We start from the raw sequence: 57,671 nt of genomic DNA on the forward strand, positions 1-57,671 counted from the left end.
GTAAAATACATTTCACAGGAATATCTGGTAAGTTACCTTCAATATTACTCCAAGTATTTCCACCATTTCCAGAAAACCAAACACTTACTACACCATAGTTGTGCATCGTCACAAAAATTTCTTGAGCATTTTGACCAAACTCTATATCAGAAATACTACCAACAAATCCTGGTCCAGATATGTTTGTGAATGAAGGAATTGTAAAATCAGCAAAACCACCTACTAATATACGTCCACTAGCTAAACCAACATATAATGAAGTAGAGGTAGTACTATAAGGAGATACTTTTAAAGCTGTTACTGTTGCATTAAATTGACCAGAAGTTAAAAATGTTCTTTCAAGTGGTGGTCCTCCAGGTAAAAATTCTTTAACACGCTCAATTCTAACAGTTCCTCCAGTAGTGGCATCAGAGTATAAAATATTTAAGTTTTTATCAAGAACTGCTTGATTGACAAAGGTGCCACCTTCACCACTTGATAATTGACCAACACTTGTAAGTGCAGGGTAATTGTAGAAGTAATGATTGTTTCCAGGATTAGAGAGAATGGCATAACCACTGTCATCAATCTCAGTAAAACCACCATCACCACCTCGTTTTTCATCAAAAGGATTAGAACCTGCAACTCCATTGGTAATAAACATAGACCCATTATCTTGTAAGCCACCACCAAAGTTATCGGTAAGTGTAGATTCATCTATAGTACCAAAATAAAATTGGGTTGTATTATAATCTTTATTTCGCGTTTGAATATTAGTTGTATTACCAGGAGCATTTGTAATATTATCAGAGTAATATACACCACCATCATTTCCAAAAACAACTTGCGTGTCATTTGAACCTGGTCTAAATACTATAGCGTGTTGATCTGCATGTACAAAAGAAGCTTCAAATCCATTGATATTATACCATTCTGAAATTTGAGTCCAAGAAGCACCATTATTTGAAGATGTAAATAAATTTATACCTCCAATATATACGTTACCATTTTGATCTGACTCAATAGGTAGGTCATAAAATGCTTGCCCTCTTGTGTAATCTCCTGAAGGAATTGTAGCAACATCTTCATCAACAGGAATAGTCATTGTTGTTAAATTACCAGCTGTTGCAAAAGCATCGGTTGTGGTAAATAAACGACCTTGACTATTAATAGATGCAGCAACCCAAAATCTATTAGGATCTGTACTAGAAACTTCTAATTCTGTACGACTTGCTCCATTAATTGTTCTGATGAGATTAAATGTGATTCCGTCTGAAGAACTGTAAATGTCTCCACCTGCATTTCCGAAAGCATTACTTGTAGTTGTAAACCAAATATTATTATTAATGTCAATTTCTATATCACTAGGGTTTTTATGGCTACCATCACTATGGGTAATATCAAAACGATTCCAGCTAGTTCCACCATCGGTAGACTTATATAGTCCTTGTTCTGCAACACCTTGAAAATTCACAGGACTAGCTGCTTCATAATATTGTTTGCCTACGATTCCTGCATAAATTTCAGTTACACCTCCATTATCTCTTGCAACAATGTCATTAACATAAAAAACACCGTTTACGATACCTTGTCCTCCTAAAGTGACAAAACTATCATAACCACCAAAAATATTAGACCAAGTTGCACCACCATCTGTAGATTTCCATATACCTCTTCCTACACCTACCGATTGAAATGTAAAAGATTCACCAGAAGCGATATAAAATGTATTTGAATCATTAGGATCAGAAATAATTGCAATTACAGAAATATTAGCCTGGATTCCTGTCACTAAATTCCAAGAAGAATTAGCATCTGTAATATCATCATTTACCCACAAACCACCAGAAACTCCACCAGCAAATACTCTTGTATAATCATCTGCAGGATTAGCGTTGTTAATATCATTTGGATCAAACATAATACCTCTTGTTCTACCACCTTGATTATTTGGACCTCTATCAACCCATGGGTTAGTAGTTTGTCCACCAACACCTCTTGCTACTTCTCTTTGAGTAATTAATTCTTGTTGAGTGGCAAATAAACGTTCAGGCATAGGACGACCAGTACTAGGATCCATAGTTAATTCCCATAATTGTTCATTATAAGCATTTGGAGGTAAACCCATTGCTTTTCTTTCTTTTCTAGATAATTTTTGGGTCTCTTTAAAAGGACTATTTTCTAAAAATGATAGATGTTGTTCTCTTAATTTCTCTATGTTATCTTCTTCGGAATTTGATTTGATAAGTAAAAAAGTAACTAGCATTAAAGCTAATAATGAAGTGAGTACTAATAATTTTTTTTTCATGTTTTTCAATTTTTTATAAATGATTCCCTTTCAATTTTTGGTAAGTTAGCATGGCGTTGCTATCAGACATTTTTGAAACATAAAAACATACTGATAACAGACTATCGTAGACATTATCATTGTTTAAGTCAACAAAAGGGGCTAAAACTTTCAAAATCAATTTGTCAAAATTTGAAAGTTCATCGTTGAGGTTGTTTATAACTGCTTGAGTAAAGGTATTTAAAAGTTCATTAATTACCTTGTAACCTACTATCTCCTTATCAATAACGTCTGTAGATTGATAAATATTTGAAATACTTAATTTTATAATGTCATTTATTTGTGCTTCATAAGCACTACAATCTAAAAGTGCTTTTGGAAATTCTCCTCTTAAAATATCCTCTTCATGTGTCATGAAAATTTCAACAGCTTCACTAATAAGTGTATTAATAGCCAATGCTCTCAAATAACTTAATCTGTCTTGTGTACTTAGTAAAGCATTATAAGTTTTAGTTTGAATGGAATCACGTACTAAATTAATGAGATACTCTAAAGCGTATTCTTCTTGAATAAGTCCTAAGTTTATTCCATCTTCAAAGTCAATTATCGTGTAGCATATGTCATCTGCTGCTTCAACCAGATACACAAGTGGATGCCTACAATAACTCACATCATCAACATCACCTCTTTTAACTAATCCTAATTCTTGTGCGATGTCTTTAAATGTTTCTTTTTCATTTTGAAAAAAGCCATACTTTTTATCTGCGATATGTATTGTTGGTTTCTTCGGAAGGGACTCTTTTGGATATTTTGTAAATGCACCAAGAGTAGCATAACTCAGTCTTAAACCGCCAATACGACCTTGACGACTTTCGGTTAGAATTTTTAAACCGTTAGCATTACCTTCAAAATCACATAAGTCTTGATATTGTTTTTTAGTGAGTAAGTCTTCATAGTAACGACCATTTCCAGATTTAAAAAACTCACCAATAGCTTTTTCTCCAGAATGACCAAAAGGCGGATTTCCAATATCATGAGCCAATGCAGCAGCAGCTACAATAGCTCCAAAATCATTCATTTGATACCCATGAACATCTTTTAAATGCGGATGCTTTTCTAATAGTCTTTGGCCAACTTTCCTGCCTAATGAACGTCCAACGACACTTACTTCTAAACTATGGGTTAATCGTGTGTGAACAAAATCGGTTTTTGATAAAGGTACGACTTGAGTTTTGTCTTGCAGACTTCTAAATTCCGAAGAAAAAATAATACGATCATAATCAACTTCAAAGCCTAAGCGTGTTTCATCTTGTTCTTTTCTCAAGCGTTTATGAGTGTCTCCAAATCGTTTTAAGGAGAGTAATTGTTCCCAATTCATAGATAATGTTTAGCTGGAGCTAAGATAGGAATTTCAATGTTAAATTATTGTTTCGAGATTATAAAAATCCCAGTTTCTAGTAACACTCAATTAACGTTTTTATGATTTAGGTTTAATACTCAATTAACCTTGTCTTTACACTATGCGCTTTTCTTTGCATCGTTAATTAAATAATAAAAAACTAACAAAACAATATCATGAAAAAAATAATATTATCTGCATTGATCGCTTCTTCACTAGTATTTACTGGATGTTTTAAAGACGATGACACTCCAATTGTAATTGAAACAACAACAATCAACAACTATGGTGAAGGTGGTAACGGAAATGGAGGAGAGTCGTGTCCTTTAGTAGCAGTTACTGGAGCAATTACTGAAAACACAACTTGGACAAACGACAATATTTATCAATTAAATCAAAAAGTTGTTGTAGATAATGGAGCAACATTAACAATTGAAGCAGGAACAATAGTAAAAGGGTCTCCAGGAACAGGTTCTTTAGCGTCTGCATTAATTATTGCAAGAGGAGCAAAAATTAACGCATTGGGTACAGCATCAGAGCCAATTATTTTCACATCTACTGGAGATAATATTACTTGTGGTCAAACTGCAGGAACAAACTTAGATGAAAATGACAGAGGTCAATGGGGAGGATTAATTGTATTAGGTTATGCACCAAGTTCATTTTCTGGTGATTTAATCGAAAACCAAATTGAAGGTATTCCTGCTGATGATGATTTTGGATTGTATGGTGGTTCTGATCCTGCTGATAATTCTGGTGTGATGTCATACATCTCAATTCGTCATGGTGGTGCACTAATCGGTGAAAACAATGAAATCAATGGGTTAACTCTAGGTGGTGTTGGAAACGGAACTGTAATAAATAATATAGAGGTTATAGCAAACGTTGATGACGGAATTGAGTTTTTTGGAGGAACTGTAAATGCTACAAACTTATTAGTGTGGGCTCAAGGAGATGATGCTTTAGATATTGACCAAGCTTACTCTGGTACAATTGATAATGCTGTTGTTGTTTTAGGAGATATTTCTGATCATGCCTTTGAAGTAGATGGTCCAGAAGGAACAGGTACTGGTTCATTTGTTATTCAAAATGCGACAATCATTGGTAATACTGTTACAGAAAATGGTGAATATGCAGATTATAGAAGTGGAGCTACTGGAGCAACAAATAATATATATGCTTATGGTTTTAAAGATTCATCAGATGTAGAATTAGATAACGATGGTGTAGCAACAAACTATAATAATGGTGATTTAACTTTTGGTGCTTGGGAAATCGTATTACCAACAGGTGTTACTAATGTAACAGACATTTTTGTAAATAAAGCAGAAACTGTAACAGTAACAGGATTTGGTTCTACAGCAACTGCTGTATCTGCTGGTGCAAATACTATTGGAGCAAATACATCACAATTAGCTTGGACATACGCAAATACTGTAGGAGGATTAGGTTTCTAATATACAATTAGACCAAGTCAACTCAATAGTAATTTATAAATTAACTCTTTTCAATATAAACTACTACTCGTTAACTTTTTAGCGAGTAGTATGTTTTAGATAATTAACTAATTATGAACAAAAAAATATACTCACTCTTAATACTTTTCTTTATATGTGTAGGTTTTGTTAATGCTCAAAAAGGAATAGTAGCAGGTAATCTTATTGATGGTGAGTTTGTAGAACCAATGGCATTTGCTAATATTTTAGTCAAAGGGACAACTACAGGAACTACTTCAGATTTTGATGGAAAATACAAGTTAGAATTAGATCCAGGAACCTATACATTGGTGTTTTCATTTGTTGGTTACAATACTCAAGAAATTGTAGATGTTGTTATCAAAGCTGGAGAAGTTACTGAGCTAGATGTAACACTACAAACAAATTCATTAGACACCATTATTTTAACAACAAGTGTCAAAAAAAACACAGAAAGCGCTGTTTTAAATTTGCAAAAAAAGTCGGTGACCTTATTAGATGGTTTATCTGCGCAAGCTATAAAAAGTAGTGGAGCAGGGAATGTTGCTGCTGCTGTAAAAAATGTACCAGGTGTTTCTATTCAAGGTGGTAAATATGTTTATGTTCGTGGTTTAGGTGATAGATATACTAAATCTATATTAAATGGTATTGATATTCCTGGATTAGATCCAGATAGAAATACAATACAAATGGATTTATTTCCAACAAGCATTTTGGATAATGTTATTGTATTAAAATCTGCAGCCGCAGAATATCCAGCAGATTTTACTGGTGGTATTGTTGATATTATTACTAAAGACTTTCCTACTAAAGGAGAATATTCTATCTCTTTAGGAACTAGTTATAATCCTGATATGCACTTTAATGAGAACTATTTAACTTCGGAAGGGAGTGATACAGATATTTTTGGATATGATGATGGTACTAGAAATTTACCAATAAATAGATATCAACCCATTCCTGCAACTAGTGAAAACAATGCATTATTAACAACACTTACTAATAGTTTTCAAAAAGAATTGGCTGCAAAACAAGAACGAAGTGGGATGGACCTTGATTTTGGTTTTACATTAGGAAACCAATATGATATTGGAGATGATAAAATAGGATATCAAGCTTCATTTTCTTACAAAAACACAACAACGTTTTATGAAAATCGTGTGGATGGTGCTTATATTAAAAACCCTCAAGATACTTCAGAATATGAATTACTTGCTGCGTTAGATTCTAGAGGTTCCGAAGGAATAAATAATGTTATTCTAAATGGTTTAGCAGGTATTGCTTACAAAACTGATAAATCTAAGTTTAAAGTTAATATACTACATATTCAAAATGGAGAATCTTCAGCTGGTTATTTTGATCAAATAATTTCACAAGATGGAACTGGAGGAGCTTTAGAACCATTAACTAAAAATGCGATTGCTTATACCGAAAGATCAATAACTAACTTATTAGTAACAGGTAAACATAGATTAAACAGCATTGGTGATGAAAAAGCATTTAATTTTGAATGGAAACTATCACCAACATTTTCTAAAGTAATGGATAAAGGACATAGAATTACTCCATTACAGCAATCTGATAGTGGCAATTCTTTTTTGTCGCCTTCTGCTTCTACGTTTCCAATACAATTATGGAGAAATCTTTTAGAAGAATCATGGAATGGAAAGATTGATTTAGATAAAACAATAAGTTTATTTAATAGACCTGCTAAAATAAAGTTTGGTGGAGCTTATACCTATAAATTCAGAGATTTCAGCATAGATGATTACACGTTTAATATTAGAGGTAACCAATCATTTATTGCTAATGGTGATGTAAATAATTTATTAGCTTCAGATAATATTTGGAATCCAACAAGTGATGCTGGTACTTATTTAATAAATATAGATACGTTTAATGCTAACGATGCTTACGAAGGAGAACAGCACATTGGAGCTAATTATGTGTCATTGGAGTTTAATGTAAGTGAAAAGATGAAAACTGTTGTTGGATTAAGAACAGAGTTTTTTAAATCGTACTATACAGGACAAGATGGGCAAGAGGTATTTGATAGAGAATTAGTATTAGATGAGTTTGATTTTTTTCCATCGGCTAACCTTATTTATGCTTTAAATGATGATGATAATTTAAGAGCATCATACTCTCGTACAACTGCTAGACCTTCGTTTAAAGAACAATCTAATTCACAAATATTTGATCCAATAACAGGACGTTTGTTTATTGGAGCCTTAGGTGTAAAACCTTTAGTACCTACGTATATAAACAACTTTGATGTGAGGTATGAGCATTTTGGAGAAAAAGGTCAAATGTTTGCTATTAGTGGATTCTATAAAGGGTTTACAGATGCAATTGAACAGCAATTCTTTGTCAATGCACCAACTCAACTTACTGTAGGTAATTTAGGAGATGCTAATGTTATTGGAGCAGAGTTTGAAGTGCGTCAACGTTTAGGTTTTATTACTGAAGGATTGAACAACCTAAAAATCAATGCAAATGTATCTATCATAAAGTCTGAGTTAACGATGTCTGACGATGAGTATCAAGGTAGATTAGCAAGTGCTAGAGATGGAGAATCTATAGATAAGAAAAGAGACCTTCAAGGTCAAGCTCCTTATTTAATTAATGTAGGTCTAGATTATAACAATGATGATTTAGGGTTGCAAACTGGTTTGTTTTTTAACGTACAAGGAAAAACATTAGAGGTTGTTGGTATTAGAGAAGTGCCAGATGTGTATACAAAACCATTTAATAGTTTAAATTTCACATTAAATAAAACGTTTGGTGAAAATGAAAATACATCAATAGATCTTAAAGTGTCAAATATTTTAGGTAATGAAAGAATAAGTGAATTTGAATCATACAATGCTCAAAATCAAATATTCACTTTGAGAGATCCAGGTACAACCTTTTCTTTAGGATATACTTATAAATTCTAGAATAGAAGTTTGAGTTAGTCAAAAAAAAAATCCCAACTTAATGGTTGGGATTTTTTATTTTATAAATATATTTTTAGTTACTCACAGCGACTTGAACTTTATCTGTCCATTCACTTACGCTCGCCACTTTAGAATCTTCATAATTAACTTCTTTAAGTTTATTATCAGACCAAAATAACCATTTACCAACTTTTTTATTGTTAACGTAGTTGCCAACTGTTACTTTGTTACCATTTTGATCATAACTGGTCCAAACACCATGAAGCTCTCCTTCTTTATTAAAAGTACCTTGTTGTTCTATAGCTCCATTATCATGGTAGTAAGTTGCTACGGTTAAGTCTCCATCTTTATTTAATTCTGCTTTTGGCTTTTCTTGTGCAAATGTAAGCGTCACACCTAACATTAATAAAATTGCGAATATCTTTTTCATATTGAATTTGGGTTTTAATGATTAATAATTAAGTAACAAAAATATGATAAAATTTACAAATACCAAACATTTAGGTAACATTAAATTAACATTAGGCTTGTAGTGTACTGTAATTAAGTATTTTAAGTGTTTTTGTTTTGAGTTAATTCTTAATAATTAGATAATATTAGCATTACAATTAGATTACGTTACATTCCCATATTTGCTCAAGTGTTTTAAACACTATTTAGAACTTCATATATTTTATTAGTTTTTGTCGACTAGAAGACTATGATGTCTAATAAGGCTGCTTTTATTAAAGCAGCCTTTTTTTTAAGATTTTTTAAAATCTTAATTTTTAGGAAACGTTCAGTTAACATTAGAATCGGTTATTTGCAGCGACAAAAACTGATAATCAATGAAATCTAAACTAACCTTAGCATTTTTGCTATGTGTTTATGGTTATACATATTCTCAAGAAATTAGTGATACCTCTTTTGGTAAAGGGTTAATTAATTTCGTAGCCAAGGATAGTTCCTTTAGTATAAAATTCGCGCCTCGTTTTCAAGTACGTTCAATATCTTCATGGGATCATGATGGAGAGCAATATGGTAGTCCAGAACACAACTTTATAGTTAGACGAGCACGTTTAAAATTTGATGGGTTTGCTTATAGTCCTAAGCTTAAATACAAAATTGAGTTAGGATTATCTAATAGAGATATCTCTGGAGCAAATGAGTTTAATAGAAATACACCTCGTTATATTTTAGATGCTGTTATCATGTGGAATTTTGCTCCTAATTGGGAATTATGGGCAGGGCAAACCAAGCTTCCAGGAAATGTAGAGCGTGTAGTGTCTTCTGCAAATCTTCAATTAATAAACCGTTCACTTTTAAATAGTCGTTTCAATATAGATAGAGATGTAGGTCTTCAATTGCGTCACAAATCAAATTTAGGAGGTGATTTTTTAATGCGAGAAAAACTTGCTATTTCTCAAGGTGAAGGTCGTAATGTTACAGAAGGGAATGAAGGAGGATTACAATACACTGGGCGTTTAGAGTTTCTTCCCTTCGGAAATTTTAAGTCGAAAGGAGATTATGTCCAAGCAGATTTAGTTCGAGAAGAAACCCCTAAATTAATGGTTGGTTTTACCTATAACTTTAACCAAGGAGCTGTTAGAGAACGAAGCGGATTAGGAGATTATATGTTTAGAAGTGATGAATCACTTTATGAAACAGATGTGACCACGATTTTTGCAGATGGCATGTTTAAATACAACGGGTTTTCATTTATGGGAGAATATGCTAAACGTACAGCAGCAGATCCAATTGCTTTAGATATAGATGGAATAACTCCAACTGGAGATGTTGTTTTAACAGGTAACGCAGTAAACCTTCAAGCTGGTTATGTATTTAAAAGTAATTACGAGGTAGTAGGACGTTTTACAACTTTAGATTACGAATCTGTTACTGGAGCACTTCCAAGAGAGCAATATACTTTAGGTGCTTCAAAATATATAGTAGGTCATAAATTAAAAGTTCAAACGGATATTAGTTATAGTTCATTAGATGGAAATGATGATAACATTATGTTTAGATTAGGCTTTGACATTCACTTTTAACCAAAAAACATAACAATTAGGTAACATACTAGAGAGAAACTCTAAAGATATTTGCACACCTTTTTAAATTAAAGATTATGGATAATATTTATTTATATATGATTATTGCACTAGCCATATTAGCGATAGCTGATTTGGTTGTAGGTGTTAGTAATGATGCAGTGAACTTTTTAAACTCTGCAATTGGATCTAAAGCGATTTCTTTTAGAACAATTATGATTGTAGCAAGTGTAGGTGTTGCAGTAGGAGCTGTATTCTCAAGTGGAATGATGGAAGTAGCCAGAAAAGGTATTTTTAATCCAGGAGAATTCATGTTTAATGAAATCATGATTATTTTCATGGCAGTAATGATTACCGATATATTATTACTGGACTTTTTTAATTCAATAGGTATGCCTACTTCAACGACAGTATCTATTGTTTTTGAATTATTAGGTGCTGCAGTTGCAATGGCTTTAATTAAAATTGGACATGATGGAGGAAGTTTTGAAGATGTTGTAGGATATATCAATACCTCTAAAGCAACAGAGATTATATTGGGTATACTGCTCTCGGTCGTCGTCGCCTTTTCTATAGGTGCACTCGTTCAATGGTTCTCAAGATTACTTTTATCTTATAATTTTGAAAGAAAAGCAGCATGGGTTGGCGCTTTGTTTGGTGGTATGGCTATCACTGCAATTACTTATTTTATTTTCATGAAAGGTTTAAAGGGTACAGCTTATGCAAGCCAGTCCTTTGATATTCTAGAAGGTGGAACCATGAAAGACTTTTTAGAACACCAAGTACTATATATTATCTTAGTAAGTTTAGTTGTTTGGTCAATTTTCTCTTATGCGCTTATTGCGTTTTTAAAGACTAATATCTATAAGCTCATTATCGTTCTTGGAACGTTTGCTCTTGCTTTAGCTTTTGCAGGTAATGATTTGGTAAACTTTATTGGTGTACCTATTGCTGCATACAATGCTTTTGAGCAATGGACGCTTTCTGGATTACCAGCTACAGAATTTCCAATGGATGTTCTAGCCAAAAAAGTACCAACTAATAATTTACTGCTATTTGCTGCAGGTATGATTATGGTGTTAACGTTATGGTTTTCTACGAAAGCTAAAAACGTGGTTAAAACATCATTAGACCTTGCTAGCCAAGGCGCAACAAAAGAACGTTTTCAACCAAATTTTTTATCTCGTGGATTTGTTAGAGTTGCTGTAGGTTTATCTCAAGTGTCTTCTTATGTTTTACCAAATACTTGGCAAGCAAAAATTGAAAAGCAATTTGAAGCACCTGTAATTTCTTTACCAAAAGATAAAAAGTACGAATTACCAGCATTTGATATGGTAAGAGCTGCTGTAAACTTAATGGTTGCTGCTGTATTGATATCTATTGCAACATCCTATAAATTACCTTTATCAACAACCTATGTTACTTTTATGGTAGCAATGGGTACTTCTTTGGCAGATAGAGCTTGGGGAGCAGAAAGTGCAGTATATAGAGTAGCTGGTGTAATAAATGTAATTGGAGGTTGGTTCTTTACAGCATTTAGTGCATTTACTGCTGCTGCTTTAGTTGCTTATCTATTGAACTTAAATATAAATGTGATGTTTCCAATTTTATTGGTAACAGCTTTTGGATTATTAATTAGAAGTTCTTTGGCACACAACAAAAAGTCGAAAGAATCTAAAGCAGAAGATAGTTTAACTAAAGCAGAAAGTAGCTCAGTTCAAGGTGTGATTCATGAAAGTGCAAAAAACATTGCTAGTGTAGTTAAACGTGGAAATAAAATTTATACAAATGCAATTAAAGGTCTTGCTATACAAGACTTGTCTCTGTTGAAGAAAAACAAAAAGCAGGTCATTAAGCTGTCTGATGAAATAGATGAATTGCGTGACAATATATTCTACTTTATTAAAAATCTTGACGAATCCAGTATTGGAGCTAGTGATTTTTATATTAATATTCTTGGTTACCTTCAAGATATGACCCAATCTTTAGAATATATTTCTAAGGTTAGTCATAAGCATGTTAACAACAATCATAAAAAATTAAAGTTCTCTCAAATCAAAGAGTTAAAAGAAGTAGATGATAAAATGGAAATTTTATTTAATGAAACTAAAGCTGCTTTTGATTCACAATCATTTGAGAAGATTGGAGAAATTTTAAATGATAAAGCTAAAGTGTATGACTTGGTTAAGGAGAAAATTCAAAAACAAGTAGAGCGCACACGTACTGAAGAGTCTAGTCCGAAAAACACGACACTTTATTTTAGTTTGTTGTTAGAAACTAAAGATTTATTAAATGCTACAATGAATCTATTAGAAGAATATCATAATTCACATGATGGTTCTGTAACACCAGCAAAACTTATGGATACAGAAGAATAATACATGTTCTTTATACATAAAAATGACCATCTACTTTTAGATGGTCATTTTTTTTATAATCATTGGTTTTACTCTCCAATTCTTCCAATTTCGTCTAAACCTTCAAAAGTTGCTTTCTTAGCTTCAAATTTTGCAATATCAACAACGTAAGTTTTTGAGATAGAATCGTGCCATCCTTTTCCATCTTCTCCAAGAAATGAGAATTGTTCAAACGGAATAATACGACATAACGAACGCACTAAAATCTCATTAAAAGTAGGCTTTGATCCATCATAGAGTACCACTTTAGTTTTTGTTATGTATTTTGCTAATGACCTACCTGTTAAGGTTTCAATGGTTGTATAATATAGTAATAAGATGATAAAACCAAAGACGAATTCCATAAGCCTTCCAGATTCAAAGAAAAGTTCTATTAAAAAATAATTACCGGTTAACTCTGAAACAACACCAATTACAACACCAAAACCAGCGCCTATTATAATTTGTATGATGTAATCAATAAAATAGTTAGCAAATCTAATGCCTTTTGACGCTAAGACGTCTGGTGTAACTGTGTATTTAATTCTGTTCATAGGTTAGTTAAGTTATGTGATTTTCAAATATAAGATTCTTAGGTTAATCTCAAATAGTTTAATTTAGTATTAAAAGTTTTGCATTATGAAACACATAGCCTTCGTTATTCTCCTATTATTTAGTTTTCAGTTGATATCTGCCCAAGAAATATCTGGAAATGAACTCCTAGAAAAAGCCATTAATTATCACGATCCTAATCATAATTGGTCAACATTTAATGGTGAATTAAATATCACTATGGAAACGCCTAATAACAAAAGTCGCGATAGTAAAATCATCATTAATTTACCTTCGGAACTATTCTACGTCCATGCTAAACGTGATACAATCACAACAGAATATACCCTAGAAAAAACAGAATGTACTATCAAATTAAATGGTGCAGTTGATATTTCCGAAGCGGATAAAAAGACCTATAATTTGAATTGCGATAGAGCCAATATGTATAAAAACTATTATACTTATCTCTACGGATTACCAATGAAATTGAAAGATGAAGGCACAATTATACATGATAAGGTTGAGCGTAAAACGTTTAAAGGAAAAGAATATTTGGTGCTAAAAGTTACTTATGATGAAGGTGTTGGTAGTGATGTTTGGTACTTTTATTTTGATCCAAAAACGTATGCTATGGGCATTTATCAGTTTTTTAAAACAGATGAGAATGGTAAGTTAAAACCAGATAGTGGCGAATACATACTTCTCACCGAAACAACAATGATACAAGAGATTAAAATCCCTAAGAACAGAGCTTGGTACTATAATAAAGATGATAAGTATTTAGGTACAGATTTTTTGGTGGATTAGACATCTTCACCTATGAGACCAATTTGTTCTAATTCTAATAATGAGTTCTTTTTCTCATTAAATTTATCTGCTTTGACGACATAACAATCTGCAATAGAGTCGTGCCAACCTTTTCCGTTTACGCCTAAAAACGAAAGTGCATCAAAAGGAATCCATCTACTTAAACTTCGCTTAACTAATTGTTTTGTTGTGGGTTTATTGCCATCAGTAGACACAACTATGGTGTTTGTTGCAAACTTTCCTAATGTTTTAAAGGTGTATTTTTCCATGAAAAAATAATAGACAAACATGAATAGATAACTTACAAAGAAGTCTTCTAGTTCAGACATGCCATTCCAGAAATCATTTAAAGTATAATTACCTGTAAATTCTCCTAAATAGAAAAATCCATAAGATAAACCATATAAAAACGCATATTGTGGCACTAGATCTATAAAGTGATGAAGTAAGCGTTGACCTTTGCTTGCTAATAGGTCGTCTGTGATTTCAAAGGTGTTTTGGTGCATGGTTGAAATGGTTAGGGATATTCAAACATAAAAAAAAACCTCTTTTCAAATTAAGAAAAGAGGTTTTAAATTATAATATTTCCGAAGAAAAGATATAAAAAAAGCATCTCGATAATTAAATATCAAGATGCTTTTGTTTTCACTATAATTAAATAGAGATTCCTTTTTACAAAGAAATTTTATCCTTCACAACTAGCACATTCTTTCTTTTGCTTAAATTTTTGTGCAGCATTCATACTGTGTTGGTAGTACAATGATTTTACACCAAGTTGCCATGCAGTTACATACAGTTTATTAATGTCTTTAACTGGCATATCTGGATGCACCATAATATTTAATGACTGTGCTTGATCAATATGATTTTGTCTATTGGCAGCTTGATAAATGATAGTCATTTGATCAATTTCAGAATAGGTTTTAAACACATCCTTTTCGTGATCTGTTAATTCTTCTAAATGTTGTACAGAACCATCGTAATCTCTAATGCTTCTCCAAATTTCAGTTGTATTGATTCCCTTTTCTTCTAAAAGAGCAACTAAATATGGATTTTTAATCGTTGTTTTAATTTTCGCGATATCTTTTACATAACTATTAGACCAAATTGGCTCAATACCTTGTGATACTTGTCCTAAGATGAAAGCAGATGAGGTTGTTGGTGCCACAGCATTTAATGTTGTGTTACGTCTTCCGTATCCTTTTAACACTTCTGGCTCACCAAATAATCCTGCTAATTCTACAGATGCTTTATTTGATTTTTCGTTAATCGTTTTAAAGATTTCACTGTTTAAGTTAAATGCTTCTTGACTATCAAAACTTAGCATTTTTGATTGTAATAATGAATGCCAACCTAATGCTCCTAATCCTAAAGCTCTATTTTCTTTTGCAAAATTATAGGCTTTCTCCATGAACATGAATGTTTGTCTATCGTCACGATCTGCAGAATCTCTATACACTTCTAGTTTTGTAATAAACTCTTCTAAAACAGCATCTAGGAAATAAACCATTGTTTCAACAGCATCTGTATCTTTCCACTTATCATAATGTAATAAGTTAATAGACGATAATACGCATACAAATGACCAGTTTTCATTGGTTGGTAACATGATTTCAGAACACAAATTACTTGCGTAGATTTCATGATTTTTATCTTTATAGACATCTGGTGCATTATTATTAGCATTGTCTTTAAAGAAAATATAAGGATATCCTATTTCTCCTCTACGTTGTAATACTTTTGCCCAAATGGCTCTTTTATCTGCATCACCATCAATCATCTCTTGCATCCAGTCGTTACCAACAGTAACACCATGTGTTAATTCTTGGATTGGATTACCTTCTGTTCCTATTTCTAAAAACTCATGAATATCATTATGCTCAATTGGTAAATATGGAGAAAAACGACCACGTCTAACAGAACCTTGACTTACAACATCTACCATTTTTTCAAACAACTGCATGATGTGAACTGCTCCAGAAGATTCTCCGTTATTTTTTACAGGAGCTCCTCTATGACGCAATTTTCCGAAGTAACCAGAAGTACCACCTCCTAATTTTGACATCATACCAACTTCAGATTGTGTATATAGGATATCTCCCATATCATCAGAAATATGTGAACCAAAACAACTAATTGGTAAGCCACGTTTTTTACCAAAGTTAGACCAAACAGGAGATGCTAATGAGTAATAGCCTTCTGCCATATAGCCATAAAACTTATCTGCAAAACCATCGATACCTAATATTTTTTCAGCATTATCAGCAATTTCTCTAATTCTTTCTTCAGGAGTTGTATCACCTGTAAGGTAACCAGAGGCTAAAAATTGGCGACTGTGCTCTGTTAACCATTTAATTTCTGGTTCTGATTTAGCGTCTTTTATAGCTTCTTTTCGAGCTTTTAATAAGTCGTCGTGTGTTGTTGTTTTTGTAGTTTGAGGGTTAACTACTTCTTTTTTAAGGTCTAAGTTAGTTTTGTCGTTCATGGTTTAAAATAGGTCGTCGCTAGTTATACTTTTTGTTCTTTTGCTATAATTGATAGAACGCTTCACGAAGAAATCTCCATGTTTAGTTCCTATGATTTCGTCGTCAAACCATTCGGTTTGCTCTAATAATTTTTCATCGACATCAAATACTTTTTCAATACCAATACTTTCTAATGAATCATTAAATCTGTTTTTAAGAAATTCATTAATCACATCTTTAGGTAAGAAATCTAATTCACCAGCTTCAAAGATCCAATCCACTAGTTTGCTTTCAGATTTAAAAGCTTCTTTACAAAGTTCTCTTACTTGCTCATTGTGTTCTGCATCAAACCATGTTGGGTTTTCAGCTTTTATAATTTTGATGATGTCAATACCAAAATCACCATGAATTTGTTCTTCTTTTGATGTCGCTTCAACCACATTAGAAACACCTTTAAGCATGTTTTTATGCTTATTAAATGCCATAATGATTAAAAATTGAGAGAATAAAGACACGTGCTCAATAAAGAGAGAAAACAGTAAAATAGATTCTGCATACTCTTTATTGTCTTCACTTTTAGCATTTTTTAAAGCCGTTTCTAAATAATGAACTCGTCTCATTATTACAGGCTTTTTCTTTAAGTTTTTAAACTCATTGTTAAGGCCTAATATTTCTAATAAGTGAGAATATGCATCATGATGACGTACTTCACTCTCAGCAAATGTTGCACCTACAGATCCTATTTCTGGTTTTGGCATTTTATGGTAAATGTCTCCCCAAAATGATTTTACTGCAACTTCAATTTGTGAAATGGCAAGCATTGTATTTTTAATAGCATTTTGCTCAACTACAGTAAGTCTCGTTTTAAAATCTTGAATATCGCTAGTGAAATTAAATTCAGAATGAATCCAATAAGAATGTCTAATAGCATCTACATAATCATTAAGTGCAGGATACTCGTAAGGCTTTAAATTGATACGCTTTTCAAAAATATTTGTTTTTCTGTTTCTTGTTTGCTCATCTCTATATAAGATATAAGCTTTAGCAACATCTTGAAACGTACTGTTCATTAATTTAAGCTCAACAAGATCTTGAACCTCTTCAACAGTAGGTAAGTATTTATGATCTCTTCCTTTTCTTTCTAATAATGTTTCTAAAACATTTGCAGAGATTAATTTAGCATCTTCTTTTGTACCATTACCAACAGAAATCATTGCTTTTTCAACTGCATTAGAAATTTTATTTAAAACAAACGGAGTTGTTTCGTAATCCCTCTTAATAATTTGTGTAATTTCTAATTGTGTGATGTCCATAATTTTTTTCAATTTAAAGGCTAAGATGTCTTTTGAATGATTTATAATCATTCAAGATTTAAAGTAAATTTGTAAATCGTATAATATTTTTCCTTAGTTGAAATAAAAAGGAAGGTATTTAATATTTGATTTTTTCTATCTCAAAAAAACACTAAAATCTATTCTGTTTTGCCTTCAACAAAGATTGACATTTGTAGTTAAAGATAAAAGACAATTTTATAAACATTGTCAACAAGTTTTTAACAAAGCTGATTATACCTAGAAAAACTTAAGATTATTAAATTTTAATTTAAACACCTGATAATCAATAGATTAATAATAAAACGAATTAATTTTTTTTGTAAGTTAAATCCTGTTAAAACTTTGCTCATGAAGTGGTTTTACTTATGGTCATTAATTTAGAATTTTGTTAAATGGAGTTCGAAAAATAAAATAGATTTAACTGTGCTCTGTTTTCTTAAAAACCAATTAATATTAGAATAATTCACCCTAAAACGACTTATTTTTGTTTGCTTCTGAAATGAAAAGTGACAATTTAAATGCCCATTACTTTTTGAAGATGACTATAATTTTAAATTGTTTTAAACGAAAAAAGAGAGCTGTTTACAGCTCTCTTTTCTTCCCTAATAATTAACTAACTAAAACTATTCACAATACATGAAGTCTTGTTATATGAAATTAATGTTTTAAAAAAAAGTCAGGTACTAACCTGACTTTTTTAATGATTAATAGCATTTTATCAAAATAGTAAAATCCCCACGATTACTCTATTTTAATCTATTAATTTGATTGGTCATTTTAATTTCATTTCAAATATGATAAATAAAATGATTTAAAAACTTTCAATTTGTATGGATGGTTACAAAAAGTGTATAAATGGTAATGCTTTAATAAACATGCATAGAAATGAACGGTTAAATAACACTTTACACAGAAAATGATGCTAACTATACATATTACTTACAAGGTATAGGATTATGTTTTATATTTGATTTATGATTAAAGCAGTTATAGTTGATGATGAGCCAAAAGCTATTCAAGGATTGTCATGGGAACTCACAAATTTTAGTAATGATATTGAAATTATTGAGACTTTTTCTAATCCTGAAGAAGCTATTGCATACTTAAATGTCAATACTCCAGATTGCTTATTTCTTGATATTCAAATGCCAACAATGGATGGTTTTCAGTTTCTTGGAAAGTTATCTAATACCAATTTTGCCATTGTTATTACCACAGCTTATGATGAATATGCTATCAAAGCCTTAAAACATGAAGCTATTGATTATTTGTTAAAGCCAGTAGACTCTGATGATTTAAAAGAAACCATATTAAAAATAAAAAAATTCAATTCTAGGATATCAAATTCTTCTAAAATTGAAGAAGTGTTAGTTAGCTTTAATGAACGATTTGATAAAAAGAAGATTACTATAAATACTGATGGAAAACTTATTTTTTTAGATATTGACGATATTTTATTTGTGGAGTCAGATGGTAATTACAGTACTATTGTGACAGCTAAACAGCAAAAAATTGTGATTACTAAAAAGCTAAAAGAAGTTGATGCTATTTTGCCAGAGCATTATTTTTTTAGAATTCATAATTCTTTTATCATTAACTTGAATAAAATTAAAGAGTTCATCAAGAGTGAAGGTTATGTTGTGATGGAGTCTAATCATAAAATTCCTGTTGCTAGACAACGAAAATCAGATTTTTTAGAAAAACTATAATTTGAACATTTTCAAATCCCATATTGTAAATCCTTCTACTAATTTTTCATTGGTGATATTTCTATTTTTTATTCTTAGTTTTCAAATTATAGGTGCTCAAGAAAATGAAAAAGAGTTTGAACAAGATATTGCCAACTTAACTTCTTTAAGACCCAAAAACTTTGCAACTATAGATTCTATTTTTAAAAAGCATTCTAGAGATAGTATTAAAATGAAGACGTTAGCAAAAACGTCTAAAACCATAGATTATGTAGAAGGTGAAAGTTATGGGCTTAATGCTTTAGGTGTGATTTATCGAAATATATCACATTATGAGAAATCGATTGAAATTCATAAAAAAGCAAAAACACTAGCAGATATTAGTGATAACATAGAATTTAAAATCATTAGCTTAAATAATATAGGTGTTGCATATCGTAGAATGGATCTTGTAAAACCTGCATTAGATTTTCATACTAAAGCTTTAGATTTTGCGAGATCTATAGAAAACCCATCTAAAACAATATCTCATAATATTGCGGTTTCACAAAATAGTATCGGTAATATTTATCTCATTTTAGAGCAGTATGAATTAGCTTTAAAACAATTTGAGAAATCTTTAGAAATTGAAAAATCACAAAGTAATAGGTTAGGCCTTGCTATTAATTATCAAAACATCGGTTATACTTATGAGGCTCAAGGTCAACTTGAGGATGCGTTACGTAATTATAAATTGTCTTTAGAATTTAACGAACAAATCAACTCAAATTTAGGTCGTGTTATTTGTTATAATAGTATTGGTCAAGTCTATATCAAACAAAAAAAATATATAGATGCCAAAGTCATTATTGAAAAGGCTTTAAATAAGGCTATAAAAATCAACGACCAATTTTACATTGCAGCGACCTTAATTAATTTAGGTTGGGTTCAAAAAGAAATGGGAGATCTATACGCTTCCGAAAGTCATTTAAAAAAAGGATTAGAAGTTGCAAAACAGTATAATTTGAATCTTTCTATTGTTGAGGCAGATAAACATCTTTCAGAATTATATAATAAATCGAAAAACTATCAGGCAGCATTAGAGCATTATAAAGAATCTGTTGCTGTTGAGAAAACCATTAATAATGAACGAAATTTACGATATGTAAATGATGTTATTATTCAGTATGAAAACGAAGCAAAGAACAATCAAATTAAAGCACTTGCTACTGAAAATCAAGTTTGGAAATCTAAATTAGAACGCAATAAAAAAATATTTTGGTATTCTATGTTAGTCTTGGCCATCATTGTGGGAATCTTGGTCGCTTTATATAGAACTAGACAATTAAGTCAAGAAAAGCAGATTTTAACTTTGGAGCAAGATATGTTGCGAAGTCAAATGAATCCTCATTTTATTTTCAATTCATTAAATTCAATAAAACTGTATATCATTAATAATGAGAAAGAAAATGCAGTGTATTATTTAAACAAATTTTCAAAACTTATTAGAAAAATTTTGGTGGCTTCTTCGGAAAAAGAAAATTCTTTGGAAGATGAGTTAGATACCATGAAACTATATATGAATATTGAAAACATTAGATTTTCAAACGAAATAGATTTTGAAATTAGTGTAGATGATAATATCAATACTGCAAATATAAAACTGCCATCATTAGTCTTACAACCATTTTTAGAAAACGCACTTTGGCATGGATTGTCTTCTAAAAAAGACGATAAAAAAATTGAATTGCATGTTTATAGAACACAAGATGATTTTGTCATGATTTCTATAAAAGATAATGGAATTGGAAGAGACAAGTCTGAAAAAATAAATAGAGATAAATTCATAAAACGAAAATCTGTTGGTATAGCAATTACAAAAGCGCGATTAGCAAACTTTTCTAAAGACTACACCAACGATTATCAAATTGAGATAGAAGATCTTTATGATGACAATAAAAATGCCATTGGCACAAATGTTATTGTTCAAATACCGACACGATCAAATGTCTTGAGAACTGCTTAATTTCCAAAAGAAGACATTATAGAACCATAAGCCGAAGCATTTATTGAAAAATCTGTTTTGTCTAAACCAACACAATCCATAGTCATACTATTTTTCGCTTTCTTTTTGTCAACGAAAATCATTTGCATCATGAGTCCGTTATTTGCATACTTTTTCATCCAATCTGGATTAAAACCTTTAGGCATGTTTTTAGCATTTGCTCCAAAAACCTGATTAAAACTAACAGGTACATCATCTGTAATATAAAACGTGATTTTATGTTCATCATTTTCACTCACAAAACCTTCACACTCATAACCCATTATAGTTTTAGAGTCTATTTTAGTAAATGTATAATCTGAGTTATCAACATCACTACCAAAATCTGAAGCATTAATTTTTGTTTTTTGAACCACTTTTTTTCCCATCATTTCCATGAACATGGCAGTCACTCCTAGATTTGAATCCATGACCATAAACATTTTTGTATCAGAGCCTTTAGCCATTTCTGCAGTGTCAAAACCAAAGTATTTACCATCTTCCTTTAAGAAGTACGTAAGTATTAAATCTCCTTTTTTATGTGTCATTTTTAGCTTGTACGTATAATCAAAATCGTAAGTTGATGGTAAATCAATTTTAGATGCTTTTTGAGAATACCCATTAAAGAAAAACATTAAAAATGTTAAGCAAAGGGAGAATTTTAAAATGTGTCGTGTTTTCATTATTTCTGAAATATTAAAAATTAAAAATTTGTAAAATGATAAGATAAAGAATCTAAAGTGTTAAAAACTAGCTTAATGTATAGTTAGTTTTAAATGTTGTGTTGTTGGATGTTAATTGTCAAATTACTACTATGAATGGTTTTAAATTCTTGTTGCTTTATGAACTTAATATGCTGAAATGAACTATTTGTGTTGTCTTCTATTTTCAGAATATAGACACCTGAAGCATATGTTTAAAGATCAAATATGTTGTAGACTTCTAATTTTTTTTGCTGAAAGATCTCTTTTCCAAAAACATCATAAATTGAAAAAGAATAATCACCAAACTGCTTGAAATTTATATGAATATTATCTTTAGTAGGATTTGGGAAGATGTCAAAACTTTCAGAATTAAATTCGCCAACAGATAGAGGATCTACATTAATTAAAGCGCGTTTATATAGAGACCATGTTCCATCTTGGTCTTGCACTCTTAAGTGTAAATAATGATCTCCAGTTGCCATATCATTAGGAATTTGAATCACAAAGTCTTCATCTAAGGTAAATCCTTGGGTGATTACAATTGATGTCGCATTGCCTATTCCTTAGATCTGTGTCAAAAAAATACTCTGCTGCAAATATTGGTATATTCGCTCCAACCTATGAAAAGCAATCAGAAAACAATCCTAGTCGTAATGATGATGTGGTTCTTTTAGGTGCAAATAATGGTCGATTTTTATAAGCACTTAAAAGATGTAAAATCTAAAAAATGAAGCTTTACAATTAGCAAAATTAAATTATTTGTCATCAAAAAATGATGGTAATCTTATGCGTACTTATTATTGGGCTGGCTTTGTTGTTTCTGGAGATATTTCGCCTATTATGAGTGACGCTTCTTGTGAGAAATATAGTATTGGAGTCTTAATTTTATTGTCACTCTTTGGCCTGTATTATTTTAAAAAAAGAAAGTGATTTTTTTCTAAATTATTTCAAATGTTTGTCAGCTACTTTCTCCAATTCCATATACCAATCTTCACCAAATTTTCTAATCAAAGCCTCTTTTACAAATTTATAAACCGGTACTTGTAGTTCTTTCCCAAGAGAACAAGCATCATCACAAATTTCCCATTTGTCATAATTAACAGCAGAAAATTCAGAATAATCCTTAATTCGAATAGGATATAAATGACAAGACACAGGTTTCTTCCATGAAATTTCACCTTGATTATAAGCTTCTTCTATTCCGCAGAGCGCAGTTTTTTTATCATCAAAAATAACATAAGCACAATCTGCACCATTAATCAATGGTGTTTCAATTTCTCCAAAAACAGTTGTAATAGATGTACCTTCTTTTTCTATGACATCAATCCCTTCTTGTCTTAAAAAAGGTTTGACTTTTGGGTAGATGTCTTTTAGAATTTGAGCTTCTTCTGCATCTAAAGGCGCTCCAGCGTCTCCATCAATACAACAAGCACCTTTGCATGCAGATAAATTGCACACAAAATCTTTTTCAATTATATCTTCTGAAACGATTGTTTTTCCTAGTTGAAACATACAATGATGGACTAAATTTATAAAAGCAAAAGTAGGTAAACTTTACGATTTTTTAACGTTGTAAATCTCTTATAATGACCTACTTTTGCCGAAAAATTTGAAATCATGGATATTCAATTAAATATAAAAGAGATTTTTACTGCATTTATGATCTTATTTGCGGTCATTGATATTATTGGTAACATCCCTATTATTATAGATTTACGTAAAAAAGTAGGTCATATAGAAAGTGGAAAAGCGTCAACAATTGCAGGTGTAATTATGATTATCTTTTTGTTTTTAGGACAAACAATTTTATCTTTCTTAGGTGTTGGTGTCAATTCATTTGCAGTAGCAGGTGCATTTATTCTATTTTTTATTGCGCTAGAAATGATTCTTGGTATTACACTTTACAAACAAGATGAAAGTACAACAATGACAGCTTCTGTTTTTCCGTTAGCATTTCCATTAATTGCAGGACCAGGAAGCTTAACAACATTATTGTCATTACGTGCAGAATATAGAATTGAAAATATCATTATTGCAGTTATACTAAATGTTATCATTATCTTTATTGTGTTAAAAACATCTTCAAAGATTGAACGATTTATTGGTCAAAACGGAATTAATATTATTCGTAAAGTATTTGGTGTTATTCTTTTAGCTATAGCAGTTAAATTATTTGCACATAACATTAAAGCACTCTTTGAGATGGCTTAAATTAATAAAAACGACTCTTAACACATGAAATATTTTACCATTATAGTCACCATCATAGCAGCAGGACTAATTATCTATAATTCAACAATGTTAGATTTCAATAATCTATTTGAGGGACAAAGTATTGTTGCTTTAATCACAATTTTTGCGTCATTGTGCGCTATCATTTTGCTACAAGTTTTAAGATTATCTAAGCGAGTAGATAACAAACTTAAAGGACGACAATAATGTACGATGCATTTATAATAGGTGGTGGAGCAGCAGGTATGTCTTGCGCTTTAGTTTTAGGGTCAGCAAAACCAAAACCGTTTGCTGCAGATAAACGTATTGCAATTGTTGCACATCAAAAATCTAGTCATTTGCAAAACGCACTATTTAATAATGTGTTAGGATTAACTCCAGGTACTTTGGGTGCAGATATATTAGAAAATGGTACAAAGCAGCTTCATGATTTATATCCGCATGTTGAGCAGATTGAAAATGAGAAGGTGAGTTCAATTTTAAGTACTTCGGAAGGATTTACAATCACTACAAATAAAAATGAGTACCATTCAAAACTGGTCGTTATTGCAGTAGGTTATACAAATTTGTTAACGATACAAGGTTTAGAAAATTATGTAGAACCACATCCTCGAGCAGCTATAGAAAAAGATCGTATTTGGTTAAAAAACCAAGACCATTTAGTTGATAACGGACTGTATGTTGCAGGAACCTTAGCAGGTTGGAGAAGTCAATTTGCCATTGCTTCTGGCAGTGGAGCACAAGTTGCTACAGATATTCTAACACTTTGGAATGACGGGAAACAAACCAAGATTCATGATAAGGTTTAATGTTCTTCGGAAAGTTTAGCCTCAAAATAATCATTGCCTCGGCTTAAAATAATTACCTCGTCAATCATATCATCACCTTCATTTAGAATTTTTTCAGCAATAGTACTTCCGTAGAGTTGTTGTGCTAATTCAGATTTGATTAAACGCTTCATCTGGTCGTGATAAGCTACAAATGTGAGGTTGGTGTTCTCTTTTAGATTAACAAAATCTTGAAACTTAACGACAATGTCATCGCTTATTTCAAAATTTGCTACGAAATCATCAGATGTGACATCGCTATAAACACTTCTGTCTCTATCTAATTCTTCAAAAACAAAATTGCTAATATATTCTCGACGTTTGAGGTAAATAAGAGTTTCATTCTGAATTGAAGCGTTCATAGGCACAAAAACATCAGGTATAATGCCACCTCCTCCATACACCACTTTACCTTTTGGTGTCGTAAACTTTAAGGAATCAGCTATTTTTATTTGCTCTGCATCTTCAAACTCACCACTTTTTGCTCGTTTGTAGTAATCTTTATAATAATCATTACTCTTACCATTATCATAAGGTCTTTGAATAGAGCGACCAGTTGGTGTATAATATCTAGAAACGGTTAACCTTACTGCGCTACCATCACCTAATGACATTTCTCGTTGTACTAATCCTTTACCATAACTGCGTCGTCCTACAATTGTGCCTTTGTCATTATCTTGTAATGCACCAGCAACAATTTCACTTGCAGAAGCTGAACTTTCATTAATAAGAATATAAACTTCGCCTTCTTCAAAATCTCCTTTTCTTGTTGCAAAGCTTTTTTCAACTTTACCTGTTTTATTTTTTGTGAATAATATGAGTTTGTCATCTTCTAAAAACTCGTCTACAATTTGTTCTGCGATGCCTAAAAAACCACCTGGATTATCACGTAAGTCTAATGCTAATTGTGTTGCGCCTTGATCTTGAAGCATGTTTAAAGCACGCTTAAATTCTTTGTAAGTAGACTCTGCAAAACGATTTATTTTTATATAACCTAGTTTATCGGTAAGCATATAAGCTGCATCAACACTTTCAATTGGTACGACATCTCGTTTTACTTTAATATCTATGAGTTTGTCTTCTCCTTTTCTATAGATGGACAGTTTTACTTTAGTACCTTTTTCCCCTTTTAATTTGGAGATAATATCTGAGTTACTCCATTCTTTTCCGAAGATAGAATCACCATCTGCCATCAAAATACGATCACCAGCTTTAATACCTGCTTTCTCACTTGGACCATCTTTTACTGTTTTAATCACAGCAATGGTATCATTATAGGTGTAAAAATTAACTCCTAAACCAACAAAATCTCCTTTCATATTATTGGTGACACGTTCTAATTCACTTTGTGGAATATATGTAGAATGAGGATCTAGATTATCCAATATCCCATTTACAGTAACATCAACAATACTATCTGTATTAACGTCATCAACATATTCATAATCTATGTAATCTATAAGTCTGTTGAGTTTGTCTTTTTTACTATTTGATGTAAATAAACGATCTGAAGTATCAGTAAAATTTAATTTTCCGCCAATAAAAACACCTGCTGCAATGGCAACACCAATAATAAGTGGGATGTATTTTTTTTGAAACGTCATTTATACTTTTATATCTTCAATTAATTCTAATTCAATACCTGCTTTTTCTAAAAATTGTAATCCAGAATCGTCTTTATACCCTTTATGGTAAACCACTCTAATAATTCCTGCTTGATGTATTAATTTACTACAATCTTTACAAGGCGATAATGTAATATATAAAGTTGCTCCTTTACAAGATTGCGTAGAGGCAGCAACTTTTAAAATTGCATTTGCTTCAGCATGCAACACATACCATTTTGTGTAGCCCTCGTCATCTTCGCAATAGTTTTCAAAACCTGTTGGTGTACCATTGTAACCGTCTGATATAATCATTCTATCTCTTACAATTATTGCGCCAACTTGTTTGCGCTTGCAATGTGAGAGTTTTCCCCATTCTTTCGCAATTCTTAAATATGCTTTATCGTATCGTAATTGTTTTTTATTAGGCATTATTTTGGTTTAGTGGTATTGATTTTTCGTCGGAAATATCAACTCAACCATTAAAGTTATATTTCAAATGTAATAATTATTAAAAATCTAGGTCGTGTTTTAAGACTTTCATAACGTTTAAGTTTTATCAAAACGTATCTTGAAACAACTATTTTTTATGAGAATAAGTCACTTTTAATAAGAATTGGTAATACAAAACCTACCACAATTGCAGAAGTTACCATCACCCAATCGCGTTTTGAAAACCTAAAAATAGTTTGACAGAGAAAGCTTAAAAAGATGACTATAAAAGCTACAAAAAGTTGTCCAACTTCAATACCTAATCCAATTTCTAAAAGTGCGAGTAGTTTGTTTTCCGAAGAAGAAATTAAGCGCTCAAACGTACCAACATAACCTAAGCCATGAATTAAGCCAAAAAATAACGTCGCAAAAAATACCAATCCAAAAGTGGTTCCATGAGATTTTTTACCAGCAGTAAACACATTAAATAAAGCAACTATTAAAATAGATATTGGTATTAAAATTTCAATTAATTTAAGATTAACATTTATAATGTCATAAGTGGTTAATGCTAATGAAACACAATGACCTACTGTGAACATTGAAATGAGAATAAATACACGTTTCCAGTCCTTAAATAAGTAAGGAACCGTTAATACGATTAAAAATAAAATGTGATCATAGGCTTTTAAATTAAAGATGTGGTATACACCATCTTGAAAATTTGACAGAAATTGGTCTATCATAGTTGTTAGATTTGGGTACTACTAATTAAATTATGTGGTTAAGTTGGTATCATACCAAAGTTACGTTTTATTACCGAGTTTGAAAACTAAAATGCTCGTAAAACTAGTCTTAGAGTATGAGTTTAGTCTAAAATTGTGTTTTTACTATGATATTATACAATACAATGTTATATTGGAAAACCTAATACACTTAACACTTATGAAATATTTATTATTCGTTACCATCCTATGTTCATGTTTATTTACAAATGCTCAAGAAAAAGTACCATTTATATCTTATGAAGATGTTTTTAATAAAGTAGTTGAAAAAGCAGATAAAGAGGATTATAAAGGCGCATTAGAGGAGCTTAATCGTATTAATAAAAATGATTCTACCTACTGCTCAGTATTGACTACCAAATCGTATTATAATATTATTTTAGAGAACTATGATGATGCAATAGCAATAACAAATGAAGGCTTAGCTTTAAATTGTGATAGCGAGTCTATGTTGTATTTCTACATCAATAAAGGTGTTTCTTTAGTAGAAAACGAGCGTTATGAAGACGCTATTAAAACCTATGATAAAGCATTGGAGGAATTTCCAAGAAATCCAAGATTATGGTATAATAAAGGATTAGCTTTTGAACGCGTTGAAAATTATTCTGAAGCTGTTAAAGCCTACCAGCAAACCATTATTTACAATCCAATTCATAGAAATGCACATTTACAATTGGGAAATATTTGTTATCGTCAACAATTGATATCACAAGCCTTAATGTGTTATAATATGAGTTTAATGATTGAGCCAGATAGCGATAGAGGTTTTGCATTGTTAAAATATATGAATGAGATCGTTTCTGAAAAAAACGAAAATGAACCAGTTGCAGGATTGGAAATTTCTGAAGATGATGAAGCTTTTGAGGATATTGATCTTATTATTAATAATAGAGTTGTGTTAGACCAAGATTATGATACGAAAAGTAAAATTGAAATCCCTTTAGTAAAACAAAATCACGCATTATTAGAGCAATTAAAAAACATTGAGGGTAATGGTGGTTTTTGGGACACGTATTATATTCCGTTTTATAAATGGATCGCAGAAAATGATCACTTTAATGATTTTACGTACACGATAAATTATGCTATTAAAAACGAAGATTACAGTAAAATAATAGAAAGAAATAAAGATGAAGTTGACGAGTTTATAAGTGCTTATGTACTTAGATTATATGAGCTTTTTAGTGACAATCCTAAACGTGTTTTATCACATAATTATGATGAAGGTCTACTTCAAGGAGAAGGGATGTTTGTAAATAATACATTAAATGGAGATTGGACATTTTATGACAGTAATGGTCGTAAAATGAGTGAAGGTTTTTACAATAAAAAAGGAGAAAAAGAAAAAACATGGACCTGGTATCATGATAATGGTGCTGTTAAAGAAATAGCACTTTATAAAGCTGGTGTAACCACAGGTGAAAACAAATTGTACTATGACAATGGTAATCCATATATCATGACCGTTTCCAAAAACGGTGAGTTTGATGGTGAATACAAATACTACTTAAAACAAGGTGCTCTAAAACAAAAGAAAACATATAAAAACGGAAAACTAACTGGTAAATATCTAGCCTATTTTGATGTTGGAGAAGATGTTTTAGAATTTGATATTGATTATAAAAACGATGAGGTACAAGGAGATGTGATTGAATATTATGCAAATGGTAAACAATATTCTGTAATTAATTTTAAAAACGGAATGCGTAATGGTCATGAAATTCAATATTATAGAAACGGACAAATATCAACTAAATCTACTTATAAAGACAATAAGTTAGAAGGTCCATATACATCGTTTTTTGCTAACGGAAATAAAAAATCCATAGGGCAATCTAGTCAAGGTTATTATGATGGACCATGGAAAAATTATTATAAAGATGGTACATTAAGTAGCGATTTTAACTACAAAGCTGGAACATTAGATGGTGTTTACAAATCTTATGATACAGACGGTTTAATTAAATCTGAGTTTCAATATAGAAAAGGAGAAATAATTAGTTACACCTTTTATGATAAGTCTGGTGAGGTGCTTTCCCAAAATCGTAAAAAAGGAGGCGAGTTTTTCTATGAAGGATATCATCCTAACGGAAATAAATCTGCAGAAGGTCTCTATGATATAAAAGGAGGTAAAGTTGGAAAATGGAAGTTTTTTGATCAAAATGGAGCAATGACAGATGAAGGTGATTACAATGAAGATAAACCTCAAGGTGTAGAAAAAACATACTTTCCAACTGGTGAAATTCAAAGTATAACAACATATGATACAGAAGGTAATAAAGATTATTACCAGTATTTTCATGTAAATGGTAAATTAAAAACTCAAGGTTGGTCTGTTGATGGTTCAAAACATGGAGAATGGCATTATTATTATAAGGATGGCACTATTGAAGCCATTAATTTTTACCATAAAGGAGATGTTCATGGCACACAATATTATTATAATGTAGATGGCACAATAGATAATCAAATTGATTATGAATACGCCTTGCTCATTTCAGAAAGAAGATACAATAACAAAGGAGAAGTTTATAATACCTACACTTATCAGCAACCTACTAAAAGGTATAAGATAGAATCCACCTATCAAAATGGGGATAAAAAATCGGAAACGACATATACAAATGGTCAAAAACATGGACCTTATAACTATTATAATTTCTACGGAAAATTAACGGTTGATGGCAATTATCACAATAATGAAATGAGTGGTGATTGGAAATGGTATTACAAAGATGGAGAGATAAAAAATGAAGATACTTACGTTAATGGAAAACAAAATGGAGCATCAAAACGTTATTATAAATCTGGTCAAATAGAAGACGATTATTTATATGATGAAGGTGATAGAGTAGGAACATGGTTGTCTTATTATGAAAACGGAAAACTATACACATCTACAACCTATGTTGATGATAAAAATCACGGTAGAAAAGAATTTTATAGTCCTGATGGGAAATTGCAAATTGTTAGAATTTATGATCATGGCACATTAATTGGATATACTTATTTGGGTACAGATGGTAAGGAAAAAGAGATGATACCTATCACAAATGAGACTGGAAGATTAGAAGGGTTTTTTGATAATGGTAAACCAGCAAGAACAATGGAGTATACTAATGGAGAGATTCATGGAGAATACAAAGCCTATTATTATGATGGTACATTAGAAAATCATACCATTTACGAAAAAGGCGAATACAATGGTTTGGATCTTGAGTATCATGCTAACGGTAAAATAAAACTGAAAGAAAATATGTTATATGGGAACAGACATGGGCTTTCAGAAAAATTTTATTCTAACGGAAATATTAAAGAACGCACCAATTATCTAAATAATGAAATACATGGCGAAGTAACCTATTATGACGAAAACGGGAAACTCACATTGACAGAATATTATACAAACGGAGATATTTATGAATCTAAATAATACATCAATACTAACATTACTTTGCATTGCGTTTTTAGTGCTAATACCAAAAAGTGCTTTTGCTCAATACACTAAAGAGTTTGATCTCATTAAAAACAAGTATCCAGATGCTCAAATTGTGCGATTGCTTGAAGATGTTAAAATTTCGGTACAATTAAAAGATGGCGCCTTAGAAGTAAAACAATCTTTTGTAGAAGAAGATTTGTATATGGATGAATCTGCAACCTACGGTTCTAAAAGAAACTTAAGGTTCTCATCATTTTTTGAACTAGAATCTGTAGAAGCATCATCATACGAGTATAAAGATGGTAAATATAAAACTCATAAAGTTGAAGAGTTTCTTGAAAAAGATGAAATGGAAGATTCTTTTCATGATGATTCAAAATCGCTAAATTTTATTTATCCTAATTTAACAACAGGTAGTAAAACAAAGCTAGAGTATACCGAAGTCGTTAAGAATCCTAGGTTTTTAAGTCCTATTTATTTTGGAGATTTTTATCCTATAAAACAAAAAAAAGTGACTCTTGTTGCAGATAAAGACATTCAGTTTAGATTTCAAGAATTTAATACCGAAGATTATAATATCAAATTCACTAAAGAAGAAAAACGAGGTAATATTATTTACTCTTGGGAGATTTTAGATGTTGATAAACACAAGTATGAAAGTAATGTACCTAGTTACTCAAAAGTGCTTCCGCATATTATTCCAATTATTACATCTTACAAATCAAACGATAAAAATGTCAACCTTTTAAATGATGTTTCTGGATTATATGAGTGGTATTACTCTATGGTTAAAGATATCAACTTGAGTGAACCAGATGCTAATTTAGTAAGTCTTGTCAATGAATTAACAAAAGACAAAACAACCGATTTAGAAAAAGCAAGAGCCATCTACTATTGGACTCAAAAAAATATTAAATATATTGCTTTTGAATACGCTTTGGGTGGATTTATTCCAAGAGAAGCTAATGATGTATATAAAAAGAAATATGGCGATTGTAAAGATAACTCAAGCATCCTTTATGAAATGCTGAAAATTGCTGGTTTAGAAGGTCATTTAACATGGATAGGAACTAGAAGTATTACCTATAGTTATACCGATGTGCCAACACCAATTGTAGATAATCACATGATTTTATCTATGGAAATTGATGGTGAAACCTATTTCCTAGATGCTACTGGTCGTTATTTACCTATTGAAATGCCTTCATCGTTTATACAAGGTAAAGAAGCATTGGTATCTAACGGAGAAGCAAAATATGTCATCAAAGATGTTCCTGTTGTTGATGCTAAAACAAATGCATTTAAAGAAGTAACCACATTAAAATTAAATGACACAGAACTCGTTGGTACAACCAAAGCTGAAATTTCTGGATATTATAAGATTGATTTTTTTAATCAGTTAGAAGATGATAATACACCTGCAAAAATTAAGGAGTATTATAATTTCAAAATGCGAAAAGGAAATAATAAATTTCTAATCGATACTGTTACAGAAACGAATAAGTTTGACTACGATAAAGATTTAATTATTGATTACACTTTTAATATCAATGATTACGCGAAAATATTAGGAGACGAAATTTATATCAATCTTAATTTGAGAAAGGATGAAACCGATTTTAAATTTGAAGACGATAGAGAAAATGACATAGAAGTGACCTATAAAAGTTACTACGATTATGTAACAACTCTTGAAATTCCTGATGGTTATGTTGTAGATTATCTACCTAAGGATTTATCGTTGTCAAACGAGTTTATGAACTCTAAGATTACTTATGAAACTATAGATAATACAATTGTTTACAAACATCAATTAGAAATGGATTTTCTAACCTTAAATCCAGAACAACAAAAAACAATTAGTGATGCCATTAAAGTGGTAGAAAAAAGCTTTAAAGACACGATCGTTCTTAAAAAACAATAATATATACATGGATCGAGCATGTTTAAAATTTTATTACTCATGAGAATGATTAATAGCGAACAACATGTGTTGATTGAAAAACAATAAATATAACCACATGAAACGAGCATGTTTAAAGTTTTATTTCTCATGAGAATGATTAATAGCGAACAACATGTGTCGATTGAAAAACAATAAATATAACCACATGAAATTATTTTTAAATATTAGCCTCATTTTTTTCGCATGTTTCACAACACTAAATGCACAACCATTTTACGAATCCTATGATTGGGATGCGAATCCTAAATACACCAATCAAGGTGTTGAAGACGATAATATGGCTTCAATGAAAGAAAGGATTGTTACCGAATTTTATTTTGATGATGAAGATAATCTAACAGAGTATTTTTTAGAACATAAGGTCTATTATCTAAATAGTGACGATAAAATAGAAGCGTTTAATAAAGTGTATTTGCCTTATGATTCTGAGTCTAAATTAGTCGTTAATAAAGCTAGAGTGATTACTGCAAAAGGTGAAGTGATTAATCTAGACGAATCTAAAATTTTGACAGCTACAGATTCTGAAACCGAAAGAACGTACAAGTATTTTGCTTTTGAAGGTGTAGAAAAAGGTAGTTTCATCGAGTACATCTATGTCGTAAACAGATATCCAAGCTATAAAGGAAAACGAATCACACTACAATCTGATTACACAAGAAAAAATGTGGAGTTTGATTTGTATTCGCCATCAAATCTACTTTTTAAATTCAAAAGTTTTAATGGTTTAGATGAGGTAGCGAGAGATACTATTTCCGAAGATAAAAAACACTATTTCCTTAAACTAGACACTATAGAATTATTAGAAGAGGAAGAAATGGCAGCTTATACTGCTGATAAAAAGTTTTTAATTTATGCGTTAGATGCTAATGTTACAGGTAGAGTGAAGGATATTAGTTCATACGCTAATGTTGCTCAAAATATTTATGATTTTTATAATGCAGAACCATCAAAAAAAGAAACTTCAGAACTTAAAGGGTTTTTAAAAAATATAGATTACAAAAAAGAAGATGATTTAGACACGAAGCTAAGAGCGATTGAATCGTATATTAAAACAAACATATTTGTTGCAAATTCTAACAGTGAAAAATTATCTAATTTATTAGATATCGTAAAAGATAAAGTAGCAAATGAAAGAGGTATTATCAAATTATATACAGCTCTGTTTAATCAACTAGATATAAAATTCGAATTCTTTTATACCTGTAGTCGTGAGTATATGCGTTTTGATAAAGAGTTTGAAGCTAGCAATTTTTTACAAGATGCGCTTATCTATTTTCCTAAGACGAAAAAATATCTTTCACCAACCGAAAATGAATCGCGTTATGGTTATCCACCAGCATTTCTAACAGATACGTATGGGTTGAGTATTAAGGAAGTTGTTATTGGTGATTTTAAATCGGCAGTTGCAAAAGTTAAATATATCAAACCTATTAAAGCAAATCAAAACGTTGACAAAATGGTTATTGATGTCACATTTGACGATGAAGATATTTCTAAAACACATGTCAAATTAGATCGTTCTATGACTGGGTACTACGCCATGTATATTCATCCATATATGGATTTGGTAAAGCCAGAAAGTGAAAAAGATATCGTAGAAGGTTTTGCTAAAAACTTGGATGAAGACGCAGAAATTATAAGTAAGTCTATAAATAATAGAAGTCCTAAGCTCTTCGGAATTAAGCCTATTCAATTCGTTTTAGAGTTTACATCAAATAAGTTTGTAGAAAATGCAGGTAGAAAACAATTGTTTAATGTTGGTGATTTAATCGGAAGACAACAAGAATTATATCAAGAAAAGGAACGTAAATTACCAGTAGAAGGTGAGTTTCAACGTAGTTATTTTAGAACTATAAATATTACAATTCCCGAAGGTTATAAAATTGCAAACCTTGATGATATCAATATAAAAAACGAATATATTAAAGATGGTGAAACGCTATTAAGCTTTGATTCGTATTACGAATTAAACGGAAACGTGCTTACCATCACTGCAGATGAACACTATAGAATGAATCATGTAGATACGAGTCTTTACGAAGACTATAGAACGGTAATTAACAGTGCTGCAGATTTTAATAAAGTCACGCTGGTGCTGGAGGCTGAGTAAAAATAAAAAGGCTCTAACATACTGTTAGAGCCTTTTTTGTACTCAAGGCGGGAATCGAACCCGCACGTCTCGCGACATTGGATTTTGAATCCAACGTGTCTACCAATTCCACCACTTGAGCAATTTCGGACTGCAAAATTATAAAATATTTTATTACAATCTATCAAAAATAGTAGGTTTTATGCTTTTTCTGTTCAAATAAATTCCTAAATTTGCACCTCGTTAAATTAAAGCGTGTTTAATTAACACAAATAATTCATTACCAATGCCAAACGGAGTGACAGAAGCAAAAATTTTTGCATGTGGACAAAGTAAAGAACTTGCAGAGAAAATCGCAGCAACCTTTGGTGCGCCTTTAGGTAATGTCATTACATCAACATATAGTGATGGCGAATTTCAACCATCTTACGAAGAATCTATAAGAGGAACACGAACTTTTATTATTGGTTCTACACATCCTGGACCAGAAAACTTAATGGAAATGTTGTTAATGATTGATGCTGCAAAAAGAGCATCAGCTAGACATATTACAGCAGTTTTACCTTATTTTGGTTGGGCAAGACAAGATCGTAAAGACAAACCTAGAGTGCCTATTGCAGCTAAATTAGTAGCAAAAATGCTTGAAGTTGCTGGAGCTACTCGTATTATTACAATGGATTTGCATGCAGATCAAATACAAGGATTCTTTGAGAAACCTGTAGATCACCTGTTTGCTTCAACTATATTTTTACCGTATTTAAAGTCACTTAATTTAGAGAATCTAACGATCGCTTCACCAGATATGGGTGGGTCTAAACGTGCTTATGCCTATTCTAAAGCCTTAGTTAGTGATGTCGTTATTTGCTACAAGCAACGCGCAAAAGCTAACGTGATTTCTCATATGGAATTGATCGGTGATGTTACTGGAAAAAATGTAGTACTAGTTGATGATATGGTAGATACTGCAGGAACATTAACAAAAGCAGCAGATTTAATGATGGAGAAAGGTGCACTTAGTGTAAGAGCAATTTGTACACATCCTATTTTATCTGGTGATGCTTATAACAAAATTGAGAACTCTAAATTACAAGAGTTAATTGTTACAGATTCAATTCCATTAAAACAAAAAAGTGATAAAATTAGAGTATTGAGTTGTGCAGATTTATTTGCAGAAGTAATGCATAACGTGCATTATAACAAATCAATTAGCTCTAAATTTTTAATGTAGTTTCGAGCTCAGCTATCAAAAAAATGAGCACAACAACTAAAGTGAATTATTTGCTTTGGTAATAAATTAGAATATTAATAATAACTATAAATAACAAAAATGAAATCAATTACAATCAATGGATCTCAAAGAGAAGGCGTAGGCAAAAAGGCAACGAAAGCTTTACGTAATGCTGGTCAGGTTCCTTGCGTATTATACGGAGGAGACCAAAACGTGCATTTCTCTGCACCAGAATTGGCTTTCTCTAAACTTGTATACACGCCTAATGCGCATACAGTTGTGATTGCCATAGAAAACGGTGAAACTTATGACGCTGTCTTACAAGACATCCAATTTCACCCAGTAACAGATAGAATTCTACACGTAGATTTCTACCGTTTATTTGAAGACAAAGAAATTGCTATGGATATTCCTGTGCATGTTATCGGAACATCTAGAGGTGTTTTAAATGGAGGTATTCTTCGTAAAAACAGACGTAAATTAAGAGTTAAGGCTCTACCTAAAAATTTACCAGATTTCTTAGAAGCAGATATCACACCTCTTAAAATTGGTGGTAAATTATATGTTACTGCTTTAGAAGGTGAAGATTATACATTACTTCATTCAGACAATACAGTTGTAGTTCAAATTAAGACTGCAAGAGCTGCTGTTGTTGAAATTGATGATGAAGATGAAGATGGAGAAGATGCTACTGCAGGAGAAGATGGAGGAGTACCTTCAACAGAAACTGATGATGTAGCAGCAGTAAAAGAATAAAGTTTTTTTTACATAATATTAAAAGCATTCTATATTTTATAGGATGCTTTTTTATTTTTGAACAGATTTAAACCTAAATAGTAATATTATCTGGACATTTATCCGTAATATATTTAATTGGAACTCCACATCTTTAGATGTAGAAGAAACAGATCCTATGAAAAAATTTCTTATCGTTGGTCTAGGCAATATTGGCGAGAAATACACTAATACAAGGCACAATATAGGCTTCAAAATCTTAGATGCTTTGGCGCAAAAAGAAGAGCTTACTTTTGAAACTCAGAAACTCGGAGATTTAACAACCTATAAATTAAAAGGTAGAACGTTCATTCTTTTAAAGCCAAGTACATACATGAATTTGAGTGGAAAAGCAGTTCAATATTGGTTGACTAAAGAAAAAATACCATTAGAAAATTTACTAGTTATTACAGATGATTTAAATCTTCCCTTCGGAAACATTAGAGTTAAGACAAAAGGTAGCGATGGAGGACACAATGGTCTAAAAGATATTCAGAACACTTTGCAATCGACAAAATACAATAGATTCAGATTTGGAATAAGCGATGAGTTCAGTAAAGGACGTCAAGTAGATTATGTACTTGGAGAATGGACAGATGAAGAAAATAAAAAGCTAACTGAACGATTAGAGAAATCTGTAGCACTAATTAAATCATTTGGATTAGCAGGAATAAATAATACAATGAATACCTTTAATGGGAAATAAAAATAGACCACAGGTTCTAAATATTTTACTTCAAATTGTACTATAAAACTCTTACTTCACGCATATTATGATATTAATATGTTAAAATATTTAATTTTTCATTAATTGAGATTAACAATAATTTAAGTTTTCAAATAAATTCATTAATTTGTACGCTTAAAATACCTTAAAAAAATCACGATATGAAAAACTTTACTTTTAAACTTATTTGCTTTGCAATGGTTTTTTCTTGTTTGAGCCTTACTGCTCAAGACAAAAATGCTGAACAACTTAGAGTTTGTGCTGCAGATGAATACAATGCTAAGCTATTAATAGATAACCCAAATATGATGGGTGGCGAAGCTTTTGAACGCCTTATGGCTCCAAAAATTGCAGCAATAAAAGCTGAAATGCAATCTGGTAATCAACGTGCTTTACAATTTACAATTCCTTTAGTAGTTCATGTATTACATAATGGAGAACCTATTGGGACTGGTGCCAATATTTCTGACGCTCAAGTACTTTCACAAGTTCAGGTATTGAATGATGATTACAGACGTATGGTTGGAACTAGAGGTTTTAATACTGATCCTAATGGTGCTGATGTTGAAGTTGAATTTTGCTTAGCTAAACAAGATCCAGATGGTTGTGTGACTACTGGAATAAATCGTATTAACATTGGTCAAGATGGTATTAATGAAGCTAGTCTTGGTGATGCACAAGTACAAATGGATGCGTTGAAGCCTTCAACAATATGGGATGCTTCTCAATACATGAATATGTGGTCTGTAAAATATACAGGTGGATCTGGTATATTAGGTTATGCTCAATTTCCTGGTGGACCAGCAAATACTGATGGAGTTGTGTCAAGACATGATTCATTTGGTTCTAATGATGATCCTAACGTTACAATTACAGGGGCATTTAACTTAGGTAGAACAATGACACATGAAGTAGGTCATTATTTAGGTTTGTATCACACGTTCCAAGGTGGATGTGTAGGTGTTGGTGATCAATGTGATGATACGCCTCCAGTAGATGCTCCTAATTATGGATGCCCTACAACACATCAATCTTGTGGTAATTTAGATATGGTTAGAAATTATATGGATTATACTGATGACGAGTGTATGAACATTTTTACAAATGATCAAAAAGCTAGAGTTATTGCAGTAATGAATGCAGGTGTAAATAGACCAAATACAACAACTTCAGATAAATGTACACCTTTAGCAGATGTAAGTAATGATGGTAGTATAGCGATTAATCAAATAGGTCCTGTTCCATGTACAAGTGATGTACAAGCGAGTGTTAGAGTTCAAAATTTTGGAACTGTTGCTTTAACTTCTGCAACTGTATCCTATGATGTTGATGGTGGAACGTCTACAGATATATCTTGGACTGGAAACTTAGCTGAAGGTGAATTTGAAGATATTGATCTGATGATCTCTACTAGTGTTGGAGCACATGTTTTAAATGTGTCAATTTCATCTCCAAACGGTAATTCAGACCAACGTAGTTGTAATGATGATACTAATGCTGATTTTACTGCTGCTGCTGCACCTTCATCTGTTGAAGCAACAGATCTTTATTTTGCTTTAACGACTGATGATTATTCAGGTGAAACAACATGGGAGTTTTTAGATGGAAGTGGTTCTGTGGTAGCGTTTGGTGGTCCATATAATGGAGCTTCAGATGATAATAGTCTATTTGAAACAACATTTACTTTAGGTACTAATGAATGTTATACCTTTGTAATTAATGATACTTACGGTGATGGTATTTGCTGTGATTATGGTGATGGTTCTTATGAACTAAGAGAAAATGATGAAACTGGTGATTTAATTGCCTCAGGAGGAGATTTTGGATTTTCAGAAAGCATTAACTTCCTAGCTAACGCCTTAAGCGTAGATGATTATTTTGCAAACAATAATCTTTATGTATATCCTAATCCAACAGCTAATCAATTAAATATCAAAATAGGTAACTCTAACGATTTACCAAATAGCTATGAGATTGTTAATATGTTAGGACAGTCTATTACTAAAAGCGCTATTGTAACTAATGAAGATCTTGCAATCAATACAACAGCATTAAGTAATGGTATGTATTTTATTAAAATTTCAAAAGATGATGCTTCGGTAACATTACCGTTTATCAAAGAATAACATCTTAAACATATTTTTTAAAAAAGAGGGTTGATTTTTTCAACCCTCTTTTTATTTACCTATGATTATAACTACTTTTACCAAAAAAAATAGGTACTGAAAACAAATACCAAAAATATCAAACATAAACGACCTTCTGTAATTACTATAGGAACCTTTGATGGTGTACACATTGGTCATCAAAAAATAATTAAGCGACTTGTAGAAACAGGAAAAAAGAAAGACTTAAGATCTATTGTACTTACTTTTTTTCCGCATCCAAGAATGGTTTTACAACCAGATTTTGATATTAAATTATTACACTCAATTGATGAACGTCAAACTGTATTATCTCAATTTGGTCTAGATGAATTAGTAATTAAAAAATTTACAAAGGCATTTGCAGATTTATCTGCTCAGGATTATGTAAAGCAAATTCTCGTAGAAGAACTCAATGCTAAACATATTATTATTGGTTATGATCATCACTTCGGAAAAAACAGAACAGCAAACATTGATGATCTCAAGATCTTTGGAAAACAATACGGATTTACTGTTGAAGAAATTTCTGCGCAAGACATCGAAGATGTCGCTGTAAGTTCAACTAAGATTAGACAATCACTATTAAAAGGAGATATTGAAACTGCGAATTCTTTTCTAGGATATCCTTACTTTATTACTGGTAAAGTCATAAAAGGAAAAGGCATCGGGAAAACGTTAAACTTCCCGACAGCAAATTTGGATATAAAAGAAACTTATAAGTTAATCCCTAAAGATGGTGTTTATGTTGTAAAATCATCTATTGATGATTCACCCGTTTATGGGATGATGAATATTGGTAATAACCCAACGTTTAAAGGCAATAAACAATCTATTGAAGTTCACTTTTTTGACTTAGATAAAAATCTATATGATAAAACGCTTAACATTGAAATTCTATATCGCTTAAGAGATGAACGTAAATTTGATTCAGTTGAACGACTTAAAGAACAACTACAAAATGATGAGTTAAATGCTTTAAAATTGATATCTAAGCATCATGAATAAACTACTGTTTAAACATATAGATAACAGTGCACTCATCGTATTTAGAATTTTATTTGGTGCTTTAATTTTTCTAGAAAGTATAGGCGCAATTTTTACAGGTTGGATTAGAAGAACACTCGTAGAACCAGAATTCACTTTTAATTTTATAGGCTTTGACTTTTTACAAACCATCCAAGGTGAATGGATGTACGTTCATTTTATAATAATGGGTATTTGTGGTTTGTTTGTCATGGTAGGTTACAAGTATAGAATAAGCATGCTCACGTTTACATTATTTTGGGCAACAACCTATTTTATGCAAAAATCATCATATAATAATCACTACTATTTTTTAATGATTTTGAGTGCTATTATGGTGTTTTTACCTGCTAACACCTACGCATCAATTGATGTAAAACAAAATCCAAGTATTAAAAGTATCTCAATGCCTAATTGGTGTAGACTTGTTTTTATATTACAATTATTCATCTTATACTCGTATGCGTCCATAGCTAAAATGTATCCAGATTGGTTGGATCTTACGGTGCCTGAGTTACTAATGAGAAGTAAAAAGCATTATGTTCTCGTCGGAAATGTGCTGCAACAGAAATTCATGCATTACCTGATTGCTTATGGCGGAATTCTATTCGACGGACTCATAATCCCATTGTTACTATGGAAACGAACAAGAAAAGTAGCATTCTTTGCTTCTATCTTTTTTCATCTGTTTAACTCATTTATTTTTCAGGTTGGGATCTTTCCGTATTTGTCATTAGCATTTGCAGTCTTCTTTTTTGAACCAAAAGTAATTCAGAAGCTATTCTTAAAACGAAAGCCATTATTTTCCGATACTTCGACAACGCTCAGCTCAACTAAAAAAATAGAAATCCCATCGTACGCAACTGCTTTTAAAACTGTTTTTATATTATATTTTATAATCCAAATAGCACTTCCGTTACGACAACATTTTATTCAAGATAACGTGTTGTGGACCGAAGAAGGTCATAGATTATCATGGAGAATGATGCTACGATCTAAAAGTGGGAGTACTAGTTTTAGTGTTGTTGATAAAGCTTCTCAAGTAAAAACCCAAGTTAAATTAGAAGACTACTTAACCAAAAAGCAAATAAGAACCGTAAGTACTAAACCAGACGTTATGTGGCAATTTGCACAACGTTTAAAATCTGTTTATGCAGAAAAAGGAATGGATGTAGAAGTGTATGTAAATGCTTATGTTAGCGTCAATGGAAGGCGAAGTAAACAATTAATTGATCCAAAAGTTGATCTCGCTAATGAAAAATGGAACCCTTTTAAACATCATGATTGGATTTTACCTTCAAATCTAGACGAGAATAACTGACAATTCATTAAATTTGCCGATTCAAAATAGAGACCTTTTCAAGATGATGAGGTCAATTAATTAGATTAGAATCATGTTACAAGTCGCTTATATTAGAGAACACAAAGAAGATGTTATCAAAGGTTTGGTAAAACGAAATATCGATGCCACACAAATGATTGATGATGTTATTTTACTTGATGAGGAACGTAGACAATTGCAAACACAGTTGGATAATACATTAGCAGAATCTAATACGATTTCAAAACAAATAGGTGATCTCTATAAATCAGGAAAAGCTGCAGAAGCAAATGATTTAAAAGAAAAAACTGCAACACTTAAAGAGAATTCTAAAACATTAAGTGATCAATTAAATGAAAAGTCTGATGCGCTAACCCAGTTGCTATATAAAATTCCTAATGTGCCTCATGAGAGTGTACCAAAAGGAAATAGTGAAGAAGATAACGAAGAAATATTTAACGAAGGTGATATCCCAAAACTTCATGAAGGTGCAATGCCACATTGGGAATTAGCTAAGAAATACGATATCATAGATTTTGAATTAGGTAATAAAATTTCTGGTGCAGGATTTCCGGTTTATAAAGGAAAAGGCGCAAGATTACAACGTGCTTTAATTGCATATTTCTTAGATAAAAATACAGCTGCAGGATATACTGAGTATCAATTACCACATTTAGTAAATGAAGCATCTTGTTATGGTACAGGACAATTGCCAGACAAAGAAGGACAAATGTATCACGACTCTCGTGACGATTTATATTTAATACCAACTGCCGAAGTTCCTGGAACAAATGTGTTTAGAGATGTGTTGTTAGCCGAAAGTGATTTACCAATTGGTATTACTGGTTACACACCATGTTTTAGACGAGAAGCTGGAAGTTATGGAGCCCATGTGAGAGGATTAAATAGATTACATCAATTTGATAAAGTAGAAATTATTCGTGTAGAGCATCCAGATAATTCTTATAAAGCTTTTGAAGGTATGATAGAGCACGTTAAAGGAATTTTGCGTGAGTTAAAACTACCATATAGAATTTTACGTTTGTGTGGAGGAGATACTGGTTTTCCATCTGCTATGACATATGATTTTGAAGTGTTTTCTACTGCTCAAGATCGTTGGTTAGAAATTTCTAGTGTGTCTAATTTTGAATCTTACCAAGCTAATCGCTTACGTTTACGTTTTAAAAATAGTAATGGTAAAAACGAATTAGCACATACTTTAAACGGAAGTTCATTAGCATTACCTAGAGTTTTAGCAGGAATTTTAGAGAACTACCAAACGGAAGATGGTATCAATATCCCAGAAGTTTTAATCCCTTACACAGGATTTGATAAAATATAGTTTAAAAAAATGCCTTTAGGTTTCTGTTGAAATAGTTATTCTCTTGAAAAAGGAAGTCTATAACACAGAATCATAATTTTCGAAAACCTTGTGTTTTGTAAGAAATTTACATCAACACATCGTTTAAATGCTAAAAAAAGACGTTGTTCAACGATTTTTAGGCAATTTTTTTTGTTTTTTCAATAATAATTAAGATGTTAGTAATCCCAATACTAATTAACCTACTTAATTATGAAAAACATAAAACGAATTGTACTCTTAGTTGTACTAGTAGTTATGGCAAGTAAAGTCTTTTTATAAGAATTTTATTTACTCATACAGCCTCAAAAAAGCCAAGCAGAATAACTGAATCATTTTGTAAAGAATAGATTAATAGCACATTTATTTTGTCGGTAATGCCTAAACTAACGTTTGGGCATTTTTTTTTGTTATAACTAATTAATTATAAAAACATTCACAATATCTCGTTACATCATTTGTTATATTTACATAAATATATTTAGTATGCGTCAAATAATAATCGGTTTAGCACTAATATCATGTGGTCTTATGTTCTCGCAAAGTGAACAATTGGCCGATGACTATTTTAAACGTGGTGAATTTGATAAAGCATTGATGTCTTACCAAAAACTCAACGAGAAGAAAAAAAGCTCAAAATACATTTATAAAATAGTAGAAACTTTGCAACAATTAGAGCGTTATAAGGAAGCTCAGGAGCAAATTTCTAATCGTATGAAGGAGATTAATTATCCACCTTTATTAGTTGAGCTTGGTTATAACTATCAACTTATGGATAGTATAGATTTGGCAAATAAATACTACAAAGAAGCCATACAAAAAGTAGAAGAAAGACCAACTTACACTTACGGAATTGCAAAAAAATTCGAAGATCACTCATTATTAGACCAAGCATTAGAAGTCTATAAAAAAGGAATGGAAATAAACCCAGACCTCAATTTTAATATGCAAATGGCTCGTATTTATGGAGAGCAAGGCAATATAGAATTACTGTTTTCAAACTATTTAGATTACATAGAATCTAAGCCAGAGTTTCTCAATACTGCAAAACGAGCGTTTAGTGATTTTGTTTCAGAAAATAAAGAGAATGAAAACAACCTAACCTTAAGAACATTATTACTCAAAAAATCGCAATCTAATCCGCAACCTTATTGGAACGATATGTTGAGTTGGTTATACATTCAGCAAAAGGAATACAATAAAGCATTTGTACAAGAAAAAGCGATCTATCGTAGATCTCAAGAGAGTTTGAGTCGTATTTTAGATTTGGCATTAACAACAGTAAAACAGAAAGATTATAAAACAGCAAATTCTATTTTTGAATTCGTTTTAGATAACTCTCAAGATATTAATACGATATTGAAAGCACATCAATACATGTTAGAAATTGAGATTGAAAATGCAGGTGCAGACAAAAAGCAACTCAAAAACATAGACGAGAAATTCAATACATTATTTTTTGAATATGGAACATACGAACAAACCATAGATCTTCAAATTGCCTACGGAAATTTTATAGCCTTCAATAAACATCAACCAAAAGAAGCTAGTGATTTCTTAAAAAAGAGTCTGAAATTAAATTTGTCAAATTTCCAAGAAGCAACCGTTAAGTTGAAATTAGGAGATATACTCGTGTTTCAAGAACGATTTAATGAAGCATTGATTTATTATACACAAATTCAAGCCAATTTAAAAAACAGCACTATTTCACAAGAAGCGCGTTTTAAAGTAGCAAAAACTAGTTATTATAAAGGCGATTTTGAATGGGCAGAATCTCAATTAAAAATCTTAAAGTCATCAACATCACAATTAATTGCAAATGATGCTTTAGAGTTAAAATTGCTCATTTCAGATAATAAAGATGAAGACTCATTACAAACTGCTTTAAAATTATACTCGAAAGCAGACTTGATGTCGTTTCAAAATAAAAACGAAGAAGCAATCACGCTTTTAGATAAAATTCTGACTGAGCATAAAGGCGAATCTATAGAAGATCAAGCCTTGTACATGCAAGCCAAACTCTATGAGAAAACCAAACAAATAGATAAAGCCGTTGCTAATTACGAATATATCATCGCAAACTACAGAGACGAAATTCTAGCAGATGATGCGCATTTTTACTTAGCAGAACTCTACCAAAATCAATTAGTACAACCCGAAAAAGCTAAAGCACTCTACGAGAACATTATCTTTAATCACGAAGACAGTATTTACTTTATTGAAGCCAGAAAACGCTTTAGGATGTTGCGTGGTGATGCTATTAATTAGTTCGCAGTATACAGTGGCAGTCAGCAGTGCTTTCTCAAATGAATTGTAAAACTCTTAATGAAACAAAATAAATAGTATCAATTAAATAATTATCTAACATAAAAGTAAGTCAACCGAGTAAGGCTCTTTCTATTATTTCAAAGGGAAGACAGATTTCACAAAGTGAAATCAGATGGGTTAAAAATCAAACAGTAAGCGTACTCAGTAATTTATACTAAATTCAGCTATTGTTCGTATTTCCACCAACAATAAGCAACTCAACACCATCAAACCAAAACCAATGCAAATAGCACAGACCACTCGCCTCATCCTCTCCAAAATCACAGTAGACGACGCGCCATTCATTCTAGAATTAATGAATACACCAGGTTGGCTCAAATATATTGGTGATCGCAATATCAAAACCGTTGAAGCTGCAGCAGAATATATAAAAAACAACCAACTCAGATGTTATGAGGAGAACGGTTATGGCTATTACAAAATGCAAGTCAAAGGAGAACATCTAAAAACGATTGGAACCTGCGGATTATTAAAACGCGATGCTTTAGAACACATTGATATTGGGTTTTCAATGCTTCCCGAATATCATGGCAATGGCTATGGTTACGAAGCAGCAAACGAAATTTTAAAGTTTGCTAAAAACCAATTTGGAATCAAAACCATTTGCGCCATAACGCTTCCAATAAACAAACCATCCATTCAACTTTTGGAAAAATTAGGCTTATCTTACCAAAAAACAGTAAAACCCTTTGATGACGACGAAGAACTTCTGTTATTTGCAAAAGATTTATAATTGATGAGTTGTTGTACAGAGATTCGCTGAAGAACAAAAGTTTCGCAAAGAGTCTAGGAGTTTTTAAAGATGTTTTTAGACTTAAAATAGAAGCATTACAAAACTAAACAACTCCACAACAAACAACTTAACGACAAACACCAAATGATAATCTACAACATCACAATAAACATAGACGACTCAGTCCATACCGAATGGTTAGAATGGATGAAGACTGAGCATATTCCGAAGGTATTAGGAACAGGGAAATTTGAAAAAGCAACTCTAACTCAAGTCTTAGTAGAAGAAGATATGGGAGGACAAACCTATTCTGTTCAATATCGTTCGTATTCTAGAGAAGCATTAGATGCTTATTATAAAGAAGATGCAGATAGATTACGTCAAGAAGGATTATTAAAGTTCGCTGATAAAATGCTAGCATTTAGAACTGAGCTTAAAATTGTAGATGAATTTAATGTGAAGTTTACATAATGAGTAACAAGTGATAAGTAAATAAGTTAGCAGTCACAGTTTTTAGTTAGCTAAAGAATTAAAATAGATAATAGATTACATATGAGTAATCACACAAGAGTAACTTTGCATCTCTGCTCCCGAAATCTTTCGGGATTGCGAGAAAAAACATAAAATTTAAACAACGTGTCAAACAATCAACAAGTCAGAGCAAAAAAACACTTAGGTCAACACTTCTTAAACGATGAGAATATAGCTGAAGATATAGCAAATACCTTATCATTAGAAGGTTATAAGCACGTTTTAGAAATTGGTCCAGGAACAGGTGTGTTGACCAAATACTTGCTTAAAAAAGACATTAAAACACATGTTGTAGAAATTGATTCAGAATCTGTAGAATATCTTAAAGCTAATTATCTCAATTTAGCAGATCGTGTTTACGAAGAAGATTTTTTAAAGTATGATATTACTCAAATTTTTGGTGATGAACCATTTGCCATTATTGGAAATTTCCCATATAACATCTCCACACAAATTGTATTCAAAACCTTAGAAATGCGTGAGCAAATACCTGAGTTTGCAGGTATGTTTCAAAAAGAAGTTGCTGCACGTATTTGCTCAAAAGAAGGGTCTAAAGTCTACGGAATTATGTCTGTTTTAGTACAAGCTTTTTATGACGCAGAGTATTTGTTTACAGTGCCACCAACGGTTTTTATTCCTCCACCAAGAGTAGAATCTGGCGTATTAAGACTCAAAAGAAAAGAAAACTTCACATTATCAGTTGATGAGAAACTATTTTTTAGAGTCGTTAAAACAGCTTTTCAACAACGTAGAAAAACCTTACGTAACAGTTTAAAAAGTTTCAATCTTTCAGATAATTTAAAAGCAAATGTTATATTTGACAAACGTCCAGAACAACTAAGCGTACAATCCTTTTTAGAATTAACGCAACTAATTGAAAACGACGAGAATCAAGATTAAAACAGTTACATTTCCGAAGGGAAAAACTTCAAAACCCTATGATCTTAGAAAGAGAAAATAGTCAATTTGAATTAACAGATGAGCTCATTGAGCAGGTTGAACTTTGTATCGAAACTAACGATGACAAAGAGCTCAAGCGTGTGCTTACTGAATTTCACTTTGCAGATGTTGCAGAGATTCTTGACGAATTAGACCTTGAAGATTCCGTTTACGTTATTAAATTACTCGATTCTGAAACCACTTCAGAAATCCTCATGGAACTCGATGAGGACATTAGAGAAAAAGTACTTAGAAATCTTACAGCAAAAGAAATTGCAGAAGAGGTAGAAGAACTAGATACAGATGATGCTGCAGATATGATTGCAGAGTTGTCTGAAGAACGACAAGCACAAGTAATCTCTCAAATTGAAGATGATGAACATAGAGATGAAATTACAGAACTTCTTGCCTATGAAGACGACACTGCAGGTAGTTTAATGGCAAAAGAGCTTGTCAAGGTCTATGAAACCTGGACGGTTGCAGGATGTTTGCGTCGCATTAGAGGTCAAGCAAAAGAAGTCACGAGAGTACACTCTATTTATGTGGTCAATAAAGAAGAGAAATTAATAGGACGCTTATCACTTAAAGATTTAATTGTTGCCAAAAGTGATCAAAAAATATCAGACATTTTAAAAGAAACAGTAGATTCTGTCAATGTCAATGACGATGTAGAAGATGTAGCTAAAGTGATGTCTAAATATGATTTGGAAGCCATTCCTGTTGTTGATGAAAATCATACCCTTTTAGGTAGAATTACCATTGATGATATCGTAGATGTATTAAAAGAAGAAGCCGAAAAAGATTACCAACTTGCAGCAGGTATTACAGGAGATGTAGAAGCAGATGATAGTATTTTAGAACTCACAAGAGCACGTTTACCTTGGCTCGTTTTAGGTCTTTTTGGAGGATTAGGAAGTGTGTTTATCATGAAAGGATTTGAAAACATCATGGAAACAGTACCATCACTCTTTTTCTACACACCACTAATTGCAGCAATGGCAGGTAATGTAGGTGTACAATCCAGTGCAATTATTGTACAAGGTATTGCCAATGATAACGTCAAAGGAAGTATAGGTAGTCGTTTATTAAAAGAAGTTGGATTAAGCCTCATTAACGGATTCGTTTTGGCTATTCTTGTCATTTTGTTCGGGTTTATTATTGGTCAAGATCCAACCGAAAGTTTAGCAATAGCACTATCAATGATGTCTGTTATCGTAGTAGCAGCACTTGTTGGTACGTTTGTGCCAATAATTTTAGATAAACGTGGCATCGATCCAGCAATTGCCACAGGACCATTTATTACAACTAGTAATGATATTCTTGGGATTTACTTGTTTTTTGTGCTTTCCGGATTGATTATCGGGTTTTAATATATTTTGGGCGTTTCCTTTCAGGTCGTGCTCTCGCAAGTCGCTCTCTTCGAGGAGCTCCAACAATTGCTCCATCACTAACGCAAAACTTTGTAACTTTAAGGTCATAATTTCTATCGTTTATGAAACCCATCAATATCAAAGACAAACACAAACTGTTTACTAAACAATGGCATCCACATCGTATTGCAACTGTAGATAATATGCAAGTCATTCTCGCCAAACTAAAAGGTGAATTTGTATGGCATAGTCACGAAGATGAAGACGAGTTATTTCAAGTGATTAAAGGCACATTATATATGCAATTTAGAGATCGTACCGAAGTGGTGAAAGAAGGAGAACTCATTGTTGTACCAAAAGGCGTTGAGCATAATCCCTCAACAAAAGATGGAGAAGAAGTACATGTACTTTTATTTGAAAAACTGAGTACAGCACACACAGGAAAAGTACAAGTCGAGATGACACAAACTGAATATCCTGAAATATAGAAATAGCGTCATGCTGAACTCGTTTCAGCATCTCATTATTTATAGTTTAAATTAATAAAAAAAGAGATTTCTGCTGTCGCAGGAAATAAACATGAAAATACTCCACCTAGACTCCAACCATCCTTTACTCATTGAACAACTCAATGCTTTAGGATTTACCAATGATGAAGATTTTACATCCTCAAAAGAAGCTATAGAAAACATCATCCATCAATATGACGGATTCATCATACGAAGCCGATTTAAAATTGACAAGCAGTTTTTGGATGCTGCAAAAAACCTAAAATTCATAGGTCGCGTTGGTGCAGGATTAGAAAATATAGATTGTGAGTATGCAGAGGCTAAAGGCATCAAGTTAATCGCAGCTCCAGAAGGAAACCGTAATGCAGTTGGAGAACATAGTTTGGCAATGCTACTGTCATTATTTAATAAATTAAATAAAGCAGATCGGGAAGTTAGAGAAGGTAAATGGCAACGTGAAGCAAATCGCGGATTAGAACTCGACGGAAAAACCGTTGGTCTTATTGGTTATGGGAATATGGGTAAAGCTTTCGCTAAAAAACTTCGAGGTTTTGATGTTGAGGTACTTTTTTACGATTTAAAGGCAAATATTGGAGATGAGAATGCAACCCAAGTAAGTTTAAAAGAACTTCAAGAAAAAGCAGATGTTTTGAGTTTGCACACACCAGAAACTCCATTAACCATTAATATGGTAGATGCTTCTTTTATAAACGGATTTAAAAAACCGTTTTGGCTCATTAATACTGCAAGAGGAAAAAGTGTAGTAACCAAAGATTTAGTTTCTGCTCTAGTCTCTGGTAAAATTTTAGGAGCAGGTTTAGATGTTTTAGAATATGAGAAAGCGTCGTTTGAAAACTTATTCAAAAAAGATGTCACATCGAGTGTAGTCGAGATGCCAGAAGCTTTCAGATATCTCATTTCTGCAGAAAATGTGATTTTGACTCCTCATGTTGCTGGTTGGACTGTTGAGAGCAATGAGAAATTGGCGCAAACTATCGTTGATAAGATAAAATCCTTTGTCATGCAGAAGGAACGTAGTGACTGAAGAATCTAATTTATAAAGATTCTTCGCTTTGTACTTCGACTTCGCTCAGTGTGACACTCTGAATGACATTATACTATTTTTCTTAAATTTATAACATGCGAAAAATCATTCTTGTTTTTGGATTGCTCATACTAGCATTGCTTTTGCTTTTTCAGTTTAGTAAATATGCTGTGATTTCTGGAGATTTAAATTCTGAGATTGCAATTGCACTAATTGCTATAGTTTTCTTTTTTATAGGTGTGTATCTCAATAAGAAAAGTCTTCAAAAAAAGACAAATGCTTCAGACGACATCAATCACAAAAAAATAGAAGATTTAGATATAAGTAAACGCGAGTATGAAGTGCTTTTAGGAATTTCTGAAGGTTTATCAAATAGAGAAATTGGTGAAAAACTTTTCGTTTCAGAAAGTACAATAAAAACACATGTGTCTAACCTGCTTTCAAAATTAAATGCCAAGCGCAGAACGCAAGCACTACAAATCGCAAAAGATCTTCAAATCATATAAATAACGAGTTTCAAACTAAAGTATGAGTGGATTTGGTACTTTAGTATGAGTTGTAAACCCTTACAATCTCCTAGTTTTGGCACTGTAACATTTAAAATTAATATTATGAAAAGTACAGTTATTAAATATGGTCTTTACGGACTAATAACAGGTTTCGTTATTTTTACAATTCATCTCTTTTTTGGTATTGATAACTTAGACTATAAAACCAATGAGATTTTAGGTTATGTGTCTATTTTCCTCTCCCTTTCTTTTATTTTTTTTGGAATTAAACATTACCGAGATCATATTAATAATGGTGTAGTGTCTTTAGGTAAAGCGATTGCAATTGGTGTTCTTATTTCGCTGCTTGTAGGTTTAGGAATTGCTATTGCAGATTTTATCTACACAAAATTTATTGACCCTTCCTTTTTTAGTACTTATGAACAACAACTCATTGATCAAGGAAAAGCAGATGAAATTATAAAAATGACCAGTACAACAGCTGCTCTTTTTATGCTTGTACTTGTAACTATTATTGGATTTATTATATCTTTAATTTCTGGATTAATCCTTCAACGTAAATAAGTGTAAACAGTATGCAATCTAAAGCAGTAACTCAAGAAGACTATATCAATCAATTACCAGAAGATAGAATAGCACCAATTACAAAATTAAATGAGCTTATTATAAAACATATGCCTAAAGGCTTAGAAGCAGGAATGGGATATGGTATGTTAGCTTATTACGTTCCCAAATCTATATATCCAAATGGGTATCACTGTAAACCGTTTCCGCCTTTACCATTTATAAATTTAGCATCGCAAAAGAATTTTATCGCATTATATCACTCTGGTATGTATGCAAAAAAGGAATTGTATGATTGGTTTGTATCTGAGTATCCCAAACACAGTAAATATAAATTAGATATGGGAAAAAGTTGTGTGCGTTTTAAAAAGGTTGATGATATTCCGTATGATTTAATCGAGCAGCTTTTAGGAAAAATGTCTGTTGAAGAATGGATAGATATTTATGAAGCTGCAATTAAAAAATAAGGTTAACATGCAAGGTTTATATAACCTTGTAGGTATGACAGAAAGACGATTTTTGTAATCGAATAATAATAAGTAATAAGCTTTAAATAGTTAGTGAAAACTAAATATTTAAGGTTGATACTATTACAATTCCGAAGAAATAAAACAGATATTGAAAAAAAAAAATAATTAATGAAATTCCCTTGTTCAGGGGAACTAAACAAAAATGTTCTGATGAAAAAAAGAGTAACAGGTATAGGTGGTCTATTTTTTAAAACGAAAGACCCAAAAGCATCTAAAGATTGGTACAATAAACATTTAGGATTTAATACTGATGATTATGGAAGTACCTTTTGGTGGAAAGACAAAGAAGGTAAAGAATGCTCTACACAATGGAGTCCTTTTAAAGACGATACAACTTATTTTGAGCCTTCTAAAAAAGAGTTTATGTTTAACTATCGTGTTGAAAATTTAAAAGAATTACTAGCGACTTTAAAAGAAGAAGGAGTAACTATAGTTGGTGATATGCAAGAGTATGATTATGGGAAATTTGGATGGATTTTAGATAATGAAGGCAATAAAATTGAACTTTGGGAACCAATAGACCAAGCTTTTAAATAGTACTGTAACAATTTGTTGACTATAACTACTTATAAACAAAAGCGTAGAATTGGCACAATTTTATTAAATTTATACCCTAACCGTTAAAAAATAAATAATATGTCTGACGATAATAAAAATTTGAGTGATGACCTTGATGATATGATAGGTGATGCAAAAGATGGAGCAAAAAGAGCAGGAGAAAAGATTAGTAGTTCTGCTAAAGAATTTTCAGAAGATGCCAAAGAGTTTGCTCATGATGCCAAAGAAAAAGCATCTGAATTTGCCGATGATGCAAAAGCTTCAGCAAAAGAATTTGCAGATGATGCAAAAGAGGTATTGAGTGATGGTAAAAACGTTGCAATTATTGCACATATAACACTTATAGGATGGATTATTGCTATCGTAATGAACAGTTCTAACAAAACAGAATATGGATCATTCTACGTACGTCAAGTCTTAGGGATTATGCTTCTAGGATTTGTTTGTGGTTTAATACCTGTTGTTAATCTTATTGCATGGATTTTACCAGTTGCTATGTGGATTATGAGTTTGATAGGATCTTTAAGTGGAGAAAAGAAACCAGTATTTTTACTTGGAAATCAATTCCAAGAATGGTTTAAAGGAATCTAATAACGTCTTCCTAAAAGGAATGACCGATTTTATAAAAAGAAAAAAACCAGAACATGTATGTGTTCTGGTTTTTTTAATTATAAATGTTTTCTTGTAAAGTTTTAATCTTTTAATGCATAATCTAACGGAAGTGTATCGCCAATTCTAAGATCGGAAAAATAACCAGTAAAATAAAAGGAGCCAACTGGACTGTAGTTTCCATATTTGTCAATTATGATAGATAAATTATAATAATATTTGTTTTCAACTTCTGTAGCCTCTTCTTCTAAAGGAACTTCTCCAACAGCATTAGCTTTTAGTTTTTTTGATATCTTTACAGAGATAATACTGTCATGCTGCTTCACAATTTCGTTGTGCTCTTGTCTGTCAAATTTCCCATCTATATTTGGTAAAATCATATTTGATTGTTTCCATTTTTTATAAGCAATTGTTAATGGTAAACGCATTTTTATATTTACCGAATCTGTGTTTTGAATATTTTTTACATTAATGTAATTTGAAGGTTCAACAGGAATACCAACACTAATAATTTGATACCCATCCTCTTTTAATTTATTTTCAGAAAGTGATCTCATAAAGTGCAAAACAGAACCTTTATACAAACTTTTTCTTTTTTTTTGTACTGATTTTTCTTCACTTAAGGATTCGAAAAAAGAGGTGCCTTTATATACTACGGAATTAGGAATAAAAACTCTTTTCTTTACATTGACATGATTGTAATCAATTATAAATTCTTTCAAATCATATTTAATATTATATTGAAGATTTTCATTTCTAACTAATATAGGTGCATTTGATGTTGCTACTAGTTGCTTTGTTTTTTTATTAAATCTTAAGGTAATATCATCTTCGTTTAAAATGGTACATGATTTACCATTATTAGTCGTGCCCAAAAAGTGATTTCTAAAATAGTTTAATTTTTTTCTTCTTGACATACCATCAAAATAATCAATGAGGACTTCGTCTAAAGTGTTTTTTGCCTCATTAAGTAAAATTTTATAGAATTTTCCACTTTCCACATTTGGTAGTACAATCTTTTCATAACCTAAATAAGAAATTACTAATGGTGAATTACTATTACTTTTTTTAATTTGAAATTCTCCTTTATTGTTTGATGATGTGCCAATTGTAGTATTGTCAAAATAGATTGATGCAGTTTCTATAGGTTCTTGAGTATTAGCATCTAAAATAATACCTGTGATTGTTTGACAAAAACAAAGACAAGGAGTAAATAAAATAAATAAAATAGAGGTTTTAAATTTCATTTTTGATATTTGTGTTGTAGAAAGATATGTAATTAATTTTGAATTTGATAACTATTGGATAGTGTTCTCAACTCACAATTTATTGACGCAACCTATAAATTATAAGATACTTATTGGACTTTATATTCCAAAATCGTTAATGGTGATTTCTGTATCGAAATAGGGTGAATTTAAAGGTATTTATATTATATATTTATTCATTGATATTCAACCCATAATTTAAAGGCAAAGAATCACCAACACGCTGGCTTCCCATATGACCTCCAAAAAGGACGTCTGATATTGGAGCATAATTGCCATAATTATCTATTTTGAATTGATCTATTTCAGTTTGAATTATGGATTCGATTGTACCTTTATAAAAGATGTCTAATTTTTCTTTTAGTTTAATTAGTTTACAACCGTAGTCATCTACTATAGAAATACTAAAATAATTATAAGGGTTAACTACAAATCCTTCCACACCAAAAATATAACCTTCTTCTTTTAATTGTTTGTTATATAGCGCTCTAATAAAATGTTGAACAGAGCCTAGATACGTTTCTAATCTGTTTTTGGCAATGCGTTTTTTTTGTTTTGTATCTAAATCTTTAAAATACGAAGTCCCAGAATATACAACAGATGAAACTCCCCAAGTTCCTAATGTTATTTCAAAATCAATAATTTCAAAACTAATCTCATATTGTAGATTTTTGTTTTTGACTAAAATAGGAGTGTTAGACCAAGCAGTTATAGTCTTATCATGTTTATTATAGCGCAGTTTTATATCGTCTTCATTGAGGATTTTACAGGATTTGCCATTTTCAGATTTACCAAGAAACTCTCTTTTAAATCTCTTCATCTTTAATTCTCTAGACATGCCATCATCTGTATCAATAACAATGAGGTCTAGTTCGTTTGCAGATTCTTTTAGCAAAATTGTGATATCATTTTTAATGCGATAGTCAGCAATAAATACTTTTTCATATCCTAAAAATGAAATAACTAAGGTTGATTGTACAGCATCTGTATATTCAATATTGAAATGTCCTTTATCATTAGTTGATGTCCCAATAGTTGTATTATCAAAATAGACACTAACAGACTCTAATGGTTGATTAGTAACGACATCTAAAACAGTTCCAGAAAACGTTTGTGAATGTGAAATTGAAATGCATAAAAAAAGAAAAAATGATAGAAATTTAGTCTTCATTATTACCTGAAAATTTGCGTTCCAATTCAGCTTGAAATTCTTCCATTACAGGTTTTACAGTGCTTTCAGGTAAGTCTGCAATTTTAATATACATCAATCCATCTACAGAATTATTAAACAAAGGATCTACGTTAAAAGCAACAAGCCTTGCGTTTTGTTTAATGTATTTTTTTAGAAGCACAGGTAAACGCAATGCTCCTGGTTCTATCTCGTCTATAATTTTATCAAACTTGTTTAAATCTGCTTCGGTTTCATCAAAAACGAAATCTTTATCAGCATCTTTAAGTTTTACTTTAAATTCTTTTTTAGGATGCACATATTGCGCTACATAAGGATCGTAATAGTGTGATTTCATAAACTCAATCATTAAAGATTTTGAGAAATTTGAAAACTGATCACTAATACTTACGCCTCCAATTAAATATTTATGTTCTGGATAACGTAATGTAGTGTGTACGATGCCTTTCCAAAGTAAAAATAAAGGCATTGGTTTTTGTTGATATTCTTTGATAATGAATGCGCGACCCATTTCAATAGATTCACTCATCATTTTATATAGTTCAGGCTCAAATCTAAACAAGTCTTGCAAGTAAAAACCATCAATACCATAACGTTCAAAAATTTTAGAACCTAATCCCATTCTATAAGCTCCAGCAATTTTTTGTGTGTCTGTGTCCCATAAAAACATGTGGTGATAGTAGGTGTCAAAACTATCTAAATCAATAGCTTCGTTTGTGCCTTCTCCAATCTCTCTAAACGTAATTTCTCGCAAACGACCAATTTCATGCAGTATGTTTGGGATAAGCTTCGCTTCGGTAAGATAGACTTCGTAATTTTTGCTTTCGAGCAATCTAAAATTTCCTTTCTTTAAAGCCTCTACTTCTGCAGCCATTTTTTCTGCACTCACAGATCCAACAATACGCTTAGGTGGTTTTGCAGGTGGTTTTAAAGTGTTAGAAATATTATCTAAAA

General features: G+C 31.5%; 49 protein-coding genes and 1 tRNA gene (2 of these 50 cut by a window edge). 33 read left to right on the forward strand and 17 right to left on the reverse strand.

The window, feature by feature from the left end; all coding sequences use genetic code 11:
• Both WNY78_RS15590 and WNY78_RS15595 read right to left on the reverse strand, forming a co-directional pair.
• Window positions 1-2,287 carry the 5' portion of a T9SS type A sorting domain-containing protein gene (locus WNY78_RS15590; protein ID WP_342874147.1) on the reverse strand. Its footprint begins 482 nt before the window's first position, so only the first 2,287 of its 2,769 coding nucleotides appear in the window; its start codon is at window positions 2,285-2,287; its stop codon lies off the left edge, out of view.
• A 13-nt stretch (window positions 2,288-2,300) separates the two neighbouring features.
• The gene (locus WNY78_RS15595; RefSeq protein ID WP_342874148.1) at window positions 2,301-3,644 is read right to left on the reverse strand and encodes a deoxyguanosinetriphosphate triphosphohydrolase; all 1,344 of its coding nucleotides are present in this window, start codon (window positions 3,642-3,644) and stop codon (window positions 2,301-2,303) included.
• 197 nt (window positions 3,645-3,841) lie between these two features.
• On the opposite strand from WNY78_RS15595, the gene WNY78_RS15600 reads away from it, so the two are divergent.
• On the forward strand, window positions 3,842-5,122 hold the full coding sequence (locus tag WNY78_RS15600) for a hypothetical protein (protein WP_342874149.1): 1,281 nt from the start codon (window positions 3,842-3,844) through the stop codon (window positions 5,120-5,122).
• Window positions 5,123-5,235: 113 nt separating this feature from the next.
• Window positions 5,236-8,079 carry a TonB-dependent receptor gene (locus WNY78_RS15605; protein ID WP_342874150.1) on the forward strand — a complete coding sequence of 948 codons (2,844 nt, stop codon included), beginning with the start codon at window positions 5,236-5,238 and terminating at the stop codon, window positions 8,077-8,079.
• Window positions 8,080-8,152: 73 nt separating this feature from the next.
• Here the strand turns inward: WNY78_RS15605 and WNY78_RS15610 are convergent, their stop codons facing one another.
• Window positions 8,153-8,509, reverse strand: coding sequence for a nicotinic acid mononucleotide adenyltransferase (locus WNY78_RS15610; protein WP_321221539.1), 357 nt, complete (start codon window positions 8,507-8,509; stop codon window positions 8,153-8,155).
• A 397-nt stretch (window positions 8,510-8,906) separates the two neighbouring features.
• Here WNY78_RS15610 and WNY78_RS15615 point away from each other — a divergent pair, with 397 nt between their 5' ends.
• Entirely contained in the window at window positions 8,907-10,109 is a 1,203-nt protein-coding gene (locus WNY78_RS15615) for a porin (protein ID WP_342874151.1), read from the forward strand.
• A gap of 77 nt (window positions 10,110-10,186) precedes the next feature.
• Window positions 10,187-12,487 carry an inorganic phosphate transporter gene (locus tag WNY78_RS15620; protein ID WP_342874152.1) on the forward strand — a complete coding sequence of 767 codons (2,301 nt, stop codon included), beginning with the start codon at window positions 10,187-10,189 and terminating at the stop codon, window positions 12,485-12,487.
• Between the two features lie 68 nt (window positions 12,488-12,555).
• On the opposite strand, the gene WNY78_RS15625 is transcribed toward WNY78_RS15620, so the two are convergent.
• Entirely contained in the window at window positions 12,556-13,059 is a 504-nt protein-coding gene (locus WNY78_RS15625; RefSeq protein ID WP_342874153.1) for an RDD family protein, read from the reverse strand.
• An 85-nt stretch (window positions 13,060-13,144) separates the two neighbouring features.
• On the opposite strand from WNY78_RS15625, the gene WNY78_RS15630 reads away from it, so the two are divergent.
• A complete protein-coding gene (locus tag WNY78_RS15630) occupies window positions 13,145-13,867 on the forward strand; it encodes a DUF6503 family protein (protein ID WP_342874154.1) in 723 nt (240 codons plus the stop codon).
• On the opposite strand, the gene WNY78_RS15635 is transcribed toward WNY78_RS15630, so the two are convergent.
• The 3 genes from WNY78_RS15635 to WNY78_RS15645 all read right to left on the reverse strand — a co-directional run bounded on the left by WNY78_RS15635 (window position 13,864) and on the right by WNY78_RS15645 (window position 17,645).
• Window positions 13,864-14,373, reverse strand: a complete 510-nt coding sequence (locus WNY78_RS15635) for an RDD family protein (RefSeq protein WP_342874155.1) — start codon at window positions 14,371-14,373, stop codon at window positions 13,864-13,866. The genes WNY78_RS15630 and WNY78_RS15635 overlap by 4 nt on opposite strands.
• Before the next feature lie 179 nt (window positions 14,374-14,552).
• Window positions 14,553-16,352 carry a ribonucleoside-diphosphate reductase subunit alpha gene (locus WNY78_RS15640; RefSeq protein WP_342874156.1) on the reverse strand — a complete coding sequence of 600 codons (1,800 nt, stop codon included), beginning with the start codon at window positions 16,350-16,352 and terminating at the stop codon, window positions 14,553-14,555.
• Window positions 16,353-16,355: 3 nt separating this feature from the next.
• Complete coding sequence (locus WNY78_RS15645; protein ID WP_342874157.1) at window positions 16,356-17,645, reverse strand: ribonucleotide-diphosphate reductase subunit beta; 1,290 nt, start codon at window positions 17,643-17,645, stop codon at window positions 16,356-16,358.
• Between the two features lie 995 nt (window positions 17,646-18,640).
• On the opposite strand from WNY78_RS15645, the gene WNY78_RS15650 reads away from it, so the two are divergent.
• Both WNY78_RS15650 and WNY78_RS15655 read left to right on the forward strand, forming a co-directional pair.
• Complete coding sequence (locus WNY78_RS15650; RefSeq protein ID WP_342874158.1) at window positions 18,641-19,375, forward strand: LytTR family DNA-binding domain-containing protein; 735 nt, start codon at window positions 18,641-18,643, stop codon at window positions 19,373-19,375.
• Between the two features lies 1 nt (window position 19,376).
• Complete coding sequence (locus WNY78_RS15655; RefSeq protein WP_342874159.1) at window positions 19,377-21,359, forward strand: tetratricopeptide repeat protein; 1,983 nt, start codon at window positions 19,377-19,379, stop codon at window positions 21,357-21,359.
• On the opposite strand, the gene WNY78_RS15660 is transcribed toward WNY78_RS15655, so the two are convergent.
• Both WNY78_RS15660 and WNY78_RS15665 read right to left on the reverse strand, forming a co-directional pair.
• On the reverse strand, window positions 21,356-22,060 hold the full coding sequence (locus tag WNY78_RS15660) for a DUF4412 domain-containing protein (RefSeq protein ID WP_342874160.1): 705 nt from the start codon (window positions 22,058-22,060) through the stop codon (window positions 21,356-21,358). The two genes, WNY78_RS15655 and WNY78_RS15660, sit on opposite strands and share 4 nt — an antisense overlap.
• A 233-nt stretch (window positions 22,061-22,293) precedes the next feature.
• Entirely contained in the window at window positions 22,294-22,563 is a 270-nt protein-coding gene (locus tag WNY78_RS15665) for a T9SS type A sorting domain-containing protein (RefSeq protein ID WP_342874161.1), read from the reverse strand.
• An 89-nt stretch (window positions 22,564-22,652) separates the two neighbouring features.
• On the opposite strand from WNY78_RS15665, the gene WNY78_RS15670 reads away from it, so the two are divergent.
• Window positions 22,653-22,781, forward strand: coding sequence for a hypothetical protein (locus WNY78_RS15670; RefSeq protein ID WP_342874162.1), 129 nt, complete (start codon window positions 22,653-22,655; stop codon window positions 22,779-22,781).
• Between the two features lie 242 nt (window positions 22,782-23,023).
• Here WNY78_RS15670 and WNY78_RS15675 read toward each other — a convergent pair whose 3' ends face one another.
• Window positions 23,024-23,593, reverse strand: coding sequence for a DUF3109 family protein (locus WNY78_RS15675; RefSeq protein ID WP_342874163.1), 570 nt, complete (start codon window positions 23,591-23,593; stop codon window positions 23,024-23,026).
• Between the two features lie 111 nt (window positions 23,594-23,704).
• On the opposite strand from WNY78_RS15675, the gene WNY78_RS15680 reads away from it, so the two are divergent.
• The 3 genes from WNY78_RS15680 to WNY78_RS15690 are packed head-to-tail and all read left to right on the forward strand — an operon-like array spanning window position 23,705 to window position 25,122.
• Window positions 23,705-24,292 (forward strand): MarC family protein, encoded by a 588-nt coding sequence (locus WNY78_RS15680; protein ID WP_342874212.1) that lies wholly within the window; start codon window positions 23,705-23,707, stop codon window positions 24,290-24,292.
• A gap of 24 nt (window positions 24,293-24,316) precedes the next feature.
• A complete protein-coding gene (locus WNY78_RS15685) occupies window positions 24,317-24,520 on the forward strand; it encodes a hypothetical protein (protein WP_342874164.1) in 204 nt (67 codons plus the stop codon).
• Window positions 24,520-25,122, forward strand: a complete 603-nt coding sequence (locus WNY78_RS15690; protein WP_342874165.1) for an FAD-dependent oxidoreductase — start codon at window positions 24,520-24,522, stop codon at window positions 25,120-25,122. Before WNY78_RS15685 ends, WNY78_RS15690 begins: the two co-directional genes overlap by 1 nt.
• Here the strand turns inward: WNY78_RS15690 and WNY78_RS15695 are convergent.
• The 3 genes from WNY78_RS15695 to WNY78_RS15705 all read right to left on the reverse strand — a co-directional run bounded on the left by WNY78_RS15695 (window position 25,119) and on the right by WNY78_RS15705 (window position 27,922).
• Window positions 25,119-26,744 carry a S41 family peptidase gene (locus tag WNY78_RS15695; protein ID WP_342874166.1) on the reverse strand — a complete coding sequence of 542 codons (1,626 nt, stop codon included), beginning with the start codon at window positions 26,742-26,744 and terminating at the stop codon, window positions 25,119-25,121. The two genes, WNY78_RS15690 and WNY78_RS15695, sit on opposite strands and share 4 nt — an antisense overlap.
• Window positions 26,745-27,176 (reverse strand): dCMP deaminase family protein, encoded by a 432-nt coding sequence (locus tag WNY78_RS15700; protein ID WP_342874167.1) that lies wholly within the window; start codon window positions 27,174-27,176, stop codon window positions 26,745-26,747.
• A gap of 155 nt (window positions 27,177-27,331) precedes the next feature.
• The gene (locus tag WNY78_RS15705; protein WP_342874168.1) at window positions 27,332-27,922 is read right to left on the reverse strand and encodes a HupE/UreJ family protein; all 591 of its coding nucleotides are present in this window, start codon (window positions 27,920-27,922) and stop codon (window positions 27,332-27,334) included.
• A gap of 199 nt (window positions 27,923-28,121) precedes the next feature.
• Between WNY78_RS15705 and WNY78_RS15710 the strand changes: the two genes are divergently transcribed.
• The 3 genes from WNY78_RS15710 to WNY78_RS15720 all read left to right on the forward strand — a co-directional run bounded on the left by WNY78_RS15710 (window position 28,122) and on the right by WNY78_RS15720 (window position 35,476).
• Window positions 28,122-31,394, forward strand: coding sequence for a tetratricopeptide repeat protein (locus WNY78_RS15710; protein WP_342874169.1), 3,273 nt, complete (start codon window positions 28,122-28,124; stop codon window positions 31,392-31,394).
• The gene (locus tag WNY78_RS15715; RefSeq protein ID WP_342874170.1) at window positions 31,381-33,324 is read left to right on the forward strand and encodes a DUF3857 domain-containing protein; all 1,944 of its coding nucleotides are present in this window, start codon (window positions 31,381-31,383) and stop codon (window positions 33,322-33,324) included. The genes WNY78_RS15710 and WNY78_RS15715 overlap by 14 nt, the downstream gene beginning before the upstream one ends.
• Before the next feature lie 187 nt (window positions 33,325-33,511).
• Window positions 33,512-35,476 (forward strand): DUF3857 domain-containing protein, encoded by a 1,965-nt coding sequence (locus tag WNY78_RS15720; protein WP_342874171.1) that lies wholly within the window; start codon window positions 33,512-33,514, stop codon window positions 35,474-35,476.
• A 39-nt stretch (window positions 35,477-35,515) separates the two neighbouring features.
• On the opposite strand, the gene WNY78_RS15725 is transcribed toward WNY78_RS15720, so the two are convergent.
• A tRNA-Leu gene (locus WNY78_RS15725) sits at window positions 35,516-35,597 on the reverse strand.
• Window positions 35,598-35,741: 144 nt separating this feature from the next.
• Between WNY78_RS15725 and WNY78_RS15730 the strand changes: the two genes are divergently transcribed.
• The 19 genes from WNY78_RS15730 to WNY78_RS15820 all read left to right on the forward strand — a co-directional run bounded on the left by WNY78_RS15730 (window position 35,742) and on the right by WNY78_RS15820 (window position 54,242).
• Window positions 35,742-36,683: a ribose-phosphate pyrophosphokinase gene (locus WNY78_RS15730; protein ID WP_342874172.1), complete on the forward strand. Its 942-nt coding sequence runs from the start codon at window positions 35,742-35,744 to the stop codon at window positions 36,681-36,683.
• Window positions 36,684-36,782: 99 nt separating this feature from the next.
• Window positions 36,783-37,439, forward strand: a complete 657-nt coding sequence (locus WNY78_RS15735; RefSeq protein ID WP_342874173.1) for a 50S ribosomal protein L25/general stress protein Ctc — start codon at window positions 36,783-36,785, stop codon at window positions 37,437-37,439.
• A gap of 157 nt (window positions 37,440-37,596) precedes the next feature.
• Window positions 37,597-38,163 (forward strand): aminoacyl-tRNA hydrolase, encoded by a 567-nt coding sequence (gene pth / locus WNY78_RS15740; RefSeq protein WP_342874174.1) that lies wholly within the window; start codon window positions 37,597-37,599, stop codon window positions 38,161-38,163.
• 182 nt (window positions 38,164-38,345) lie between these two features.
• Window positions 38,346-40,310: a M43 family zinc metalloprotease gene (locus WNY78_RS15745; RefSeq protein ID WP_342874175.1), complete on the forward strand. Its 1,965-nt coding sequence runs from the start codon at window positions 38,346-38,348 to the stop codon at window positions 40,308-40,310.
• A 96-nt stretch (window positions 40,311-40,406) separates the two neighbouring features.
• Window positions 40,407-41,336, forward strand: coding sequence for a bifunctional riboflavin kinase/FAD synthetase (locus WNY78_RS15750; RefSeq protein ID WP_342874213.1), 930 nt, complete (start codon window positions 40,407-40,409; stop codon window positions 41,334-41,336).
• Entirely contained in the window at window positions 41,326-42,675 is a 1,350-nt protein-coding gene (locus WNY78_RS15755; RefSeq protein WP_342874214.1) for an HTTM domain-containing protein, read from the forward strand. Before WNY78_RS15750 ends, WNY78_RS15755 begins: the two co-directional genes overlap by 11 nt.
• A 73-nt stretch (window positions 42,676-42,748) precedes the next feature.
• Window positions 42,749-44,017 (forward strand): serine--tRNA ligase, encoded by a 1,269-nt coding sequence (gene serS, locus WNY78_RS15760; RefSeq protein WP_342874176.1) that lies wholly within the window; start codon window positions 42,749-42,751, stop codon window positions 44,015-44,017.
• 504 nt (window positions 44,018-44,521) lie between these two features.
• Window positions 44,522-46,303: a tetratricopeptide repeat protein gene (locus WNY78_RS15765; RefSeq protein ID WP_342874177.1), complete on the forward strand. Its 1,782-nt coding sequence runs from the start codon at window positions 44,522-44,524 to the stop codon at window positions 46,301-46,303.
• Between the two features lie 280 nt (window positions 46,304-46,583).
• A complete protein-coding gene (locus tag WNY78_RS15770; protein ID WP_342874178.1) occupies window positions 46,584-47,096 on the forward strand; it encodes a GNAT family N-acetyltransferase in 513 nt (170 codons plus the stop codon).
• Between the two features lie 144 nt (window positions 47,097-47,240).
• Window positions 47,241-47,567, forward strand: coding sequence for a DUF4286 family protein (locus WNY78_RS15775; RefSeq protein WP_342874179.1), 327 nt, complete (start codon window positions 47,241-47,243; stop codon window positions 47,565-47,567).
• A gap of 165 nt (window positions 47,568-47,732) precedes the next feature.
• Entirely contained in the window at window positions 47,733-48,527 is a 795-nt protein-coding gene (rsmA, locus tag WNY78_RS15780; RefSeq protein WP_342874180.1) for a 16S rRNA (adenine(1518)-N(6)/adenine(1519)-N(6))-dimethyltransferase RsmA, read from the forward strand.
• A gap of 38 nt (window positions 48,528-48,565) precedes the next feature.
• Window positions 48,566-49,936: a magnesium transporter gene (mgtE, locus tag WNY78_RS15785; protein ID WP_342874181.1), complete on the forward strand. Its 1,371-nt coding sequence runs from the start codon at window positions 48,566-48,568 to the stop codon at window positions 49,934-49,936.
• 122 nt (window positions 49,937-50,058) lie between these two features.
• Window positions 50,059-50,424, forward strand: coding sequence for a cupin domain-containing protein (locus WNY78_RS15790; RefSeq protein WP_342874182.1), 366 nt, complete (start codon window positions 50,059-50,061; stop codon window positions 50,422-50,424).
• A 91-nt stretch (window positions 50,425-50,515) separates the two neighbouring features.
• Window positions 50,516-51,490 carry a 2-hydroxyacid dehydrogenase gene (locus WNY78_RS15795; protein ID WP_342874183.1) on the forward strand — a complete coding sequence of 325 codons (975 nt, stop codon included), beginning with the start codon at window positions 50,516-50,518 and terminating at the stop codon, window positions 51,488-51,490.
• A gap of 95 nt (window positions 51,491-51,585) precedes the next feature.
• Window positions 51,586-51,996, forward strand: a complete 411-nt coding sequence (locus WNY78_RS15800; RefSeq protein WP_342874184.1) for a response regulator transcription factor — start codon at window positions 51,586-51,588, stop codon at window positions 51,994-51,996.
• A 105-nt stretch (window positions 51,997-52,101) separates the two neighbouring features.
• A complete protein-coding gene (locus WNY78_RS15805; protein WP_342874185.1) occupies window positions 52,102-52,563 on the forward strand; it encodes a DUF4199 domain-containing protein in 462 nt (153 codons plus the stop codon).
• Between the two features lie 11 nt (window positions 52,564-52,574).
• Complete coding sequence (locus WNY78_RS15810; RefSeq protein ID WP_342874186.1) at window positions 52,575-53,030, forward strand: DUF1801 domain-containing protein; 456 nt, start codon at window positions 52,575-52,577, stop codon at window positions 53,028-53,030.
• A 213-nt stretch (window positions 53,031-53,243) separates the two neighbouring features.
• Complete coding sequence (locus WNY78_RS15815) at window positions 53,244-53,630, forward strand: VOC family protein (RefSeq protein WP_342874187.1); 387 nt, start codon at window positions 53,244-53,246, stop codon at window positions 53,628-53,630.
• Between the two features lie 99 nt (window positions 53,631-53,729).
• A complete protein-coding gene (locus WNY78_RS15820; RefSeq protein WP_342874188.1) occupies window positions 53,730-54,242 on the forward strand; it encodes a YtxH domain-containing protein in 513 nt (170 codons plus the stop codon).
• 101 nt (window positions 54,243-54,343) lie between these two features.
• Here WNY78_RS15820 and WNY78_RS15825 read toward each other — a convergent pair whose 3' ends face one another.
• The 3 genes from WNY78_RS15825 to WNY78_RS15835 all read right to left on the reverse strand — a co-directional run.
• Window positions 54,344-55,507 (reverse strand): carboxypeptidase-like regulatory domain-containing protein, encoded by a 1,164-nt coding sequence (locus WNY78_RS15825; RefSeq protein WP_342874189.1) that lies wholly within the window; start codon window positions 55,505-55,507, stop codon window positions 54,344-54,346.
• A gap of 193 nt (window positions 55,508-55,700) precedes the next feature.
• Window positions 55,701-56,699 carry a carboxypeptidase-like regulatory domain-containing protein gene (locus tag WNY78_RS15830; RefSeq protein WP_342874190.1) on the reverse strand — a complete coding sequence of 333 codons (999 nt, stop codon included), beginning with the start codon at window positions 56,697-56,699 and terminating at the stop codon, window positions 55,701-55,703.
• Window positions 56,689-57,671 carry the 3' portion of a lysophospholipid acyltransferase family protein gene (locus WNY78_RS15835; RefSeq protein ID WP_342874191.1) on the reverse strand. It continues 850 nt past the right edge of the window, so the window shows 983 of its 1,833 coding nt (coding positions 851-1,833); the start codon falls outside the window, past its right edge; its stop codon occupies window positions 56,689-56,691. Before WNY78_RS15835 ends, WNY78_RS15830 begins: the two co-directional genes overlap by 11 nt.

It is taken from the genome of Psychroserpens sp. AS72 (assembly GCF_038900375.1).
GTDB lineage: Bacteria > Bacteroidota > Bacteroidia > Flavobacteriales > Flavobacteriaceae > Psychroserpens.

Excerpts from the sequence above, each read along its gene's own strand:
- WNY78_RS15775 (WP_342874179.1), top strand. The coding sequence starts at position 47,241 with ATGATAATCTACAACATCACAATAAACATAGACGACTCAGTCCATACC.
- WNY78_RS15710 (WP_342874169.1), top strand. The coding sequence starts at position 28,122 with ATGAAATATTTATTATTCGTTACCATCCTATGTTCATGTTTATTTACA.
- WNY78_RS15615 (WP_342874151.1), top strand. The coding sequence starts at position 8,907 with ATGAAATCTAAACTAACCTTAGCATTTTTGCTATGTGTTTATGGTTAT.
- WNY78_RS15605 (WP_342874150.1), top strand. The coding sequence starts at position 5,236 with ATGAACAAAAAAATATACTCACTCTTAATACTTTTCTTTATATGTGTA.
- WNY78_RS15715 (WP_342874170.1), top strand. The coding sequence starts at position 31,381 with ATGAATCTAAATAATACATCAATACTAACATTACTTTGCATTGCGTTT.
- pth (WP_342874174.1), top strand. The coding sequence starts at position 37,597 with ATGAAAAAATTTCTTATCGTTGGTCTAGGCAATATTGGCGAGAAATAC.
- WNY78_RS15745 (WP_342874175.1), top strand. The coding sequence starts at position 38,346 with ATGAAAAACTTTACTTTTAAACTTATTTGCTTTGCAATGGTTTTTTCT.
- WNY78_RS15665 (WP_342874161.1), bottom strand. The coding sequence starts at position 22,563 with ATGGCAACTGGAGATCATTATTTACACTTAAGAGTGCAAGACCAAGAT.
- WNY78_RS15695 (WP_342874166.1), bottom strand. The coding sequence starts at position 26,744 with ATGACGTTTCAAAAAAAATACATCCCACTTATTATTGGTGTTGCCATT.
- WNY78_RS15765 (WP_342874177.1), top strand. The coding sequence starts at position 44,522 with ATGCGTCAAATAATAATCGGTTTAGCACTAATATCATGTGGTCTTATG.
- WNY78_RS15630 (WP_342874154.1), top strand. The coding sequence starts at position 13,145 with ATGAAACACATAGCCTTCGTTATTCTCCTATTATTTAGTTTTCAGTTG.
- WNY78_RS15635 (WP_342874155.1), bottom strand. The coding sequence starts at position 14,373 with ATGCACCAAAACACCTTTGAAATCACAGACGACCTATTAGCAAGCAAA.
- WNY78_RS15795 (WP_342874183.1), top strand. The coding sequence starts at position 50,516 with ATGAAAATACTCCACCTAGACTCCAACCATCCTTTACTCATTGAACAA.
- WNY78_RS15625 (WP_342874153.1), bottom strand. The coding sequence starts at position 13,059 with ATGAACAGAATTAAATACACAGTTACACCAGACGTCTTAGCGTCAAAA.
- WNY78_RS15595 (WP_342874148.1), bottom strand. The coding sequence starts at position 3,644 with ATGAATTGGGAACAATTACTCTCCTTAAAACGATTTGGAGACACTCAT.
- WNY78_RS15735 (WP_342874173.1), top strand. The coding sequence starts at position 36,783 with ATGAAATCAATTACAATCAATGGATCTCAAAGAGAAGGCGTAGGCAAA.
- WNY78_RS15830 (WP_342874190.1), bottom strand. The coding sequence starts at position 56,699 with ATGAAGACTAAATTTCTATCATTTTTTCTTTTTTTATGCATTTCAATT.
- WNY78_RS15660 (WP_342874160.1), bottom strand. The coding sequence starts at position 22,060 with ATGAAAACACGACACATTTTAAAATTCTCCCTTTGCTTAACATTTTTA.
- WNY78_RS15650 (WP_342874158.1), top strand. The coding sequence starts at position 18,641 with ATGATTAAAGCAGTTATAGTTGATGATGAGCCAAAAGCTATTCAAGGA.
- WNY78_RS15790 (WP_342874182.1), top strand. The coding sequence starts at position 50,059 with ATGAAACCCATCAATATCAAAGACAAACACAAACTGTTTACTAAACAA.
- WNY78_RS15640 (WP_342874156.1), bottom strand. The coding sequence starts at position 16,352 with ATGAACGACAAAACTAACTTAGACCTTAAAAAAGAAGTAGTTAACCCT.
- WNY78_RS15820 (WP_342874188.1), top strand. The coding sequence starts at position 53,730 with ATGTCTGACGATAATAAAAATTTGAGTGATGACCTTGATGATATGATA.
- WNY78_RS15705 (WP_342874168.1), bottom strand. The coding sequence starts at position 27,922 with ATGATAGACCAATTTCTGTCAAATTTTCAAGATGGTGTATACCACATC.
- WNY78_RS15620 (WP_342874152.1), top strand. The coding sequence starts at position 10,187 with ATGGATAATATTTATTTATATATGATTATTGCACTAGCCATATTAGCG.
- WNY78_RS15600 (WP_342874149.1), top strand. The coding sequence starts at position 3,842 with ATGAAAAAAATAATATTATCTGCATTGATCGCTTCTTCACTAGTATTT.
- WNY78_RS15700 (WP_342874167.1), bottom strand. The coding sequence starts at position 27,176 with ATGCCTAATAAAAAACAATTACGATACGATAAAGCATATTTAAGAATT.
- WNY78_RS15730 (WP_342874172.1), top strand. The coding sequence starts at position 35,742 with ATGCCAAACGGAGTGACAGAAGCAAAAATTTTTGCATGTGGACAAAGT.
- WNY78_RS15675 (WP_342874163.1), bottom strand. The coding sequence starts at position 23,593 with ATGTTTCAACTAGGAAAAACAATCGTTTCAGAAGATATAATTGAAAAA.
- WNY78_RS15610 (WP_321221539.1), bottom strand. The coding sequence starts at position 8,509 with ATGAAAAAGATATTCGCAATTTTATTAATGTTAGGTGTGACGCTTACA.
- WNY78_RS15825 (WP_342874189.1), bottom strand. The coding sequence starts at position 55,507 with ATGAAATTTAAAACCTCTATTTTATTTATTTTATTTACTCCTTGTCTT.
- WNY78_RS15800 (WP_342874184.1), top strand. The coding sequence starts at position 51,586 with ATGCGAAAAATCATTCTTGTTTTTGGATTGCTCATACTAGCATTGCTT.
- WNY78_RS15810 (WP_342874186.1), top strand. The coding sequence starts at position 52,575 with ATGCAATCTAAAGCAGTAACTCAAGAAGACTATATCAATCAATTACCA.
- WNY78_RS15645 (WP_342874157.1), bottom strand. The coding sequence starts at position 17,645 with ATGGACATCACACAATTAGAAATTACACAAATTATTAAGAGGGATTAC.
- WNY78_RS15720 (WP_342874171.1), top strand. The coding sequence starts at position 33,512 with ATGAAATTATTTTTAAATATTAGCCTCATTTTTTTCGCATGTTTCACA.
- WNY78_RS15815 (WP_342874187.1), top strand. The coding sequence starts at position 53,244 with ATGAAAAAAAGAGTAACAGGTATAGGTGGTCTATTTTTTAAAACGAAA.
- WNY78_RS15770 (WP_342874178.1), top strand. The coding sequence starts at position 46,584 with ATGCAAATAGCACAGACCACTCGCCTCATCCTCTCCAAAATCACAGTA.
- WNY78_RS15685 (WP_342874164.1), top strand. The coding sequence starts at position 24,317 with ATGAAATATTTTACCATTATAGTCACCATCATAGCAGCAGGACTAATT.
- WNY78_RS15805 (WP_342874185.1), top strand. The coding sequence starts at position 52,102 with ATGAAAAGTACAGTTATTAAATATGGTCTTTACGGACTAATAACAGGT.
- serS (WP_342874176.1), top strand. The coding sequence starts at position 42,749 with ATGTTACAAGTCGCTTATATTAGAGAACACAAAGAAGATGTTATCAAA.
- mgtE (WP_342874181.1), top strand. The coding sequence starts at position 48,566 with ATGATCTTAGAAAGAGAAAATAGTCAATTTGAATTAACAGATGAGCTC.
- WNY78_RS15690 (WP_342874165.1), top strand. The coding sequence starts at position 24,520 with ATGTACGATGCATTTATAATAGGTGGTGGAGCAGCAGGTATGTCTTGC.